Source organism: Planotetraspora phitsanulokensis (assembly GCF_016863295.1).
Lineage (GTDB): Bacteria > Actinomycetota > Actinomycetes > Streptosporangiales > Streptosporangiaceae > Planotetraspora > Planotetraspora phitsanulokensis.
The window spans coordinates 57,672-114,446 of sequence record NZ_BOOP01000025.1 but is presented as its reverse complement, the minus strand read 5'-3'; the positions used below and the strand labels follow the sequence as shown (position 1 = coordinate 114,446).

Annotated in this window: 51 protein-coding genes and 1 tRNA gene (2 of these 52 running past the window's edge); 21 read left to right on the top strand and 31 right to left on the bottom strand. The window is 69.4% G+C overall.

Annotation, left to right across the window (positions count from 1 at the left end; translation table 11 throughout):
* Positions 1-8 carry the 5' portion of a GNAT family N-acetyltransferase gene (locus tag Pph01_RS26730; protein WP_204075924.1) on the bottom strand. It extends 496 nt beyond the left edge of the window, so only the first 8 of its 504 coding nucleotides appear in the window; it begins with the start codon at positions 6-8; its stop codon lies beyond the left edge, outside the window.
* 21 nt (positions 9-29) lie between these two features.
* Entirely contained in the window at positions 30-1,622 is a 1,593-nt protein-coding gene (locus tag Pph01_RS26725; RefSeq protein WP_204075923.1) for an NsdA family TPR-like regulatory protein, read from the bottom strand.
* 340 nt (positions 1,623-1,962) lie between these two features.
* On the opposite strand from Pph01_RS26725, the gene Pph01_RS26720 reads away from it, so the two are divergent.
* The 4 genes from Pph01_RS26720 (at position 1,963) to Pph01_RS26705 (ending at position 5,741) form a co-directional block, all read left to right on the top strand.
* Positions 1,963-2,223, top strand: coding sequence for a hypothetical protein (locus Pph01_RS26720; protein ID WP_204075922.1), 261 nt, complete (start codon positions 1,963-1,965; stop codon positions 2,221-2,223).
* Positions 2,224-2,793: 570 nt separating this feature from the next.
* A complete protein-coding gene (locus Pph01_RS26715) occupies positions 2,794-3,738 on the top strand; it encodes a mechanosensitive ion channel family protein (protein WP_204075921.1) in 945 nt (314 codons plus the stop codon).
* Between the two features lie 35 nt (positions 3,739-3,773).
* Positions 3,774-4,157: a globin gene (locus tag Pph01_RS26710; protein ID WP_204075920.1), complete on the top strand. Its 384-nt coding sequence runs from the start codon at positions 3,774-3,776 to the stop codon at positions 4,155-4,157.
* Between the two features lie 30 nt (positions 4,158-4,187).
* Positions 4,188-5,741 (top strand): glycoside hydrolase family 13 protein, encoded by a 1,554-nt coding sequence (locus Pph01_RS26705; protein ID WP_204075919.1) that lies wholly within the window; start codon positions 4,188-4,190, stop codon positions 5,739-5,741.
* Between the two features lie 165 nt (positions 5,742-5,906).
* Here the strand turns inward: Pph01_RS26705 and ettA are convergent, their stop codons facing one another.
* The 3 genes from ettA to Pph01_RS26690 all read right to left on the bottom strand — a co-directional run bounded on the left by ettA (position 5,907) and on the right by Pph01_RS26690 (position 9,931).
* Positions 5,907-7,571: an energy-dependent translational throttle protein EttA gene (gene ettA, locus Pph01_RS26700; protein WP_204075918.1), complete on the bottom strand. Its 1,665-nt coding sequence runs from the start codon at positions 7,569-7,571 to the stop codon at positions 5,907-5,909.
* A gap of 10 nt (positions 7,572-7,581) precedes the next feature.
* Positions 7,582-8,883, bottom strand: a complete 1,302-nt coding sequence (locus Pph01_RS26695) for a GGDEF domain-containing protein (protein ID WP_204075917.1) — start codon at positions 8,881-8,883, stop codon at positions 7,582-7,584.
* A gap of 355 nt (positions 8,884-9,238) precedes the next feature.
* Positions 9,239-9,931 carry a single-stranded DNA-binding protein gene (locus Pph01_RS26690; protein ID WP_204075916.1) on the bottom strand — a complete coding sequence of 231 codons (693 nt, stop codon included), beginning with the start codon at positions 9,929-9,931 and terminating at the stop codon, positions 9,239-9,241.
* A 201-nt stretch (positions 9,932-10,132) separates the two neighbouring features.
* Here Pph01_RS26690 and Pph01_RS26685 point away from each other — a divergent pair, with 201 nt between their 5' ends.
* Complete coding sequence (locus Pph01_RS26685) at positions 10,133-10,714, top strand: RNA polymerase sigma factor (protein ID WP_204075915.1); 582 nt, start codon at positions 10,133-10,135, stop codon at positions 10,712-10,714.
* A 1-nt stretch (position 10,715) separates the two neighbouring features.
* A complete protein-coding gene (locus Pph01_RS26680) occupies positions 10,716-11,795 on the top strand; it encodes an LCP family protein (protein ID WP_204075914.1) in 1,080 nt (359 codons plus the stop codon).
* A gap of 198 nt (positions 11,796-11,993) precedes the next feature.
* Here the strand turns inward: Pph01_RS26680 and Pph01_RS26675 are convergent, their stop codons facing one another.
* From Pph01_RS26675 to Pph01_RS26650, 6 genes are all read right to left on the bottom strand, one after another.
* Positions 11,994-13,625, bottom strand: coding sequence for a P-loop NTPase family protein (locus tag Pph01_RS26675; protein WP_204075913.1), 1,632 nt, complete (start codon positions 13,623-13,625; stop codon positions 11,994-11,996).
* A gap of 37 nt (positions 13,626-13,662) precedes the next feature.
* On the bottom strand, positions 13,663-15,921 hold the full coding sequence (locus Pph01_RS26670) for an AAA family ATPase (RefSeq protein ID WP_239117035.1): 2,259 nt from the start codon (positions 15,919-15,921) through the stop codon (positions 13,663-13,665).
* Entirely contained in the window at positions 15,918-17,150 is a 1,233-nt protein-coding gene (cobA, locus tag Pph01_RS26665; protein WP_204075912.1) for a uroporphyrinogen-III C-methyltransferase, read from the bottom strand. The genes Pph01_RS26670 and cobA overlap by 4 nt, the downstream gene beginning before the upstream one ends.
* A gap of 125 nt (positions 17,151-17,275) precedes the next feature.
* Entirely contained in the window at positions 17,276-18,361 is a 1,086-nt protein-coding gene (gene cobT, locus Pph01_RS26660; RefSeq protein ID WP_204075911.1) for a nicotinate-nucleotide--dimethylbenzimidazole phosphoribosyltransferase, read from the bottom strand.
* A gap of 10 nt (positions 18,362-18,371) precedes the next feature.
* On the bottom strand, positions 18,372-19,364 hold the full coding sequence (locus Pph01_RS26655) for a sirohydrochlorin chelatase (protein WP_204075910.1): 993 nt from the start codon (positions 19,362-19,364) through the stop codon (positions 18,372-18,374).
* Positions 19,365-19,489: 125 nt separating this feature from the next.
* Positions 19,490-20,566, bottom strand: coding sequence for a GNAT family N-acetyltransferase (locus Pph01_RS26650; protein ID WP_204075909.1), 1,077 nt, complete (start codon positions 20,564-20,566; stop codon positions 19,490-19,492).
* 143 nt (positions 20,567-20,709) lie between these two features.
* Between Pph01_RS26650 and Pph01_RS26645 the strand changes: the two genes are divergently transcribed.
* On the top strand, positions 20,710-21,009 hold the full coding sequence (locus tag Pph01_RS26645; RefSeq protein ID WP_204075908.1) for a DUF2795 domain-containing protein: 300 nt from the start codon (positions 20,710-20,712) through the stop codon (positions 21,007-21,009).
* A 4-nt stretch (positions 21,010-21,013) separates the two neighbouring features.
* Here Pph01_RS26645 and Pph01_RS26640 read toward each other — a convergent pair whose 3' ends face one another.
* From Pph01_RS26640 to Pph01_RS26630, 3 genes are read right to left on the bottom strand one after another with little or no spacing between them, the layout of a single operon-like run.
* A complete protein-coding gene (locus Pph01_RS26640) occupies positions 21,014-21,634 on the bottom strand; it encodes a LutC/YkgG family protein (protein ID WP_204075907.1) in 621 nt (206 codons plus the stop codon).
* A complete protein-coding gene (locus tag Pph01_RS26635) occupies positions 21,631-23,073 on the bottom strand; it encodes a lactate utilization protein B (protein WP_373315686.1) in 1,443 nt (480 codons plus the stop codon). Before Pph01_RS26635 ends, Pph01_RS26640 begins: the two co-directional genes overlap by 4 nt.
* Positions 23,070-23,822: a (Fe-S)-binding protein gene (locus Pph01_RS26630; RefSeq protein WP_204075906.1), complete on the bottom strand. Its 753-nt coding sequence runs from the start codon at positions 23,820-23,822 to the stop codon at positions 23,070-23,072. Before Pph01_RS26630 ends, Pph01_RS26635 begins: the two co-directional genes overlap by 4 nt.
* 89 nt (positions 23,823-23,911) lie before the next feature.
* Here Pph01_RS26630 and Pph01_RS26625 point away from each other — a divergent pair, with 89 nt between their 5' ends.
* Genes Pph01_RS26625 through Pph01_RS26615 form a run of 3 tightly spaced genes read left to right on the top strand, consistent with a single transcriptional unit; the run spans position 23,912 to position 26,161 of the window.
* Positions 23,912-24,625, top strand: a complete 714-nt coding sequence (locus tag Pph01_RS26625) for a FadR/GntR family transcriptional regulator (RefSeq protein WP_204075905.1) — start codon at positions 23,912-23,914, stop codon at positions 24,623-24,625.
* A gap of 20 nt (positions 24,626-24,645) precedes the next feature.
* Positions 24,646-25,659, top strand: a complete 1,014-nt coding sequence (locus tag Pph01_RS26620) for an LLM class F420-dependent oxidoreductase (protein ID WP_204075904.1) — start codon at positions 24,646-24,648, stop codon at positions 25,657-25,659.
* 46 nt (positions 25,660-25,705) lie between these two features.
* Positions 25,706-26,161 (top strand): DUF5990 family protein, encoded by a 456-nt coding sequence (locus tag Pph01_RS26615; protein ID WP_204075903.1) that lies wholly within the window; start codon positions 25,706-25,708, stop codon positions 26,159-26,161.
* Between the two features lie 24 nt (positions 26,162-26,185).
* On the opposite strand, the gene Pph01_RS26610 is transcribed toward Pph01_RS26615, so the two are convergent.
* The 4 genes from Pph01_RS26610 to Pph01_RS26595 form a co-directional block, all read right to left on the bottom strand.
* Complete coding sequence (locus tag Pph01_RS26610; RefSeq protein ID WP_204075902.1) at positions 26,186-28,327, bottom strand: acyltransferase family protein; 2,142 nt, start codon at positions 28,325-28,327, stop codon at positions 26,186-26,188.
* A gap of 1,112 nt (positions 28,328-29,439) precedes the next feature.
* Positions 29,440-32,937, bottom strand: a complete 3,498-nt coding sequence (locus Pph01_RS26605; RefSeq protein ID WP_204075901.1) for a DNA polymerase III subunit alpha — start codon at positions 32,935-32,937, stop codon at positions 29,440-29,442.
* 38 nt (positions 32,938-32,975) lie between these two features.
* Entirely contained in the window at positions 32,976-33,242 is a 267-nt protein-coding gene (locus tag Pph01_RS26600; RefSeq protein WP_204075900.1) for a DUF6504 family protein, read from the bottom strand.
* 135 nt (positions 33,243-33,377) lie between these two features.
* Complete coding sequence (locus Pph01_RS26595) at positions 33,378-34,115, bottom strand: GntR family transcriptional regulator (protein WP_204075899.1); 738 nt, start codon at positions 34,113-34,115, stop codon at positions 33,378-33,380.
* A 114-nt stretch (positions 34,116-34,229) separates the two neighbouring features.
* Between Pph01_RS26595 and Pph01_RS26590 the strand changes: the two genes are divergently transcribed.
* The 6 genes from Pph01_RS26590 (at position 34,230) to Pph01_RS26565 (ending at position 39,930) form a co-directional block, all read left to right on the top strand.
* Positions 34,230-35,378, top strand: a complete 1,149-nt coding sequence (locus Pph01_RS26590; protein ID WP_239117034.1) for an ABC transporter substrate-binding protein — start codon at positions 34,230-34,232, stop codon at positions 35,376-35,378.
* Positions 35,378-36,250, top strand: a complete 873-nt coding sequence (locus Pph01_RS26585) for an ABC transporter permease (RefSeq protein ID WP_204075898.1) — start codon at positions 35,378-35,380, stop codon at positions 36,248-36,250. The genes Pph01_RS26590 and Pph01_RS26585 overlap by 1 nt, the downstream gene beginning before the upstream one ends.
* On the top strand, positions 36,238-37,128 hold the full coding sequence (locus tag Pph01_RS26580; RefSeq protein ID WP_239117033.1) for an ABC transporter permease: 891 nt from the start codon (positions 36,238-36,240) through the stop codon (positions 37,126-37,128). The genes Pph01_RS26585 and Pph01_RS26580 overlap by 13 nt, the downstream gene beginning before the upstream one ends.
* Positions 37,125-38,213: an ABC transporter ATP-binding protein gene (locus tag Pph01_RS26575; protein ID WP_204075897.1), complete on the top strand. Its 1,089-nt coding sequence runs from the start codon at positions 37,125-37,127 to the stop codon at positions 38,211-38,213. Before Pph01_RS26580 ends, Pph01_RS26575 begins: the two co-directional genes overlap by 4 nt.
* The gene (locus Pph01_RS26570; RefSeq protein ID WP_204075896.1) at positions 38,203-38,880 is read left to right on the top strand and encodes an HAD family hydrolase; all 678 of its coding nucleotides are present in this window, start codon (positions 38,203-38,205) and stop codon (positions 38,878-38,880) included. The genes Pph01_RS26575 and Pph01_RS26570 overlap by 11 nt, the downstream gene beginning before the upstream one ends.
* Before the next feature lie 90 nt (positions 38,881-38,970).
* Positions 38,971-39,930 carry a quinone oxidoreductase family protein gene (locus tag Pph01_RS26565; protein ID WP_204075895.1) on the top strand — a complete coding sequence of 320 codons (960 nt, stop codon included), beginning with the start codon at positions 38,971-38,973 and terminating at the stop codon, positions 39,928-39,930.
* 158 nt (positions 39,931-40,088) lie between these two features.
* Here Pph01_RS26565 and Pph01_RS26560 read toward each other — a convergent pair whose 3' ends face one another.
* From Pph01_RS26560 to Pph01_RS26535, 6 genes are all read right to left on the bottom strand, one after another.
* Positions 40,089-40,850, bottom strand: a complete 762-nt coding sequence (locus tag Pph01_RS26560; RefSeq protein ID WP_204075894.1) for an SHOCT domain-containing protein — start codon at positions 40,848-40,850, stop codon at positions 40,089-40,091.
* A gap of 67 nt (positions 40,851-40,917) precedes the next feature.
* Positions 40,918-41,970, bottom strand: coding sequence for a PucR family transcriptional regulator (locus Pph01_RS26555; RefSeq protein ID WP_239117032.1), 1,053 nt, complete (start codon positions 41,968-41,970; stop codon positions 40,918-40,920).
* Positions 41,970-42,770 (bottom strand): ABC transporter permease subunit, encoded by an 801-nt coding sequence (locus tag Pph01_RS26550; RefSeq protein WP_204075893.1) that lies wholly within the window; start codon positions 42,768-42,770, stop codon positions 41,970-41,972. The genes Pph01_RS26555 and Pph01_RS26550 overlap by 1 nt, the downstream gene beginning before the upstream one ends.
* The gene (locus tag Pph01_RS26545; protein WP_204075892.1) at positions 42,751-43,656 is read right to left on the bottom strand and encodes an ABC transporter ATP-binding protein; all 906 of its coding nucleotides are present in this window, start codon (positions 43,654-43,656) and stop codon (positions 42,751-42,753) included. Before Pph01_RS26545 ends, Pph01_RS26550 begins: the two co-directional genes overlap by 20 nt.
* A gap of 109 nt (positions 43,657-43,765) precedes the next feature.
* Positions 43,766-44,737: a cobalamin biosynthesis protein gene (locus tag Pph01_RS26540; RefSeq protein WP_204075891.1), complete on the bottom strand. Its 972-nt coding sequence runs from the start codon at positions 44,735-44,737 to the stop codon at positions 43,766-43,768.
* A gap of 61 nt (positions 44,738-44,798) precedes the next feature.
* Positions 44,799-45,620, bottom strand: a complete 822-nt coding sequence (locus Pph01_RS26535; RefSeq protein ID WP_204075890.1) for a phosphotransferase — start codon at positions 45,618-45,620, stop codon at positions 44,799-44,801.
* A 137-nt stretch (positions 45,621-45,757) separates the two neighbouring features.
* On the opposite strand from Pph01_RS26535, the gene Pph01_RS26530 reads away from it, so the two are divergent.
* From Pph01_RS26530 to Pph01_RS26510, 5 genes are all read left to right on the top strand, one after another.
* Complete coding sequence (locus Pph01_RS26530) at positions 45,758-46,729, top strand: Gfo/Idh/MocA family protein (protein ID WP_204075889.1); 972 nt, start codon at positions 45,758-45,760, stop codon at positions 46,727-46,729.
* Between the two features lie 59 nt (positions 46,730-46,788).
* Positions 46,789-46,862 (top strand) — tRNA-Arg (locus Pph01_RS26525).
* 241 nt (positions 46,863-47,103) lie between these two features.
* Positions 47,104-48,504, top strand: a complete 1,401-nt coding sequence (locus Pph01_RS26520; RefSeq protein WP_204075888.1) for a 3'-5' exonuclease — start codon at positions 47,104-47,106, stop codon at positions 48,502-48,504.
* Positions 48,501-49,166, top strand: coding sequence for a DarT ssDNA thymidine ADP-ribosyltransferase family protein (locus tag Pph01_RS26515; RefSeq protein ID WP_204075887.1), 666 nt, complete (start codon positions 48,501-48,503; stop codon positions 49,164-49,166). Before Pph01_RS26520 ends, Pph01_RS26515 begins: the two co-directional genes overlap by 4 nt.
* Positions 49,100-50,884 carry an ADP-ribosylglycohydrolase family protein gene (locus tag Pph01_RS26510; RefSeq protein WP_505866657.1) on the top strand — a complete coding sequence of 595 codons (1,785 nt, stop codon included), beginning with the start codon at positions 49,100-49,102 and terminating at the stop codon, positions 50,882-50,884. Before Pph01_RS26515 ends, Pph01_RS26510 begins: the two co-directional genes overlap by 67 nt.
* Positions 50,885-50,891: 7 nt before the next feature.
* Here Pph01_RS26510 and Pph01_RS26505 read toward each other — a convergent pair whose 3' ends face one another.
* The 7 genes from Pph01_RS26505 to Pph01_RS26475 form a co-directional block, all read right to left on the bottom strand.
* Positions 50,892-52,301 (bottom strand): tyrosine-type recombinase/integrase, encoded by a 1,410-nt coding sequence (locus tag Pph01_RS26505; RefSeq protein WP_204075885.1) that lies wholly within the window; start codon positions 52,299-52,301, stop codon positions 50,892-50,894.
* On the bottom strand, positions 52,301-52,495 hold the full coding sequence (locus Pph01_RS26500) for a helix-turn-helix transcriptional regulator (RefSeq protein ID WP_204075884.1): 195 nt from the start codon (positions 52,493-52,495) through the stop codon (positions 52,301-52,303). The genes Pph01_RS26505 and Pph01_RS26500 overlap by 1 nt, the downstream gene beginning before the upstream one ends.
* 168 nt (positions 52,496-52,663) lie before the next feature.
* Positions 52,664-53,842 carry a DUF3631 domain-containing protein gene (locus tag Pph01_RS26495; protein ID WP_204075883.1) on the bottom strand — a complete coding sequence of 393 codons (1,179 nt, stop codon included), beginning with the start codon at positions 53,840-53,842 and terminating at the stop codon, positions 52,664-52,666.
* 32 nt (positions 53,843-53,874) lie between these two features.
* Positions 53,875-54,771, bottom strand: a complete 897-nt coding sequence (locus Pph01_RS26490; protein WP_204075882.1) for a bifunctional DNA primase/polymerase — start codon at positions 54,769-54,771, stop codon at positions 53,875-53,877.
* On the bottom strand, positions 54,768-55,775 hold the full coding sequence (locus Pph01_RS26485) for a DNA cytosine methyltransferase (RefSeq protein ID WP_204075881.1): 1,008 nt from the start codon (positions 55,773-55,775) through the stop codon (positions 54,768-54,770). Before Pph01_RS26485 ends, Pph01_RS26490 begins: the two co-directional genes overlap by 4 nt.
* Positions 55,772-56,023 carry a hypothetical protein gene (locus tag Pph01_RS26480; protein ID WP_204075880.1) on the bottom strand — a complete coding sequence of 84 codons (252 nt, stop codon included), beginning with the start codon at positions 56,021-56,023 and terminating at the stop codon, positions 55,772-55,774. The genes Pph01_RS26485 and Pph01_RS26480 overlap by 4 nt, the downstream gene beginning before the upstream one ends.
* A 140-nt stretch (positions 56,024-56,163) precedes the next feature.
* A protein-coding gene (locus Pph01_RS26475; RefSeq protein ID WP_204075879.1) for a cell division protein FtsK crosses the window boundary here: on the bottom strand, positions 56,164-56,775 show its 3' end. It continues 1,656 nt past the right edge of the window; the window shows 612 of its 2,268 coding nt (coding positions 1,657-2,268); its start codon lies beyond the right edge, outside the window — the gene reads right to left on this strand; the stop codon is at positions 56,164-56,166.

Genomic DNA, 56,775 nt, shown 5'->3' with positions numbered 1-56,775 from the left:
GCCACCATGTCGCGCCCTTCACACTTCCGTCACAGGGTTGTTTCCAAGCCGGATGCCGACGAGCTGGGCTCTGTGGGAATGAGACGGTCACGGAAGGCCTGCAGTTGCGGCAGGTCGCCGTGCTTCGCCTGGATGGCCTTGATCAGATCGGCTGCCGGCCGCATGGCGAGCCGGGGGAAGTCGTCGGACTCGAACGCGTCGACGGCCGCGGTGGCCATGATCAGCGCCTCGTCGACGTCGCCCTCGATGAAGCGGCACATCGCGCGGTCGAACCGGATGAGCGTCTGGTCGAGCAGGTCCTCGCCGGAGTACTTGCCGAGCGCCTGCTCCAAGACCACGTCGGCCTCCAGCGTCTGGCCCAGCTTCACCAGGACGTCGCCCTGGTAGAAGTAGAGCTGGCGCTCGGTGTACCCGAAGGCCGCGTCCTCCTGGTCGTCCGTGCTCATCTGGGCGAAGGCCTGACGGGCCCGGTGCAGCGCCCGCTTCGCCTGCTCGACCACGTCCTGCCGTGTCCCGTTGGCGCCGGCCAGCATCGCCAGGGCCCTGGCCTCGACGACGGGCGCCATGGTCCTGGCCGCACAGGGCGTGTGCCCGGCCATGTCGCGGCTCTTCTTGGCCAGCGACAGCGCCTCGCGTGGATCGCCGTAGTAGAGCGGCACCAGCGCCTCACGCGCGGTGACCCAGGCCCGCAGCGCGCGGTCGCCGGTCTCGTCGGCCGCGGTGCGCCCGGTGCGGAAGAACGATCGTGCCAGGCGATGGTCGCCGAGGTCGATCATGATCATCCCGCACAGTCCGGAGAGCTGGGCGGCCATCCGGCACAGACGCTCCTGCACGTCGACGGGCTGGCGGCGTTCCATGGCCTTGCGGACCGTGGAGAACTCCAGCAGGACGTCGCAGAGCAGCCGCAGAGGCGGGGTGTTCATATATTGGCGGCCGAAGCCGGTGGTCGATTGCTCCCACTGGTCGAGCATCGCCGGGGAGACGGTCGCCGACACCATGGTGTCGTCCATCTTCCGCCGCACGTTCTCGACCGCGCCGAGCAACTGGCTGTCCATGCCGACGCCGGCAGTGACACCAGCACCGCCGGCGAGAAGCTTCAACAGCGTCCTGCGTAGCACGTTCTCGTCCTCCTCGCCCCCGTCGGTGGGAGGAAAGCCGCCGTCCTCGCGGACCAGTAGCTGACGCAGCCCGGGGGTAATGTCGGGTCGTTCTTCTTTCGGCTCCGCACCACCGGGAGCGCCGGGCGCCAGGTGGGGATGACCGCAGATGCAGGGACCCTCGAATCCCAGAGCGGCCGGCTCGACCCGGTAGACCGAACACAGGTAGTGAAGATACTCGGGACCAGGCCTCTTCATGCCCGACTCGTACGCGGACAGAAGAGTCTCACCGATGCCGGGGGCGGGTTTCCCGTCCCTCTCGAACAGGGCTCGCACCTGTTCGATCACATCGGCGAGGGCGATGCCGTTCGAGAGACGATGCGACTTGATCTTCGTGGTGCCGAACTGCGGTCCGCACACCTCATGGATCTCGTCGGCGATCATGGCCAGGATGCGCCCGGCCGCGAGGCCGCGAGCCCGCACCTGACGGGCGATCTCCGTCTCCCTGTGCTGCCTGCCGGACATTCCGGCCCCTCTCTCGTGACCGGCCGCGCTCGCCGCTCACGTGTCCCGACCGGTCCTCATCTACTAACGGAGTGTGACACGAACGTCGCGCTCCGCCTACCTAATAATGATGGCCCAAGCGTTATCCGGCAAAGACCCAGGACTGAACGTGCTGACTAAGGATCGTCCTCCGGTAGGGGGTTTCTTTCAACCCACTTGGGGTTTCCTCCACCACAGGGCCCTCTTGCACTCGTTGACCCATTCAGTTCGGTGAGTCATGGTGGGCGCACCAGGCCGAAGATGCAGGATTGCAAACCGTGCAATTCGGGTCGAAGCCGAAATTGACGGAGGAGGACGCGAGGTGGGCGAGGACGATGTGCGGCGGCTGGAGCGACTGGTCGGCGAGCTCGATGCCCGAGGGCTGAGCGCGCGTGTCGTGCGCGCACCGTCGGGGCGCGCCTACGTGCGTGTCATCAATCCGAACGCGACGAGCCTCACCGAGAACGTGGTCTGCCAGGCCGCCGACTACTGGTGGTCCTGGGGAGAGCGGATGCATCGGGCCGACGATCCTGCGGGAGCGGCCACCAAGGTCGCCCGTGTGCTCGCCGCGGTGAGCGAGTAGGAGAGGCGGTGGGCCGGATGACGCTCAGCCACGCCGGCCCACCGCCCCCACCGCGGCTCCGCGGAGCCGGTGGGGTGCCCGGTGCGGAGCGTTCCACCGGAACGTTGTGGCACCCCGCCGGTTCCGCGTCAACCACTCAGACTCATGTACGGCACCTGCCGCCCCGGCCCGAAGGGCGGCGCCCATGACCGGCCGTACACACCAGACTGCCGTCCGGCACGGCCGACGAGGCCGGACTGGAGGGCTATCGGGGGGATCCCCCCCTCGGAGAACGGCCAGGGACATGCTTCCGGGTGCGTGTCCCAGCCCTGCCGCACGTCACTGGAGCGTTCCCGGTCCGCCCTCCGCGGCCCCGGATCGATGGGCGCTTCCGTCTTCCCCGGCGATGTGACGGTGGCCGGTTCGGTCGGCAGCATGGGTTAGGTTTTCCCTGCCTGCTGCTGTCGCCGAACCGATCCGAGGGGGATCCACCTATTGTTCCCGCTGTCGACCGTGTCGCCCCCGTTGCCGCTCGCGACAACGCCCCCGGGGTCGCCTGGTCCGTTCGACTTCACCACGACTGCTCAGAACATGGCGAAGGCCTGCGAGAGCGGTGACGGCGTCCTCTGCTCGATCCTCAACGCGGTGGTCCCGGACAAGGGCTTTCCGCCGTGGGTGCCCCTCGTGGCCGGGGTCACGGATGTCATCCTCGCCCTAGGGCTGATCCTGGTCATCGCGCTCATCGTGCGGAGCGTGGCGCACCGACTGATCACCAGGGTCACGCTCCACGCGAGCGAGGGCGTGCTCCCCGAGCGACTGCGCGGCAAGAACCTTCTCGGCGCCGACACCACCTCGGCGATCCTCACCGAGCGGCGCAGGCAGCGCGCCGAGACCATGGGGTCGGTGCTGCGGAGTCTCGCCTCGGTCATCATCCTCGGCACCGCCACCCTGATGATCATGGCCAGGCTCGGGGTCGAACTGGCCCCCCTCCTGACCAGCGTCGGAATCATCGGCGTGGCCGTCGGCTTCGGCGCGCAGGAGCTGGTCAAGGACTTCATCGCCGGCATGTTCATGCTGCTCGAAGACCAGTACGGCGTGGGCGACGTGATCGACACCGGGGTGGCGACGGGCACCGTCGAGGCGGTCACGTTGCGCATCACCCGCATCCGCGACGCCGACGGCACGGTGTGGTACGTACGCAACGGCACGATCACGCGCGTTGGCAACGAGTCCCAGGGCTGGTCCCGGGCACTCGTCGACGTCCCCGTCCCCTACGACGCCGACGTCTCGGCGATCCGCGAGCTGCTCAGGGACCTCGCCGCCGAGATGTACGCCGACCCCGAATACCGGGAGGTCGCCATCGTCGAGGAGCCTCAGGTGTTCGGGCTGGAGCAGATCTCCGACACCGCGGTCATCTTCCGCGTCAGTGTCAAGACGGTTCCGTCCAGCCGGCTGGCGGTCGCCCGCGAGCTGCGCCTGCGGATCAAGAACGCGTTCGACCGGCAGGGCCTGGCGTTCGCCAGCCCCACCGTGTGAACCGACCTGGCCTCCGCCTGACCTAGGCTTGAACGGTGACAAGCGAGCAGACCGCCTCCTTCTTCGAGGCCGTCGGTGGCGAGGAGACCTTCCGGCGACTGGTCCACCGGTTCTACGAAGGCGTGGTCGAAGATCCTCTGCTGCGCCCCCTCTACCCCGAGGACGACCTCGACGGAGCAGAGGAGCGCCTGCGCATGTTCCTCATCCAGTACTGGGGCGGCCCGAACGACTACAGCCAGCAGCGTGGCCACCCCCGGCTGCGCATGCGGCACGCCCCGTTCGTGATCGGGGAGCCCGAGCGGGACGCGTGGCTCAAGCACATGGGCGACGCCGTACAGTCGCTGGACCTGCCTCCGGAGCAGGAGAAGCAGCTGTGGGACTACCTCGTCTACGCCGCCCACAGCATGATCAACGCATAAGTCGGGGAGACGGCGGGCAGCGATTCAGCCATGGAAGATTCCCCCTGGTGGCGTGACGCCGTCGTCTACGAGATCTATGTCCGCAGTTTCGCCGACGCCTCCGGTGACGGCGTCGGCGATCTCGCCGGGGTCCGGAGCCGCCTGCCGTACCTCGCGGCTCTGGGCGTCGACGCGATCTGGCTGACGCCCTTCTACCCCTCTCCCATGGCCGACGGCGGCTACGACGTCGCCGACTACCGCGACGTCGACCCGCTCTTCGGGTCCCTCGCCGACTTCGACGACCTCGTGGCGGACGCCCACGCCCACGGTCTGAGGCTGATGGTGGACATCGTCCCCAACCACAGCTCCTCCACGCACCCGTGGTTCCAGAAGGCCTTGGCGGCTCCCAAAGGCTCCGAGGAACGCGACCGCTACATGTTCCGCGACGGGCCGTCCTCGACCGGCGACGGCGCCCGCCAGGAGCCCAACAACTGGCTCTCGGTGTTCGGCGGGCCCGCCTGGACGCAGGTGCCCGACGGGCAGTGGTACCTCCACCTGTTCGCGCCGCAGCAGCCCGACTTCAACTGGCGCAATCCCGAAGTCCGCGAGGAGTTCCTCGACGTCCTGCGTTTCTGGCTGGATCGCGGAATCGACGGATTCCGGATCGACGTGGCGATGGGCCTCATCAAGGCCCCCGGTCTGCCCGACACCGACCCCGGTTTCGGCGCCACGTCCCCGATCTGGAGCCGGCCCGAGGTCCACGACATCTACCGCGACTGGCGGCGGGTGCTCGACTCCTATCCCGGCGTGCGGGCGGCCGTCGGCGAGGTCTGGACCGACTCGGCCGAGGACCTCGCCCTCTACGTGCGGCCCGACGAACTCCACCAGAGCTTCAACTTCGCCTGGCTGGAGGCGCCGTGGTCCGCGACGGCGTTCCGCGAGGTCATCGACGCGACCCTGCGCGCCGTCCCCGCGCCCACCTGGGTGTTGTCCAACCACGACGTCGTCCGGCACACCACCCGCTACGGCGAGGGGGCTCCCGACCCGTCCATCGGTCTCGCGCGGGGCTACGCCGCTCTGCTGGCGATGCTCGCCCTCCCCGGGTCGGCATATCTCTACCAGGGGGAGGAATTGGGCTTACCTGAGGTGAAGAACCTTCCTCCCGAAGCTCGCCAGGACCCCATCTTCATCCGATCCAAGGGCGAAGTCCTCGGCCGGGACGGCTGCCGCGTGCCCCTCCCCTGGTCCGGTACGGCCCCGCCATTCGGATTCGGGACGGGGGGATCCTGGCTCCCGCAGCCGGCGGACTGGGCCGAGCTCACCGCCGAACGGCAGGCCGCCGACCCGTCCTCCACACTGGCGTTCTACCGGAGAGCCCTGGCCGCCCGCCGTGCCCTCCGGGGCGCCCTGCCGGACACGATGAGCTGGCTGGAGGCACCGAGCGACGCCCTGTTCCTCGCACGCGGCCGGCTCGTCTGCGCGATCAACTGCGGGACCGAGCCGGTACGGCTCCCGCCGCACGAGCGGGTCCTGATCTCCAGCGGCGCACTGGACGGGCCGGATCTCCCGCCGGACACGGCGGCCTGGCTCTACACCGCCGGATGAACCACTGAACGTTGAGGTCGCGGCTCGAGGCTGACGCCGCTCGGCGGTGACGGCGGCTACAAGGGGCTTCGACGGCCGCGAAAGGCCGGAAACGGTTACGGCCGGGACGATGGACGTCCCGGCCGTGAACCCACGTGCGGCGCGCTTCCCTAAGTCGCGTCTGACCTAGTCGCGGGTCAGCTTGCGGTAGGTGACGCGGTGCGGCCGCGCGGCGTCGACGCCCAGCCGCTCGACCTTGTTCTTCTCGTAATCGGCGAAGTTCCCCTCGAACCAGAACCAGTTCGAGCCCTCTTCCCACGCCAGGATGTGGGTGGCGATGCGGTCGAGGAACCACCGGTCGTGCGAGGTGATCACCGCGCAGCCCGGGAAGTCGAGCAGCGCGTTCTCCAGGCTGGAGAGCGTCTCGGTGTCGAGGTCGTTGGTGGGCTCGTCGAGCAGCAGGACGTTGCCGCCCTGCTTGAGCGTCAGCGCGAGGCTGAGCCGGTTGCGCTCGCCTCCGGACAGGACACCCGACGGCTTCTGCTGGTCGGGTCCCTTGAACCCGAACGCGGCGACGTACGCCCGCGACGGCATTTCGACGTTGCCGACCTTGATGTGGTCGAGCCCGTCGGAGACGACCTCCCAGACGTTCTTCTTCGGGTCCATGCCCTCGCGGCTCTGGTCCGCGTAGGAGATCTTCACGGTCTCACCCACCGTGATGGCTCCGGCGTCCGGCGTCTCCGCCCCGATGATCATGCGGAACAGCGTGGTCTTACCGACGCCGTTGGGTCCGATGACGCCGACGATGCCGTTGCGGGGCAGGTCGAAGGAGAGCTCGTCCATGAGCACCCGGTCGTCGAAGCCCTTGGTGAGCTTCTCGGCCCGGATGACCGTCGTGCCCAGACGGGGGCCCGGCGGGATCTGGATCTCTTCGAAGTCGAGCTTGCGGTACTTGTCCGCCTCGGCCGCCATCTCCTCGTAGCGCTGGAGACGGGCACGGCTCTTGGTCTGGCGGGCCCGGGCGTTGGAGCGGACCCACTCCAGCTCCTCTTCCAGGCGCTTCTTCCGCTTGGCGTCCTTCTGGCCTTCGATCTTCAGACGGGCGGCCTTGGCCTCGAGGTAGGTCGAGTAGTTGCCCTCGTAGGGGTAGCACCGGCCGCGGTCGAGCTCAAGGATCCAGTTCGCGACGTTGTCCAGGAAGTACCGGTCGTGGGTGACGGCCAGGACCGTCCCGGGGTACTTCTCCAGGTGCTGCTCCAGCCACTGGACGCTCTCGGCGTCGAGGTGGTTGGTGGGCTCGTCGAGCAGCAGCAGGTCGGGCTGCTCCAGCAGCAGCTTGCACAGGGCCACCCGGCGGCGCTCGCCACCGGAGAGCTGGGTCACGTCGGCGTCGGGCGGCGGGCAGCGCAGCGCGTCCATCGCCTGCTCGAGCTGGCTCTCCAGGTCCCACGCGTTCCGGTGGTCCAGCGCGTCCTGCAGCTTGCCCATCTCGTCGAGGAGCTCGTCGCTGTAGTCGGTGGCCATCTGCTCGGCGATCTCGTTGAACCTGTCGAGCATCGCCTTGGTCTCGGCGACGCCTTCCTCGACATTGCCCAGGACCGTCTTCGCGTCGTTGAGCGGGGGCTCCTGCTGCAACATGCCCACCGTGAAACCGGGCATCAGCTTGGCGTCGCCGTTGGAGGGCTGCTCCAGGCCCGCCATCATCTTCAGGAGCGTGGACTTGCCCGTGCCGTTCGGGCCCAGAACGCCGATCTTGGCTCCCGGCAGGAACGACAGCGTGACGTCGTCAAGAACCACCTTGTCGCCGTGCGCCTTGCGCACGCGCTGCAACGTGTAGATGTACTCCGGCATGCCCCTAAGACTAGGGGATCGCGCCGGTGGTGCCGTCCGCTCTGCGCTGACGCGGGGGCGCCGGGGTCGCCGGAAGGCAGATCCGGTCGCGTCCCAGGGCCTTGGCCCGGTAGAGCGCCAGGTCGGCGGCCGCGAGCAGCTCGATCAGATCCTCGCCGTGGGTGTTCATGATGGCGACGCCGGCGGAGACGGTGACCGACACCATGACATGGTCGGCGGCCACGGCCATCCGGCCCACCCGGGTCCGGAGACGCTCGGCGATCCTGCGGGCCTCGGTGAGGTCGGCACGTGGGAGCAGGACCACGAATTCCTCGCCGCCGAACCTGCCGACGACGTCGTACTCACGCAACTGGCTCCGCAGGGTTGCGGCGACCTCGATCAGCACCTGGTCGCCGACCAGATGCCCGTGCGTGTCGTTCACCCGCTTGAAGTGGTCGATGTCGATGATGATCAGGGCGAGCGTCTCACCGGTCCGCTGCGCCCGGACGATCTCCGTGTCCGCCTCCAGCTGCCAGGCCGCCGCGTTGAGCAGCCCGGTCTTCGGGTCCGTACGGGCGGCCGCCTGGAGCTGGGCGTGCAACAGGCTGCGCTGGAGGAGCACGACGGGCGGGAGCACCAGGAGCAACAGCCACAGGTTGAGCCCGCACACGACGGCGACCAGCACCCCGAGGCACAGCTCCACCGCGTCGAGCAGGAGCCGCTCCCGATCCCACAGGACCGCGCTCCAGCGGCCCTTGGGATCGGCGGTGTGCGCGGCGACCGCGATCAGGGCCGTGTTGAGGACGGTGAACAGGATCGCGCAGGCGACGGCGACCGCGATCGGGCCGGCGCCGCCGCTGCTCAGCAGCACCGGATCGCCGATCCAGCCGTGGAAGGCCGCCGACGCCGCGCACGCGGAGAGGCCGATCGCCGCCGCACTGAACACCCGCCGGTACAGGACCGTCGCCCGCACGCGGGTCTGCAGCAGGAACTGCAGGGGAATCGGGGCGAGCAGGGCGTAGAGCGGGGGCAGCAGGAGCGCCGCCGGTAGCCACCAGGCCGACAGCAGGTCACGGGAGACGCCGGCCGGCATGCCCAGCCGCCGCGTCGCCTCGATGCAGACCACGCCGCAGAACGTCAGCGCCGCGAACGTCAGGAGATCATGGACGTGCAGGTCGGTCCGCGCCGCGATGACGCAAATGGCGACCAGGTCGAGGGCGATGATCCCGCAGAGATAGATCTTGAGCGGGCGCGGCAGGGCGAGCAGGGGCCACCGGCCCCGCGAGAGGATCGCTTCTCGCGGCTTGGCCGAGGTATGACTGGGCCCCGTCATCCCGCCCCCCCAACGCAACCAAAACGGCGTCTCACGATGTGTAACACAATAGTTGCGGAGTGTGCGGCGCGCGACGGGAACCGCTACCTTGGCACGGTGGCTATCTGCATCTGATGGCCTAGGGGTGGGTCTGCGGCGATTTGCCTGGAGACCTATCTGGTGGAAATCCGTTCCATTCGGAGCGGGCTGTTGGGAAAGGAGCAGCCATGGTGCGGGGTGTTACCTGGACCTGAGTTGGTGCTCTTGCAGCGACACGGAAAGTCGCCATCGGCCGATCCCCGGAAGCTCCCCAGCGGTGGGCACCGGCCGCGCACGGCCGATGCCCCTCCACAGTGTCGGATGACCGAACCCCCGGCTACGCCGCTCGGGTGCCCGTGAGCCAGGAATCAGCTGCCCCGTCGTCCCCCTCCTCCTCATGGTTCTCCTCGACCTCGCCGATCTCAGAGCGCTCGGAACCGTCCCCTCCTCCTTCGACTCCGGCCCCTCCGCCCTCCAACGCCCTCAGCCCCTCCGAGAGACCGCTTCCCCGCGTCCCTGACACGCTCTCCCCCAGTGCGGTCACTCCGGCCGCCGCAGGCGCGGCCACCGCCGCAGGCGCGCCCACGGCTGCTCCGGGCGCGCTGAGCTCCCACTCCCTGGTGGCGTCCTCCATGCCCTGCCGGTCGTCGCCGGCGACGCCGGCATAGGCCCGGGCCGGCTTCTCGAACGTGGCGATGCCCCATTTCAGGTCGTGACCGACGGAGACGGCCTCGATCTCGGCCCAGAACCGGTTTTCCCCGTCCCGCTCGAACTGCTTGATCCGCAGTCTGCCGTACACGACGACCGGCTGGCCCTTGGCGATCGACTGGTGGACGTTGTCGGCCAGGCCCCGGTAGCAGCGAACCGTGTAATAGGTGGTGTCCCTGGTCTGCCAGGTGTTGGTCTGCTGGTCGAGGACCCGCCTGTTGACGGCCATCCGCATCGAGGTGACGCGGGTGCCGTCCTTGAACTGGTACTGCCGTGGGTCGTCGGTGACGTTCCCGCTCAGCGTGACGTAGATGTCGCTCATGACGCGCCTTCCAGGGTCCGGGCACTCGCCGGACTCCGATGACACAGTGGCCCGCCGGTCGTGATCTCCACGTTTCCGAACGTCGTTCTGGGGATTTCGGGCACGCTGTGGACGGCCGTGAACCCGAACGGACAGGAGTGGCAAGACATCGTTGTCCCCCATAGCCCACGAAAGGCCGCGTTTCATGCAACGGTGCCAGCGATGACTGCTCAAACCGCAGCCGTACCACGGGACTCCGACCTGATCGCCGACTCACGGACGGAGCCCGAGGCCTTCGCGGTCCTGTTCGACCGCTATTCCGGCATGCTCTATCGCTACGTGTCCCGGCGCGTGGGTCCGGAGATCGCCGAGGACCTCGTCGGAGAGACGTTCCTCGTGGCCTTCGCCGGCAGGTCGGGTTACGACCTGTCGTACGCCGACGCCCGCCCGTGGTTGTTCGGCATCGTCACCAACCTCATCTCCCGGCATCGCCGGACGGAGGCCGCGCACTACCGGGCCCTGCAGCGCAGCCCGATCGAGGACGTCGCCCAGAGCGATGACGACCGGGTGGCCGCCGGGGTGACCGCACGGGCGGCACGCCCGCTGCTCGCCCGAGCCCTCGCCGGTCTCGCCGCCAGGGATCGCAACGTCCTGTTACTGGTCGCCTGGAGCGACCTGTCGTACGAGGAGGTCGCCCAGGCGCTGGGCGTGCCGATCGGCACCGTGCGGTCCCGGCTCAACCGGGCCAGACGAAAAGTCCGCTCGGTGCTCGGTGACAGCAACCCGATGCGCGAGGAGAACTGACATGGACGATCTGAAGATGCTCCGTGACCTCGGGCGCTCCCTGGAGCACGAACCCCCGCCGTCGCTCGTACGCCAGCGGCAGCGACTGCTGGAAGGCGCTCGGCCACGGCGCCGCGTCCCCCGTCTGATGCGCGGCTGGGGGTTGATCGGGCTCGCCGCCGTGGTCACGGCCGCCGCGATCGTCGTGCCGACGATGATCGTCCACCCGCGCTCGGAGAAGGCGCCCGTGACCGATCCCGCCGCCCGGCCGGTCGCGTCAGAGGAGCTCAACCTGCTGGTCCTGGGTGTGGACAGGCGCATACCTGTGTCAGTCGTGGGAGGCCCCGACAAACTAGGAGCCAGAAGCGACACGATGATGCTCGTGCACATGCCCGCCGACCGGAAGAAGATCACGGTCGTCTCCGTTCCGCGGGACACCATGGTCCAGATCCCAGCCTGCAAGGATGCCCATGGAACGGGCATCCCGACCCATCTCGGCCTGGTGAACTCGGCGTTCACCGAGGGCGGCGCCTCCTGCGCGGAGAAGACCGTCGAGTCCATGACAGGCGTCCGGATCGATCATGTGCTGGAGGTCCAGTTCGCCGGGTTGAAGAACATCGTGAACGCCCTGGGCGGAGTCGAGATCACGCTGCCGAAGGCTGTGAAGGACAAGGACGCAGGTCTGGACATGCCCGCCGGCAGGCATCTCGTGAAGGGCGATGAGGCGCTGGCCTACGTGCGAGCCCGGCACAACCTGGGCGACGGGTCAGACCTGAGCCGGATCGAGAGGCAGCAGCAGTTCCTGGGCTCGATGTTCAAGAAGGCCAAGTCGGAGCTGACCGATCCGGCCCGCATGTACGCCTTCCTGCGTGAGTCCAGCAAGGCGATCAAGACGACCCCAGCGCTCGGCGTGCGGGAGATAGCCGGCATCGCCCAGAGCCTGGCCGGGGTCGAGGCACGGGACTTCGATTTCGTCACTGTTCCGTGGCGTCCGTTTCAGCCCGATCCCAACCGGATCGAGTTGAAGCAACCGGCCGCCGACAAGCTCTTCACCAGCCTGGGCGGCACCCCTCCGAAGAGGACCGGCAAGAAGGCCCGGTGAACGAGGCCGGATCTCCCATCCGCCTCGCACCGTCGTACGGCTGACCCACGCGGCCGTACGACGGTGCCGGCCGTACGACGAGCACCGGTACGACGCGCACCGAGCGGAGGGCCCGCATTCCGACAGGGGCGGATGCGGGCCTTCCGCCATGTGATCGAACGGGTCCCTGCATGATCACGGCCGAAGGGGTGGGGCGGGTCAGCGTTTGGCTTGGGTGATCGCCGCGAAGTACTCGTTGTAGCGCTGCAGCTCACGCTCGACCGGTTGGATGACCGTCTCCTGCGCGACCGTCGTGACCCGGCGGCGCATGTCGCGCTCGAGGCGATCACGCTCGTTGCTCGCGCCCAGGATCACGAAGTTCCGGCTCGCCACGGCGGAGAGGATGCCCAGGCCGAGGACGCTGACCAGCATCAGCCCCACCCAGGGCAGGGCACCGACGTCACCCAGGACGCCGATGGGCGGCCTGCCGGTCTTGAACACGCCGTACGCCAGGATCGAGCCGATCCACGCGAGCCCCGCCACGAAGAGGACGACCAGGAGGTACTGCCAGATCTTCAGCAGCCACCACCAGCCGGGCACCCGGTCGAGTGGCGGCGCCACCTCGGACAGCTCGCCGGACAGCGCCTTGGGCAGCTGGACCGACCGCCCGCGTGCCGCCTGACGGACCCCGTTCTGCCACACCTCCGGCATCCCGGCCGTGAGGCCGTCCGCCAGGGCCTGGACGGCGTTGTCCACCTCGGCCGGCTGGGCGCTGACCGCGCTGCCCACGAGGCTGCGGATGTCGTCCTTCACGGCTCCGAGCTTGAGGCTGCTCAGCGGGTCGCGCCGGAACTTCGCGGCCCACCGCGCGTACGGCCAGCCGACCCAGTCGACCGAGCGCACCCCGTAGACGTTCTCCATGGCCTCGCCGAGGGCCGAGACGCCGACGGCGTCGCACAGGGCGTCGGTCAGACCGGCCTTGCGGGCGCCGTCCACCGTGGGGTCGACGTGCAGCAGGTCGGGCACGTTCTTCGCCAGGCGCGCCATGAGCCGGTCGAGGTCGGCCTCCAGCCGCTGGTAGGCCGCCCGACGGGTGGACACCGATCCGGCGAGCACGGCCTTGAGCCCGTCGATGCCCTTGCCCGTCAGCGCGGACGTGGCGACGACCTGGGGGTCGGTCACCCCTTCCCGCCTGAGCAGGTCCTCCAGATCGGCGACGCACTCGGCCTGTTCCTCGTGGCTCAACCGGTCGGACTGGTTGAGCACGAAGACCGTCACGGCGTCGTTCCCGGCGAGGTCGGTCACATAGCGCCGGTGCACGGACGCGTCGGCGTACTTCTGCGGGTCGAGCACCCACACGACGAGGTCGGCGACCTGGATCAGCCGGTTGGCCTCCGGGTCGGTGAGCGCCCGGATGGAGTCGTGGTCGGGCAGGTCGAGCAGGATGAGCCCGTGAAGCTGGCTCTCGCCCTTGTCGAGCGCGCTCGCCCGGGCGAACCGGTGCCGCCACTGGATCTGCAGCCAGTCGAGCAGGGGCCCGGCGCCCTCCAGGCCCCACACGCAGGCGTGGGTGCGGGCGGTGGTCGGCCTGCGCACCCCGATGGGCGACAGCTCCAGCCCGGAGATCGAGTTGAACAGGGACGACTTGCCGCTGCCCGTTCCCCCGGCGAGAGCCACCACGGTGTGGTCGGGAGAGAGCTTGAGGCGGTCGCCCGCCCGCAGGAGCAGTTGGGCGGCCTCGGTGATGAGCGCGGGATCGATCCTGCCCTGGCCGAGTTCGACGATCTTGGAGAGTGCGGCGAGCCGAGTGCCCAGTCCGTGCCGCGTCTCGGCGGTGCTGACAGTGCTCATCGATCTCCCACCGTGGTGCCGGGAAGCGTCGCCGGAGTCATCGTGCGACCTCGAGGTTGTACGTGGCCTGGTAGAGCCGGGTGGCGGCGGCCTCGTCCGGAATCCCCGCGCTGTCGAGCTCGTCGACGTAGCGCAGGGTCTCCTCGTCGAAGAGCAGGCCGATCCGCGCGCGCAGGTCGCTTCGCGCCTTGGCGCTGATGTTGCGCAGGGACTCCGCGCCGAGCAGCCCGCGCAGCAGCCGCTGCGGCAGGGCGCTGTTGCCGGCGCCCACCGAGACGTCGGTGGTGCCGTAACCGAGCAGTCCGACGGTGAAGATCAGGGACAGGGACTCGACGTCGAAGGAGACCAGCCTCGCCACGGACCGCTTGGTGACGCCCTCGGTCCTGATCAGCTCGGTCACGTGGTCCTGCCACGCAGTGATGGTCCGCACGGTCCGCCGTGCGACCTCTTCGGAGGGACGGCCGAGCCCGGGGGTGGCGGCGAGCCGGTCCCCGGCTCCGGCGCGCTGACGCCACCGGACGACGACCTCCTCCGCCGCCCGCTGGACCGCCGAGGTGATCACCGACTCCAGGCCTGTGCGCAGGGCGGACTTCAGTGCCCGGAGCCGCTCGGGACCCTTGTGCTGTGCCTTACCGCCACGCCGCAGCTGGAGGGTGCGCATGAGATCGCCGGAGCCCGCGAAGTCCTGCCAGCGGGCGAGCACCTCGCCCCTGAGCAGCGAACCGTTCCGGCTCGCCTCGTCGATCTCCGCGAGGGCGGCCATGTAGGCCGAGTCGACGTCGGAGCGCAGGTCGGCGCGCAGCGCCACCTGCGTCTCCAGATGCCTGGCCAGGGCGGGCAGCCGGGTTCTGAAGCTGTCGAACACGCCGTTCAGCGTCGCCTGCACGGCCTGGGCGCGGAGCTCGTCGTCGACGGACATCTCCGACAGCCACAGCCGGAGGTCGGTGACCTCCTCGTCGGCCAGCCTGCCCTCGCGGACGGCCGTCTCGTTGATGACGAAACGCTCCACGTCGGCCAGGCCGTACTCGTCGAGCATGCGGCCGAAGTGCTTGACGATGACGTCGCGGGAGCGCATGGGTACCCGGGACAAGACGATGACCAGGCGCGCCCCGCGTTCTTTCGCGCGGCGCAGGAGCCCCCACGACGGCGCGTCCGCGTACCGGGCGGCGGTGGTGACGAACACCCACAGGTCCGCCGCGTCCAGCATGCGGTGGGCGATGTCCTGGTGCTCCTCGACGACGGAGTCGATGTCCGGTGTGTCGAGCAGCGCCACGCCCTGGGGCAGCCGCGGTGTCGCGACGAGCATGACGGAGTCCGGCCCAGTGTCGGCATCCACCTTGTCGACCCTGGTCAGTCCACCGAGCAGGTCGCCCTTGGCGAACCACTCGTAGTCGTCGGGGTGGCAGGCGAGCACCGGGGTGCCGGTGGTCGGGCGGCGCACGCCCGTCGCCGTCACGTTCTGCGCGGCCAGCGTGTTGACCAGGGTGGACTTGCCCGCTCCGGTGGAGCCGGCCACGACGATCAGTGCGGGGGCCGTGCTCATGTGCACGCGTGGGATGACGTAGTCGTCGATCTGGGCCAGGACGGCGTCCTGGGTCTTGCGCGCCTCCTCGGCTCCGGGCACGTCGAGGCCGAAGTGCAGACCCTTGACGGCCACGCGGAGCTGGGCGAGCGCGGCGGTCAGCGCCGCCGACACCGGTTCCGGCAACGGCATCTCGCGTACGGGCGGGGCGATCGGGGACGACGTCGGGGCAGGAGGACCGGCGTCGGCCGACTCCTGTCCGGGCTCCTCCCGCGAGTCCCCGGAAGCCTCGGCGGGCTCGGCGGGCTCGGCGGGCTCGGCGGGAGGATCCGTGCCTCCGGGCGCCTCGGCCGTGGCGTCGGGCGCGTCCGACGGAGTCTCGCCCTCGTCAGGAGAGCCTGCGCCCGCACCGGCATCCGGGCCCAAAACGGCGTCAGGGTCCGAGACGGCTTCGGGGTCCGGGGCGGAGACAGGGGCGGCGTCGTCACCCTCCTCGGCGCCGGGGGTCACGTCCGGATCTTCCGCCGCACTGGACTCGGCGCCCGGCTTCTCAGAGCCGGACTCACCGGATTCGCCGGCGTCCGGCGTGGAGCCCTCGGGCTCCGCCCGCCCTGGCCCGGCGTCGTCCGCGTCGGGATCCTCGTCACGGATCGAGCGGAACGTGAGGGACTGCTCCCCCGGCGTCTCGGGCCGGCCCTCGATGACCGGCCCCTCGGTCTCGCCGGGCTGCTCGGCCGCCTCGGGGTCGGGCGTGTTCTTGGCAGCCGATTTCACGGGACCCGCTCCGCTCGCACCATCTCGATCTCCTGGCCGACTCTGACGACCTCGCCGACGATCACGATCGCAGGCGGACGTATCCCCGCTGCGGTCACTCGTTCCGCCACCGTGGAGAGCGTGGCGGAGACAGCTCGCTGGGTGGGAAGAGTACCGTCCTGTACCACCATTACGGGAGTTTCCGGCGAACGTCCGTCTCGAATCAGGGTCCGGGTGAGTTCCCCGATTCGCTCGACTCCCATCAGCAACACCAGAGTCCCCTGCGATCTCGCCATTCCGGGCCAGTCGACGGTGGATCGGGGATCGTCGGGGGCCACGTGCACCGAGATCACGTGGAACTCCTGGCTGACCCCTCGGTGCGTGACGGGGACGCCGGCGGAGGCGGGGACGGCGACGGCGCTCGTGATGCCCGGGACCACGGTCACCGGGATGCCGGCCCTGGCGCACGCGATCATCTCCTCGCCGCCGCGGCCGAAGACGAAGGAGTCGCCGCCCTTCAGCCGGACCACGAACTTGCCCTTGCGGGCGTGCTCGATGAGCAGCTCGTTGATCTTCTCTTGGGCGAGTGCACGGCCATAAGGGATCTTCGCGGCGTCGATGATCTCGACGTCGGCCGGCAGTTCGTCGAGCAGGGCCCGCGGCGCGAGGCGGTCGGCGACGACGACGTCGGCCTGCGCCAGCAGCTGGCGGCCCCTGACCGTGATCAGCCCCGGATCCCCGGGGCCGCCGCCGACGAGCGCGACGCCGACGGGCTTGGTGCGGTGGCGGCGAGCGTCGACGGTGCCGTCCCGCAGGGCGCCGACGACGGCGTCGCGGATACCCGCAGCCCGCCGCGGGTCCCCGCCGGCGGTGATGGCCACGCTCACCTCGTCGACCCGGCCGCTGGCCGGGGTCCAGGCGGCGGAGGCGTCCTTGTCGTCGGCCCGCACGCACCAGATGCGCTTGGCGTCGGCCTCGGCCGCGATCGCGGTGTTGACCTCGCGATGGTCGGTGCAGGCGTGCACCAGCCAGGCGCCGTCGCAGTCGCCGACCTGGTACGGCCTTCGCTCCCACGTCACGCGGCCGTCGGCGATGAGGTCGTCGAGCGCCGGCGTGACGCTCGGCGAGACCAGGGTGACCGACGCTCCGGCGTCGAGCAACGTGGGAACGCGCCGCTGGGCGACGTGTCCGCCGCCGACGACGAGTACCCGCCGCCCGTCGAGGCGGAGGCCGAGCAGGTAGGGCGCCATGACCCCAGTCTCCCTAATGCGTCAAGCGTGGTCTGTTAAGAGGCAAACCTACCCGTTGACCTGTGACGGCACTCACCAGATGAGACTTATCGGCAGTCCAGCGGGTCTTGGGTCGATTCCGGGAGTCAACGCTCCTTGTCCGCCACCCCGGCGGAGTCGAACGTCGCAACGTCGTGCATGACCCGCACCGCGGCGCTGACCAGCGGATGCGCGAGCAGCCCGCCCGTGCCCTCCCCGAGGCGGAGCTCGAGGTCGACCAGGGGCCGGAGCCCGAGGTGGGCGAGCGCGACCGCGTGGCCCGGCTCGGCCGAGCGGTGCCCGGCGACGCAGTAGCCCGCCGCGTCGGGGGCGAGCGCCGCCGCGACGAGGGCGGCCGCTCCCGCGATCACGCCATCGAGGATGACGGGCACCCGGGCCGCCGCCCCGCCGAGGATGAACCCGGCGATTGCCGCGTGCTCGAACCCGCCGACGGCCGCCAGCGCATCGAGTACGGAGTCCTGCCCCTGGGGAACGGCTCCCGCCTCCCCGTAGCCGTTGACCGCGAGCGCGCGGCGGACCACGTCGATCTTGTGCTGGTACATGGCGTCGTCGACGCCGGTGCCGCGTCCGGTGGCCGACGCCGGGTCCCGGCCGGTGAACAGGCTGATCAGCGCCGCCGAGGCGGTGGTGTTGGCGATCCCCATGTCGCCGCTGATCAGGCAGCGGTTGCCTGCCGCGACGAGGTCCCCGGCGGTCCTGATGCCGGCGGAGAGGGCTTCGAGTGCCTGCTCGCGCGTCATCGCGGGCCCCTCGGACAGGTCCGCCGTGCCGTACGCGACCTTGCGGGACACGACGCCGGGCACCGGGGTCAGATCCGTGGCCACCCCGACGTCGACCACCGTCACCGAGGCGCCGACCTGCGCGGCGAACGCGTTGGCGACGGCGCCCCCGGCGGCGAAGTTGGCCACCATCTGGGCGGTGACCTCCTGCGGCCAGGGGCTGACGCCCTGGGCGTGGACACCGTGGTCGGCGGCGAAGATCGCCAGCGCGACGGGCGAGGGCATCGGCGGAGGGCAGGCCGCGGCGACTCCGGCCAGCCGTACCGCGACGTCTTCGAGGACGCCGAGGGAGCCCCGCGGCTTCGTGAGACGGTCCTGACGAGTCCGTGCCTCGGCCATCGCGACCGGGTCCACCGGCCAGATGGCCGCGACGGTCGCGTCGAGCAGGGTCATGCTCACTCCTTCAGACGGCGCTGGGGATCCCCGTCCCGGCATCGAGCCCAGGCTCGATCTCCGCGTCGAACTCCGCCTCGAGCTCGGCGTCGATGCCGGGCTCGCGCTCGGCGCCGGCTTCGGCGTCGGGGGACACGACAAGCTCGGCGCGCGCGGGCGATTCGATCGTGAGCATGTCATGGTAGCGCCGCGCCGCGTACCAATCATCCGCGCCGGCGAGGGCCTCCTCGTAACGGTCGATGACGACGTCCGCGAGACCTTCGCAGTCGCCGATGACCTCGGCGCAGCGGATGTCGAGACCCTCGTGGTTGGCGCCGTAGGCCAGGGCCTGCGCCCAGATGCGCTCGAGCACCGCCCCGGCGAACAGGATGTACGGCAGGACGATCACCCGCTTGGCGCCGAGCCTGCGGCAGCGCTCCAGACCGCCGGGAACCCCGGGGCGGGTGTGCGAGACGTAGGCCGTCTCGACCGTGAGCAGGTCGGGCGCGTGCGTCTCCCAGAAGAGCCGGGAGACCCGGTGGACCTCGGCGTTCACTTCGGGGTCGGCGGATCCGTGGCCGACGAGCACCACGGCCGTCTCCGCGGGCGCGATGAACTCCGCCGGCTCGTCGGTCACCAGCCGGGGCATCTCCGCGCGGGCGTCCGCGAGCCGCTCCGCGAGGATGTCGAGCACGCGGGGGTCCGCGCCGAGCGGCCGGCCGAGGTCGTACTCGAACGTCGGGTGCCGCTCCTGCTCGAGCGCCAGCGTGCCGGGGATGTCGCCGAGGGCGTACCGGTCGCCGGTGAGGCTCAGCGGCACCGCGATCACGTGGTGGTGCCCGCGTGCCACGAGGGAGGCGACGGAGTCGCTCAGCGGAGGACGGGCGTTGGTGATGAAGCCGCCGGTCACCTCCGCGGGCAGTGCGTCGAGGCGACAGCGGAGACGGTGTACGAATCTGCCGAACTCGGCTACGCCGGTCTCATCGTGGGTACCGTGACCGATGAGCAGCAGCGGCGGTTTCATGTACTGATCTCCCATGCCTTGACCTGCGGAGACGTGATCCGGCTCGTGAGGATAACCCTCCGGGCCCAATCATGGGCGCCTCTTGACCGATAGGCCCAGGTGGCGAGGAAATTTTTTACCTTTTCTCACTTAATTTCCCCTTTAAGCACGCTGAACAGTACGGCGTCGGCCCGTCCACCAGGCATGGGAAGCGCCTGGCGAAGGATGCCCTCCTCGATGAAGCCGGCGCGCCTGGCGACCGCCTGGCTGGCGTGGTTGCCGGTCGCGACCAGCAGGTGGACGCGGTGGAAGCCCGCGTCGAGCAGGTGCTCGGTGACGGTTCTGGTCGCCTCGGCCGCGTATCCCTGCCGCCTCGCCCAGGGCGAGATCCAGTAGCCGACCTCGGCGTCGCCCCGCTCGTGATCCTCGCGCTGGACGCCGATGGCGCCCGCGAGGCGCCCGCCCTCCCGCGGCTCGATGGCGAAGTTGCCGCCGACGGCCGTGCCTCCGGCGTGCGCGACGCGGGTGCACCAGTCGAGCGCGCGCTCGAGGGTGAACCCCTCGGCCCACGGCATCCAGCGGCCGATCTCGGCGTCGTCCCGCACCGCGGACAGCAGGTCGAAGGCGTCGCGTTTGACGAACGGCCGCAGGATCAGCCGCTCGCTCTCCAACCGGCGCTCCACGTGGCTGTCGCCACGGAGCATGCCGAAGACCACCAGGTCGTGCGGCCCGTCGTCCTCGAACCCCGCACCGCGCAGCAGCCCCTCACGGGTGAAGCCCGCCTTCTCCGCGACCCGGATGGACGCCACGTTGTCGGCGTTGGCCCGCAACTCGATCCTGCGCAGGGCGCCCGCCCGGAGCAGGCGGCCGGTGAGGCCCTTGACCGCCTCGGTGGCGTAGCCGCGGCCCCGGTGCGCCGGATGCACGCCGTACCCCACCTCCGACGTGGCGGCGCCCCACTGCGTCTTGAACAGGCTGATCGCGCCGACGACGGCCCCGGAGGCCTCCATGGCGAGGTGGATCCCCTGCCCGGAGCGCCACAGCTCGTGGACGCCCTGCGACAGCCACTGCGGTATCCCGGCCGGATGCCCGGGGGCGCCCGGCGGCAGCGCGGTGGAGTGCGCCCCCTCGTTGATGACCGTCCGCACCATGACGGAGTCCTGGGGTCCGAACGGCCGGAGCACCAGCCGCTCGGTGTTGATCGTCAGCTGCTCGTCGAACACAGCGCCACTCCAGGGAGATGCCGATTTCCCGTCTGCTTCCTCGCCCACCTGGGCCTTCGCACATTCCGGATGGGCCGGCGCCGATGTTTGGGGCGGCCGGGCCGGGTACGAGGCACCTCATGACCCTATTCGGAGGTGAGGTCATGAGTATCCAACGTGGCGGCGCCGAGCATTCCCCCCGTCTCGACGACCACCGGGAGCACGGGCCCGACGGCGGCATCGGCATCACGCCCGCCGACGTGGAGCGCCGCGGCAACCTGGCGAAATGGCTCAGCGACGCCCGTTACCCCGCGGACGCGCACGACCTCCTCACCCACGCCCGCGCCAAGAACGCCCCCGACGCCGTGCTGCGGGCCGTACGCGACCTGCCCGACCTCAGGTACCAGAACGTCGGCCAGGTCGCCGAAGCCCTCGGACTGGGGGTGGAACGCCACCACCAGTGAGGTCTCAGGCGGAGGTCACGACGACCACCTCGAGCGTCCGGGGCCCGTGGACGCCCTCGACCCGGTTGAGTTCGATGTCGCTGGTCGCGGAGGGGCCGCTGATCCAGGTCAGGGGACGTGCCGGGTCGAGCCGGTCGACGGCGTCGGGGACGTTCGCCACGATCTGGTCCCGCCGCACGACGCACAGGTGGTAGTCCGGCAGGAGCGTGAGCGCCCGCCGTCCCTGACCCGCCCCGGCGTCCAGCACGATCGTCCCGGTCTCGGCGACGGCGACGGCGCACGTCGTCAGGATCCCGTCGACCGTGTCGAGGTCGGAGGCGCTCAGCCGCGGCTCGTCGCCGATCCGCTCGAACCCCCCGGACGGCAGCCAGGGCTCGGGGAACCCCTCCGGCACGACGAGCCGCCGGGCGCCGCGCTCGGCCAGCGACGCGGCGACGAGCGCCGCCACACCCGCCTCCTCGACCACGTGGACGGCGGCCTTGTAGTGGCGCACGCGCTCGGCCAGCAGGTCGACCAGGCCCTCGGAGGCGGGAGCCGGACCCCGGTAAGCCCGGGGGATCTGGACCTCGGGGACGCCCTCGACCGCCGCGCGGACACGGGCGAGGATCACGTCGCGAGCGCTCATCGTGAGCCTCCGTCCGTACGGTTCCACCAGTCGCGGAACGACTCCCTGGGAATGGCGGGCAGGTCGCGGGTGTCCGTCCATCCGCCGAGCGGGCCCGGCAGCCGCTTCGGTACGAGGCGGCGCATCCGGCCGCCCATCCTCTGTGCGCGGGCCAGCCGTCCCGGCCGTTCGAAGACCCAGCCGGCGGCGGCCATGCCCGCGCGCTCGGCCACCGGGTGGCGGCTCCGGCCGCGCAGCTCGACCAGGACCGACGGGATGTCGATGGCGACCGGGCACACCTCGTAGCACGCGCCGCAGAGCGAGCTGGCGTACGGCAGCGACCGGTCGAGCTCGGACCCCATCCCGCGCAGCTGCGGGGTGAGGATCGCCCCGATCGGGCCCGGATAGACCGATCCGTACGCGTGGCCGCCGGAGCGTTCGTAGACGGGGCAGACGTTGAGGCAGGCCGAGCACCGGATGCAGCGCAGCGCCTGGCGGCCGAGGTCGTCGGCGAGCACGCCGGTGCGACCGTTGTCGAGCAGGACGAGGTGGAACTCCTGGCCCTCGGTCGCGCCGGTCCACATGGAGGTGTACGGGTTCATCCGCTCGCCGGTCGAGCTCCTGGGCAGCAACTGGAGGAACACCTCGAGGTCGCGCCAGGTCGGCACCAGCTTCTCGATCCCGACCACGCTGATCAGCGTCTCCGGGAGGGTAAGGCACATCCGGCCGTTGCCCTCGGACTCCAGGACGACCAGCGTCCCGGTCTCGGCGACCATGAAGTTGGCCCCGGAGATGGCGACCTTGGTGGACAGGAAGCGTTCCCGCAGATGGAGGCGGGCCGCCTCGGCGAGGGCCGCGGGATCGTCGGTGAGCCGCTCCGGCGCCGGGCGGCCCCACTCGGACATGTGCCGGACGAAGATGTCGCGGATCTCCGACCGGTTCCTGTGGATAGCGGGGACCAGGATGTGGGACGGCCAGTCGTCCCCGAGCTGGACGATCAGCTCGGCCAGGTCCGTCTCGTACGCGGTGATGCCCTCCGCGTGGAGGGCCTCGTTGAGCCCGATCTCCTGGGTGGCCATCGACTTGACCTTGACCACCTGCGTCTCGCCGGTGGCCTTGACGAGGTCGGTGACGATCCGGTTGGCCTCGGCGGCGTCGCGGGCCCAGTGCACGTGGCCGCCGGCCTTCGTGACGGCCTCCTCCAGTCGCACGAGGTAGGTGTCCAGGTTGCGGAGCGTGTGGTCCTTGATCGCCTTGCCGGCCTGGCGCAGGTCGGGCCAGTCGGGCAGCTCCCCCACGACGCTCGCCCGCCTGCCGCGGATCGTCCCGGTCGCCTTGCGCAGGTTGAACCTGAGCTGGGAGTTCCGTACGGCTTTCGCGGCGTTCTCGGGGAAGGTCTCCTTGCCGGTGTAGCCCATCATCGAGACGGTTCCCGGCATGCCGAGGAAGGTGCGGCTCATCGCGAGTCCTCCCGTTCGCGGGTGTTCCCCGGTTCCGTTGACGCCAGGATCTCGGCAAGGTGCATGACCCGCACGCCCGCCTTCTGACGGGTGAGTGTGCCGCCGATGTGCATCAGGCAGGAGTTGTCGGCCGCGCAGAGCACCTCGGCGCCCGTGTCCAGCACGTTGCGGACCTTGTCGCTGCACATGGCCGCCGATATATCCGGATTTTTCACGGCAAAGGTGCCGCCGAAACCGCAACACTCCTCGGCGCCCGGCAGCGGGACGAGCTCGAGCCCCTTGACCTGCTCGAGCAGCCTCCTCGGCCGGTCGCCCAGGTGGAGGCCCCTGAGCGAGTGGCAGGTCGGATGGTAGGTGACCCGATGGGGGAAGTAGGCGCCGACGTCGGTGACGCCGAGCACGTCGACCAGGAACTCCGACAGGTCGTACACCCGCGGGACGGTCCCGGCCACCGCCTCCGCGAACGCGCCGTCGTCCGCCAGCCTGGGGTACTGCTCCCGCACCATCGCGCCGCACGACCCCGAGGGGACGACCACGGCGTCGTAGTCGCGGAAGACGTCCACGAACCGGCGTGCCAGCCGTACGCCCTCGTCGCGGTAGCCGGTGTTGAGGTGCATCTGCCCGCAGCAGGTCTGCGCCTCCGGGAAGTCGACGTCGACGCCGAGCCTCCGGAGCAGGGTCACGACCGCCTTCCCGGTGTCCGGGAACAGCGTGTCGTTGACACAGGTGATGAACAGGGCGACCCGCACATGCCCTCCCGCGTGTATGGTCAGACCAAATATGGTCAGACCATACATGCATCATCCCGCACGCACCACGCGACACCGGAGGAGGCCCCGTGACCGAGCTCGGCGGGCAAGCGCGTAACCCGGCCCGCGTGCGCGCCTTCGAGGGAGTCCTCGCGCGGATCGAGGAGCGGATCGCGGCCGACGGCCTCACCGTGGGCGACCGGCTGCCCGGTGAACGCCAACTCGCCGAGCAACTCCAGGTGAGCCGGTCGTCGGTCCGCGAGGCCCTGCGCGTGCTCGAGAGCCTGGGCGTGGTGTCGTCGCAGGTGGGACGGGGCCCGGACGCGGGAGCCGTCCTGACCTCGCGGCCCGGCAGCGCGCTCACCGGCCTGCTGCGCCTGCACCTCGGGCTGGCCACGTTGTCGCTGCGCGAGGTTGTCGACACGCGGCTGATGATCGAACAGTGGTCCGCCGGGCACGCGGCCCGCTCCGGGGCGGGACTGGAGACCATGGCGCGGGCCATCGCGGCCATGGACGCGGCGCGGAGCCCGGAGGAGTTCGTCGAGCACGACGTCGCCTTCCACGCCGCCATCGCCGAGGCCTCCGGCAACCGGCTCACCTCGGCGATCATGCAGGCGCTGCGCGGGGCCGTCCAGCGCTTCGCCATCGACGCCGTCGTACGGCTGGGCGACACGGGGGGCCTGCAGGCCGACCATCGCCGTATCCACGATGCGATCAGGGACGGCGACGCCGCGACGGCGGTGGAGGCGATAGCCGTACATCTGGAGCGCGCATATCCGTCGACCGCTGGCCCAGCGAGCTAGAACGTGTTCTACTTAAGGGCGTGGCTGACGATCTCAGACTGGGACTGAACCTCGGATACTGGCAGCGGAACGCCGACGACGCGACCGAGCTGGTCCAGACGGCCGAACGGCTCGGTTACGAGTCGGTGTGGACCGCCGAGGCCTACGGGAGCGACGCCTTCACGCCCCTCGCCTGGTACGGCGCGCGCACCAGCAGGATCAAGCTCGGGACGAGCGTCGCCCAGTTGTCCGCGCGGCCTCCCGTCACCACCGCGATGACCGCGATGACGCTCGACCACCTCACCGGCGGGCGCCTGCTCCTCGGCGTGGGCGCGTCGGGACCCCAGGTGGTCGAGGGCTGGTACGGCCAGCCGTTCTCCCGGCCACTCGCGAGGACCCGTGAGTACGTCGAGATCATGCGCAAGGTCTGGCGCCGGGAGGAGCCCGTCACCGGCCCGGGGCCGCACTACCCCCTGCCGCTCCCCGGCGGCCTGGGCAAGCCGCTCAAGCTGATCACCCATCCCCTCCGCGACGACATCCCCCTCTACCTCGGCGCTGAGGGCCCGAAGAACGTCGCGCTCGCCGCCGAGGTCGGCCAGGGCTGGCTCCCGCTGTTCGTCTTCCCCGAGAAGATCGAGGCCATGTACGGCGAGGCGCTCGCCGGCGCGGCTCCCGGCTTCGACGTCGCGGCCATGGTGAACGTCATCGTGACCGACGACGTCCGCGCCGCCATCGACGGGGTGAAGATGATGCTCACCCTGTACATCGGCGGCATGGGCGCCAAGACGCGCAACTTCCATGCCGACATCGTGGGCCGGATGGGGTACGCCGAGGCCGCGGAGCGGATCCAGGCGCTCTATCTGGAGGGACGCAGGGACGAGGCGTTCGCCGCCATCCCGGACGAACTCGCCGACGGCATCTCGCTGGTCGGCCCCATCGGCCGCATCCGCGAACGGCTCGAACTGTGGCGCAAGAGCCCGGTGACGAACCTGCTGGTCATGGGCCCGCGCGACGAGGCCACGCTGAAGGACATCCGGGACCTCGTCCTGGGGTGAGGGACATCGGGCGGCGCGCGGCCCGGTCGCAGGCGATGATGGCGGAGTGCGGATCCACATCGAGGCGACGAACCTGCCCGGCCGTTCGTGCCCTCCCAACGCAGGCTTCCCCGGCTACGACGGCATCCACGTCGGCGTCCAGAGGCGGGACCGCCGTGACGAGTTGCTCGGCCTCCATCCCGGCGACGCGTCCTCGGCCGCGTGGACGCTGGAGTGCACGGCCGTCGCCACGCCAGGCGGCGCGGACATCAGGGGACCCCACATCCAGGGCCGTCCAGGCGGGCGGTTCATCTACCTGGCCTGGGGCTCGGTCGACGACACGGGCGCCTTCACGATGTTCCGCCGGGCGAAGCTCATGCTCGACGCCGTCGACCCCGCCACCGTCGAGGCCGCGGTCCGCGGGGGACGGCTCGTCGCGCGTCTCGGGCTCACCGACGGCAGAGGGGAGCCGCTGCGCGCCGCCGTGCGGCCGCCCCTCATCGAATGGTCGGCGGGCGCCTGAGGCGTTCAGCGGCTCGCCGAGCCGTCAGCTCGTGCCCGGCTGATACGCGGTCGGCAGCTTCGCCTTGGTCAGGGCCGTCGCGAGCCGCGGGGTGAGCGACTCGACGTACGTCGCCGTGATGTGCGAGCCCTGGCGGTAGACGAGCACGTTGCCGATAACGGGGGCGCACCGCTCGGCGGGGCAGATGGCGTCGGACAGGTCGACGAACGCCACGCGCGGCCGGCCCTTGGCCGCCAGGCGCTGCGTGGGCGCCGCGCTCGCGGCGGACCGCTTGCGGTCGAACGCGCAGGCCGACAACTTCTCGGGGTTCTTCGCGACGCACTCGTAGACGTTCAGGCCGGGAGGCGCGTTGTCGGCCACCACCACGACCCTCGTCCGCAGCGACGTCAGCTCGGACCAGGCGCCGCGCAGGCCCTCGACCATGGCCGCCTGGGTCGGCCCGCCGCCCTCGTCCAGCGCCTTGCCCTCTCCCTGCGAGGTGATCACGAAGTCCGGCGGGTCCGACGTCAGCCGCCGGCGCACCTCGTCGGTCCATTCCCGGCACGACTGGTACGGCGTGCCGTCGTACTGGGTCGTCGCCAGGGAGTAGCCGCACGCGGACTTGAAGTACGTGATCATGTTCCAGCCGTTCTGGTCGGCGAGCGACTGCAGGGCCGGCATCCACTGGGCCATCTTGGAGTCGCCGACCACCGCCACGGTGGTCGGCCCACTCTTGTCGCCGTATTGGCAGGTGACCACCTCGGACTTGGTCGTGACCTGCTGGCATCCGTTGGCGTACGCGTCCGGGACGTCCTCCGTCGCCTCGGTGGGCGTCGGCGTCATCCAGTCGACGCGGTCCACCACGGCTCCGGCCGGGCTGTCGCGCGGCTTGTCGCCGAGTGCCGCGGCGCCCTGGGCGACCGCGCCCGCGGGCATCTGGGTGGTGGTGACGCCCAGCAGCAGGACCAGACCCGCGGCCACGCCCAGGAGGGTGAAGTTGGCGCCCATGCTGAGGGCGAGCCGCGACGAGCGTGAGATGGCCGCGGAATGCCGGAGGGGATTCTCCACGAGTCGGGCGGTCAGCCAGGCCGGGACGACCGATGCGGCCGCGACGATCAGGCCCTTCGCCGTCGACAGCTCGCCCAGGTACGCGGTCGCCGCCACGAGCAGCGGCCAGTGCCACAGGTAGAGCGAGTACGACAGGCCGCCGATCCAGCGGAACGGCCGCAGGGCGAGAAGCGACGACGGCCCTCCCCTGGTCACCGAGAACCCGGCCGCGATGACCGCCGCCGCGCCGAGCGTCGGCAACGCGGCCGCGTAGCCGGGCCACGCCGTCTCGCCGGTGATGAGCAGCCCGGCCGCGGCGATCGCGGCCAGGCCGGCCCAGCCGAGTCCGATCGCCGGGCCGCGCGGCAGCCGGGTGAACGCGCCCGCGGCGAGCGCCACCGCGGCGCCGATCCCCAGCTCCCACATGCGGGTGGTCGTCTCGAAGAACGCGCGGGCCGGGATGTTCGCCGTCTCGCTCAGCGACCAGGCGAACGACGGGATGACCACCAGGGCCAGGCCCACCCAGAGCGTCGGCCTGGTCCGCCCCCGGAGCATCCGGGCCACCACGATGGCGGCGAGTATCAGCAGCGGCCACACCAGGTAGAACTGCTCCTCCACCGCCAGCGACCAGAAGTGCTGCACCGGAGAGGGCTGGGAGTCCTCTGCCAGGTAGTCCACCGACCGGTCGGCGAACCGCCAGTTCACGACGTAGAGGGCCGCGCCGGCGATGTCGCCGCCGATCTCGCTCCATCGCGTCGCCGGGATGAACAGGCGCGTCAGCACCGCGCTGACCAGCAGGACGATTCCCGCGGCCGGCAGCAGCCGCTTGGCCCGCCGGGCGTAGAACCGGACGAGCGAGATCGTCCCGGTCCTGCCCATCTCCGACAGGAGCTGCGTGGTGATGAGGAAGCCCGAGATGACGAAGAAGACGTCGACGCCGACGAATCCGCCGGGGAGGAAGGGTAGTCCCGCGTGGTACAGCAGCACCAGCCCGACGGCGACCGCGCGGAGCCCTTCGATGTCGCCGCGGAACCGGCTCGAGGACCCCCGCCCCTCCGCGCTGGAGGACTCCTCCTGCTCGGCGGACGTGGCGGGCGCCGGGGACTCCTCCAGGATCAGACGCCCTTCTTGAGCGGCCACCGGGTGCCCGTCCGTTTCGTCGGCGCGACTCGGCGAGGTATCCCGGCTGCTCAGTGCGATCACCTGTCTACAGGGGCTTGTCGGTACGTTGCCCAGTCGGCCCGTTTGATGGATACGTCCGCTCTTATGGCTAGGCGGCAGCATAGTGGCCACTTCGGGCGATACGTGGAGAGATCGTGTCATGGTCGCCGCGGGCGTGAGCCGACGGAGACGGAGCGCCGGCCGGTGAGCGTCCCCGCCTGCACCGGGCCGGGCAACTTCACCTGATTAAGAGGATCACTGACGGGATAGGACTGAGACAAGTTCCGCGCACGCCGGGGGGAGAATCACATGCGGTCGACCTCGTCACCCGTGAGCCGTGCGGCCGCCGGCGTGTACGCCTGGCTCACGCTCCAGGTCGTCGCGATGGCCGCGCTGGTGGTCTTCGAAGAGGCCCGCGGGCACCGGCTGGCCCAGCAGATCGCCGCGTTCGGCGGCAACCCCGAGGCACCCGGAGCCCGTGAGGTGGCGGGCGCCGTGACGGTGTTCGCGATCCTGATGATGGCGCTGACCATCGCGACCCTCGCGGCGGGAGCGGCCTACCTGACCTGGCTGCGGCGCGCCCTGCCCGGAACCTCCAGGCTGAGACTCCTCGCGTCCTGGCTCGTGCCCGGGGTCAACCTGGTGGCGCCGCTCGTCCTGGTCGACCGCGCCTGGCGCGACGCCGGCGCGACCGGAGCCTCCCGCAACGGAGTCACCTGGACCGAAGCCGGCGGGCGGTCCGTGCCCGTCGAGGAGGGCCGTGGACGCTGGCTGCTCCTGGGCGTCTGCTGGTGGGCGAGCCTGCTGGTGGCGCTGTTCCTGGTGTTCGTACGGCCGGGGCACGCCGGGCTGACCGGCGCGGGGCTGCCGCAACTGGGCGCCACGATCATCGCCGCCGTCCTGTGCGCCGCGACCGTCCGGGAGATCACCCTCCTCGGGGAGACCCGGCATGCGCCGAGGGCGTTCGAGCACCGGGAGTTCCCGGAGCTCCGGGAACGGCGGCTCCAGGCCCGGCAGCCGTCGCATCACTCGAGCTACGTCCTCTCATCGGGCTCCGGCTCGGTCGCCGCGGAGCCCACCGGCCGGGACCGTCACCGCCCGGGCGGCGGCCCGGAGCTGCCCGAGCTGGCATGCCAGAGCCGCCGCTGGGGCTCCGCCGGATGGCCGCGGATCCGGCCTTCCCGCACCCCCGGAGTCGGCCCGATATCGGAGTAGGGCGACTGCCGGAAGCCGTTGCCGTACTCGATGGGCCGCCCGCCCACACCCGTGCCGGAGGCGGGCTGCTCGTTCAGCACCGCGCGGACGGCCCCGATGCCCTCGGCCCGCCACAGCCGGTCGAGGTCGAGCAGGTTCCAGCAGCGGACGGCCCGCAGCGATACGGCCCTCCCGCCGGTGCGCCTGACCACCCCCCGGGCCAGCAGGAGCCATGACCCGAACACCGTGGCCGCGGTGTGCGCCTGCACCGACTCGAAGAACGTCAGGTCGACCGGGCCGGTCGAGTCGTCGAGCGTCGCGAAGATCACCCGCTGACCCGAGCGCACGGCCGGGGTCTGGGTGGCCACCTTCACCCCCGCGACCAGGACCTCCGCACCGTTGCGCTGCTTCAGCAGGTCCTTCGACCTGGTCACGCCGATGGCGTCGAGGAGCTCGTCGTGGAAGGCGATCACGTGACGGCTGACGTCCATGCCGAGGATCGCCAGCTCCGCCTCGACCGCCTCCACCTCGGTCATCTCCGGCAGCTCCCCCGGTATGACCTGCTCGGTGAACCCCATCGGAAGCTGCACGGCCGCTCCGGACGCGGCCACGCCCGTCGAGGACGCCCGGTCCAGGGCGCCCACCTGGGCGACCAGGTCGCGCCGAGTCAGCTCTCCCGGCCGCCACCGGGGCTCGCCCGGCCGCAGGCCGTACAGCGCGTCGAAGCCGCCGACCTCGACGATCCGCTCGGCCGTCGGGCGTGAGGGGCGGGCCCGCTCCCAGAAGTCGGCCATCGAGGTGTACGGCCGGCCCGCGACCATCCGGTCGACCTCCGCGTCGCTCGCCCCCTTGACCGCCGAGAACGGCACACGCAGGCCGTACCCGCGCCCGATCTCCCCGATCCCGGGCCCGCCCGGGCCGCCGGGCGCGACGGGACCCGTCCGTTCCACGAGCCATTCCCTGCCGGAGCGGTTGACGTCCAGCGGAAGGACGTCGACCCCGCACTGGCGGGCCTCGTCGAGGATCACGCGGTTGGGGTACATGCCGGGCTCGTGGGTGAGCACGCCGGCGAAGAAGGCGGCCGCGTGGTGCCGTTTGAGCCAGGCCGACTGGTAGGTGGGCAGCGCGAACGCCGCCGCGTGCGCCTTGCAGAACCCGAAGCCGCCGAACGCGTCGAGCACCTTCCACGCCTTATCGACCGCGGCGTCGTCGAAGCCGTTCTCCCTGGCGAGCGGCACGAACCACGACCGGACGATCTCCCGGCCCGCCGGGGTCCCGAGGGTGCGGCGCATCTTCTCCGCGAACGACAGGCCCTTCCCCGTCATCACATCGATGATCTTCAGGACCTGCTCGTGGAAGACGACCACCCCGTTGGTCTCCCGGAGCGCGTCCTTGAGCCTGTCGTGCGGATAGAACGGCTCGCGGTAGCCGTGCCTGGCCTCCAGGTAGGGGGTGACCATGTCGGAGTTGACCGGTCCCGGCCGGAACAGCGAGATGTCCACGATCAGGTCGTGCATGGTCCGGGGCTCGAGCTTGGCCACCAACTCCCGCTGGCCCGGCGACTCGATCTGGAAGCAGCCGAGCGTGCGGCCGGTGCGGATCATGTCGTAGGTGGGCCGGTCGTCATGGGGGACGGCGTCCAGCTCGACCTTCTCGCCGTCCACCCGCTCGATCTCCTTGAGCGAGTAGGCCATCGCCGACTGCATGCGCACCCCGAGCACGTCGAGCTTGAGCAGGCCGGCCTCCTCGACGTCGTCCTTGTCGAACTGCGACATCGGGAAGCCGAGCAGGCTGCGCTCCACCGGCGTCCGGTCGCGGAGGGCGGAGTTGCCGATCAGCACCCCGCACGGGTGGAGCGCGATGTGCCGGGGCAGCCCGTCGAGCCGCTCCGCCAGCCGGAACATGTTCTGCAGCCCCCTGTCGTTCAGCCCGCTGTCACGCAGCTCGGGCAGGTCGGACAGGGCGGCGCTGATCTGCTTGGCTCTGACGTGCGGAAACGCCTTGGCGATGACGTCGATCTCGTGCGGCGGCAGGCCCATCGCCGCTCCCACGTCGCGGAGGGCGCTGCGGGCCCGGTAGGTCTCCATCATCGAGACGCAGGCCACGCGCGCCTCGCCGTACCTGTCGAGGATGGCCCGGTAGCAGTCGAGGCGGCGGGCGGACTCCACGTCGACGTCGATGTCGGGCAGGCCGCGGCGCCCCTCGGAGAGGAAGCGCTCCATCAGCAGGCCGTGCTCGAGGGGGTTCACCTCGCCGATGCCGATGAGGTGGTTGACCAGGCTGCCCGCGCCGGAGCCCCGGATCGCACAACGGATGCCCATCGAGCGGATCATGTCCGTGATACCGGCGACTGCGATGAAATATCCGGACAGGCGTTTCTTCTCGATGATGTCCAGCTCGGCGGCGAGCCGCTCCCTCGCGTCGCGCGAGCGGGCCATGCCGCGGTCGATCAGCCCGTCCTCACACCGGTGCCGCAGCAGCGGAACCGGGTCCTCGCCGATCTCCGGCAGGTGCAGCCGGGGATCGTCCTCGTCCAGGAGCGGCACGATCTCGACGGGGTCCAGCCGGCACTGCTCCGCGACGCGGCGCGTCCGCGCCAGCAGTCGCCCGGCGCGGTCGGCGTCTCCCCCGCAGATCTTGAAGGCGACGCGGGCCATCTCCTGACCGTCCTTCAGGTAGGCGTGCGCGGTGGGGTTCTCGACGTGCCGCGTGTGCAGGGGCACGAGCTTGCGCGCCGCGTCGAGCACGTTGCCGACCTGGTGGCCGGCGGCATCGAGATAGCGCACCGCGTTGGTGAGCACGGCGGGCACGCCCATCGAGCCGGCCAGTGCGAGCATGCGGGTGGCGATGTTCGCCTCGTGGTAGCCGAAGAGGTCGGACAGCTCGACGACCAGCTCGGGCACCACGGAACGCCAGGCGGCCAGCAGAGTCCTGGCCTGCTCGTCCCGCCGCTCCGCCACCGCGCGGCCGACGCCGGACCGCGGGCCGAGCAGCACCACCAGCCGGGGGTCGCCGTCGGGGCCGGTCGCGTGCTCGGCCACCATCCCCGGCGTCACGTACGGCTCGCCGCGCTCCCCCGCGTGATGGGCCGCGGTGACCAGGCGGCACAGGGCGGCCCAGCCGCCGGACCGGGCGAGCACGACGATCCGCGCCGGCTCGTCCCCCGGCCGCGCCGGCCGCGTCTCGGTCGCGAGGTCGACGCCGACGATCGGATCGACCCCGACGGCGTGGCACGCCTGGATGTGCTTGACCGCGCCGTAGAGACCGTCGCGGTCGGTCAGCGCGAGCGCGTCCATGCCGTGCTCGGCCGCCCTCCGGGCGAGGGCGTCGGGGAACGCCGTGCCGTACCGGAGCGAGTAGGCCGAGGCCACGTGCAGATGAGTGAAGGAGGTCATCGGAGCCCTCCTGCTCGGAAATCCCCGGACCGTTCCCATCAGTCCCAGGCCCTCAAGAGAAGCCAGCCGCCGCTCGCGGTGTCGAAGCGCAGCTCGTAGGTGCCGACGTCCCTGCCCGCGGCGGCCTCGAGCCGCCAGAACCGGCGCTCCCCGGGGTCGGCGTCGTGGGTCTTCCACCATTCACGGGCGACCACCCAGTGGTCCTGCACCTGCCGTACGGCGTAGAGCCGGTCCCGCCAGACGAACTGAGCAGGCTGACCGTCCCGGACCCACACCTCGATCGGATCACCGTAGAGTCTGCTCAAGACGCCTTCTCCCTGTGGCTTCACTGCCACCCGGGGGAAGACGGGCGGATCAATCGGGCAGAAATGCCCGCTACTTCGAACATACGTTCCCAGGAGATCGAACGCAAGTCGCCACAGCGGCGGCGCGTGCCCGGGTCAGTCGCCGGCCCTGCGGACCAGGGAGTTCGCCGTCGTGGAGTTCCGGATGCTGAAGGTGACGCTGCCCGCGCGATAACGGTCGTCCGAGCACTCGACCGGGCGCCCCTCCTGGCTCGTGGTCGTGCGCCGCTGGCGCAGCAGGGGACTGCCGCGGCGGACGCCGAGCAGCCGCGCGTCCTCGGCTCCCGCGGCGACGGCGTCGATCAGGTGCTCGCCGTAGGCGAAGACGAGGCCGACCGTCTCGTAGAGCTCCTGGGTGACGGACTCGCAGGCCGGGTCGAGCTTCTCGACGGCCGGGGCGATCCAGCTCGCGTAGACGGTCCGCTCCACCAGGACGGGCTCGCCGTCGAGGCGGCGGAGACGGAGCACGGCGAGGACCTCCTCACCCGGGGTGATCGCGAGCCGGACCGCCTCCGACGAGGTCGACGGACGGCGGCGGGAGTCGAGCACGAGACCTCCGGCCCGGTGGCCGACCGAGCGCGCCCACTGGGCGAAACTGTGCAACTCGGCGAAGCTCTGGCTGCGCTCACTTCCGAGCACGATCCGCCGCGCGCCCTGCCGGGTGCCGACGAGTCCTTCCGACACCAGGACCGCGACGGCCTGGCGGACCGTTCCCCGTGCCGCGTTGAAACGGGAGGCCAGCTCGGCCTCCGTGGGTAGCTGGGCGCCGATTTGGTAGTCGCCCCGGACGATCGCGTCCCGCAGTTCACCCGCGATGTGTTCATAACGCGCCATCGTCCCGGTCCCTCTCCGTTCATATCTGTGACATAAAAGTCCGACTTACTAGGTCTCGCTTGTTTGTACAAGTTGCTCTAGGTTCGATCCACATATCTCAGTGGGAGGCACCCGTTGTCCACTCGTATCGCCGGCGTCATGGCCGCGCTAACCGTAGCCACCCTGACAGCCGCCGCATGCGGCTCCGCGCCGAAGTCGGACACGACGACCGCTGCCGGTGGCACGAACGCCGCCGCGGCGACCTCCGCCGCGGACTTCGGCGGCATGGACAAGCTCGTCGAGGCCGCTAAGAAGGAAGGCCAGCTCAACGTCATCACGCTCCCGCCGGACTGGGCGAACTACGGCGAGATCATCCAGGCGTTCTCGACCAAGTACGGTATCAAGGTCAACAGCGACAACCCCGACGGCTCCAGCCAGGACGAGATCAACGCCGTCAAGACCCTCAAGGGCCAGGACCGCGCCCCCGACGTCCTCGACCTGGGTGCCGCGTTCGCCCTGAGCGGCGCCAAGGAAGGCCTGTTCGCGAACTACAAGGTCGCGAGCTGGGACAAGATCCCCGACGGCCAGAAGGACGCGAACGGCGCCTGGTTCTACGACTACGGCGGCTACGTCTCGATCGGCTGCGACGCGAAGAAGGTCACCAACTGCCCGGCGACCTTCGCCGACCTGCTGAAGCCCGAGTACAAGGGCAAGGTCGCCATGAACGGCGACCCGACCAAGTCCGGCTCGGCGTTCGCCGGCGTCTACGCCGCCGCGCTGGCCAACCAGGGCTCCTTCGACGACATCCAGCCCGGCCTCGACTTCTTCAAGAAGCTCAAGGAGTCCGGCAACTACAACCCCGTCGAGTCCACCCCGGCCACGGTCGAGAAGGGCGAGACCCCGATCAGCATCGACTGGGACTACCTCAACGCGAGCTACTCCAAGGAGTTCGCGGGCAAGGGCGTCGACTGGAAGATCGCCATCCCGACCGACGGCAAGTACGCCAGCTACTACTCCCAGGCGATCAACAAGACGGGTCCCCACCCGGCGGCCGCCCGCCTCTGGGAGGAGTTCCTCTACAGCGCCGAGGGCCAGAACCTCTGGCTGAAGGGCTACGCCCGCCCGGTGCTGCTGCCCGCGATGCAGGCCGACGGCAGCGCCGACGCCACCCTGGTGTCGCAGCTTCCCACGGTTGACGGCACCCCGACGTTCCCGACGCCGGAGCAGGTCGACAAGGCCAAGGCGACGCTGGCCAGCGGCTGGGGCGCGGCGGTCGCGGGCTGATGTCCGCACCCTCAGCGGTTCGTACGGCTTCCGCCTCCGGCGGTCGCCGTACGAAGTCCAAGAGCTGGCTGGCGACCGTTCCCCTGCTGGCCTTCGTCGCCCTGATCTTCGGCGTCCCCCTCGTGATCATTCTCGGTGGCACGTTCAAGCGGGACGGCGCGTTCAGCGCCGCGAACATCACCGAGTCTGTGCAGGGCGCCTACCTCACCGCCATGATCGGGAGCGTGAAGCTCTCCGCGCTCGTCGCGGTCGTGGGCGCGCTGCTGGGGACGTTCCTCGCGCAGGCGGTGGTCACCTCCCGGTTCCGCCTGCTGCGCGAGGCGGTGCTCACGGCCTCGGGCGTGCTGTCGAACTTCGGCGGCATTCCCCTGGCCTTCGCCTGGATCGCCACCCTCGGCAACTCCGGCGTGATCACCAAGGCCCTCGGCCTCGACTCCGCCGGGTGGAGCCTGTACAACTTCTGGGGCCTCGCCCTGGTCTACCTGTACTTCTCCATTCCGCTGATGGTCGTCGTGGTCGTGCCGGCGCTGGACGGCCTGCGCCAGCAGTGGCGTGAGGCGGCCCAGAACAACGGCGCGAACACCTGGCAGTACTGGCGGCACGTCGGAATCCCGGTGCTGACGCCGACCCTGCTGGGCGGGGTCGTCCTGCTGTTCGGCGGCGCCTTCGCGGCGTACGCGACGGCGGCGGCGATGGTCGGAGGAACCGTCCCCCTGGTCACCCTGCAGATCGCCAACGCGCTGTCGGGCAACGTCCTCATCGGCCACGAGAACGTCGCGCTCGCCCTCAGCCTCGACATGATCATCATCGCGGGCCTCGTCATGGCGGTCTACCTCCCGCTGCAGCGAAGGAGCGCCCGATGGCTGCGCTGACTCCCGAGGGCCCGATGGCTCAGCTGACTCCCCCGGCCGTGGCCGCCGGACCCGTGAGTGGGCCCGGCAGGCGGCGCCGGATCCGGGTATGGCGCGGCGCGATCCTGGCGATCGCCGCGGTCTACTTCCTGGTTCCGCTGATCGCCTCGTTCACGTTCACGGTCAAGGCGCCCGAGCAGGACTTCTCCCTGGACGCCTACGGCCAGATCTTCACCACCGAGGGCTTCGGCCAGTCCCTACTGCTGTCGATCGGTCTCGGTGTCGCCACCATCGCGGTGGTCCTGCTCCTGACCCTGCCCGCCATGCTGGCCGTACGGCTCAGGGTGCCGAAGATGAAGCCGATCATGGAGATCGTGTGCACGCTCCCCCTGGTCGTGCCCCCGATCACCTTCGTCGCCGGCATCAACACGGTGCTGCAGTTCGGGCCTGACTACCTGGCGAGCACGCCGTTCTACCAGACGATCTTCGCGATCCAGGACGAGAACTTCCCCGTGGTGCTGGTGCTGGCCTACGTCATCCTGGCGCTGCCGTTCGTCTACCGGTCTCTGGACGCGGGCCTGGGCGCGATCGACGTGCGCACGCTCGTGGAGGCGGCCAGGAACCTCGGCGCGTCGTGGCCGCACCTGATCTTCAGGGTGATCGTGCCGAACCTGAGGTCGTCCCTGGCCAGTGCGTCGTTCCTCACGCTGGCGCTCGTGCTCGGAGAGTTCACGATCGCGAGTCTGCTGCACTTCCAGACCTTCCCCGTCTGGATCTACACGATCTCCGGCTCGCAGGCGCAGGTCTCTGTGGCCGTCTCGGTGTTCAGCCTCCTGATCACCTGGCTGCTGCTGCTCGTCCTGTCGTCGGCCGGCGCTAGGCAAAGGAGTGGCTCATGAACGGGGCCAAGGTCGAGCTGCGCGGGCTTCGTCGGAACTTCTCCGGCACCGCCGCGCTGGACGGGCTGGACCTCACCATCGAGTCGGGCGAGCTGATCGCCCTGCTCGGGCCGTCGGGGTGCGGCAAGACCACCGCCCTGCGGTGCGTCGCGGGCTTCGAGCAGCCGGATGAGGGCACCGTGCTGGTCGACGGCAAGGACATCACCCGGGTGCCCGCGAACAAGCGGGACGCGGGCATGGTGTTCCAGTCCTACAGCCTGTTCCCCAACCTGAACATCAGGGACAACGTGGCCTTCGGCCTCCGGGTCCGCAAGGTGCCCGCCGCCAAGCGGCACGCCCGCGCTCAGGAGCTGCTGGAGCTGATCGGCCTGCCGCACATCGGCGGGCGGTTCCCGCACCAGCTGTCGGGTGGGCAGCAGCAGCGTGTCGCGCTCGCCCGCGCGCTCGCTCTGGAGCCCCGCGTGCTGCTGCTCGACGAGCCGCTGTCCGCGCTCGACGCCAAGGTCCGGGTCTCGCTCCGTGAGGAGATCCGGCGGCTTCAGCTCTCGCTCGGCATCACGACGATCTTCGTGACGCACGACCAGGAGGAGGCCCTGTCGATGGCCGACCGGGTCGCCGTGCTGCGCGCTGGCCGCCTGGAGCAGGTCGCCGACCCGGCCACGCTGTACGACCGGCCCGCGACGCCGTTCGTGGCGGAGTTCGTCGGCACGATGAACCGCGTCCCCGGCCGGATCGACGGAAACCAGGTGGCGGTGCTCGGGCAGACGCTGCCCGTGGACGGCGACCTTCCCGGAACGCCGGACGTGGACGTGCTGATCCGGCCGGAGGCCGTGCGCCTCACGCCGGACGCGGAGGCGGAGGGCATGGTCCTGGTCTCCTCGTTCCGCGGGTCGACGGCGCAGCTGCGCGTGCAGCTCGGCGACATCGAGGTGCTCGCCGACGTGCCCGGCCACGACAGCGTGCGGCTCGCGCCCGGCACTCGCGTGCGGATCGAGCTCGTGGAACGTCCCGTACTGGTATCGGCGTCCTCGGGCGCCACGGCGGCTTCGGCGAAGACTCCGGTCCCGGAGCACGATGTCGTCTGAGCCACCGAAGTCGTCCAGGCAGTTGGGTGCCGTCCTGTTCGACATGGACGGCACCGTCGTGGACACCGAGGGACTGTGGTGGGCGGCCTGCTTCGAGGTCGCCCTCCACCTCGGGTCCGCCCTGGCGGCTTCGGATCAGCACATCCTGCTCGGCCTGTCGATCGAGGACGCCGCGGAGCACCTCATCCGGATGGCCGACGGCGCACCGACGCGGCGGGAGGTGGAGACCATGATCACCAAGGCCTTCACCGTCCGGGTCGAGGCCGGCGTGACCACACTGCCGGGAGCGCTCCCGTTGCTCGACGCACTGGATGCGGCGGGGATTCCGGCGGCCCTGGTCAGCGCGTCGCCCCGGCGGATCGTCGACATCGTGCTGGAGACGATCGGCGCGCACCGGTTCCAGCTGTCGATCGCGGCCGAGGAGAGCGCCAGGAACAAGCCGGCGCCCGACCCCTACCTGACCGCCGTGAGGAAGCTCGGGGTCGATCCGGAGGACTGCGTGGCGATCGAGGACAGCCCCACGGGGGTCGCCTCCGCCCGCGCCGCCGGCTGCGCGGTCATCCTGGCGGGCGGCGCGGACGCCGTACCCGCGGGGGTGGCCAGGGTGTCCACGTTGGAGAGCGTGGACCTGCCGCTGTTGCGGCTGCTCGTGTCGCGCCGCGACTGACGGATCCCGGGGGCGGGAACACGGGAACAATCGGTGACATGACACCGGTTGGGCATGATCATAGGTGAAGCCTGAAGACAGGAGTCGCACATGCGTGCCGTCGTCGTTCCCTCCCACGGCGATTCGTCGGCCCTGCGAGTGACCGAGGTCCCCGATCCGGTGCCCGGGCCCGGAGAGGTCCTCGTCGACGTGGCCGCGAGCGGGGTCAACTTCATCGACGTCTACCACCGCGAGGGCCGCTATCCCCTGCCGCCCCCGCGCGTGGTCGGCTCCGAGGGCGCGGGCACGGTGTCGGCCGTCGGCGAGGGCGTGACCGACATCGTGGTCGGCGACCGGGTGGGATGGGTCAACATCCTCGGCTCCTACGCCGAGAAGGCCGTGATCCCGGCGGCGAGGGCGATCGTGCTGCCCGAGGGGCTGTCGCCCGAGGTGGCGGCGGCCGTGCTCCTCCAAGGGCTCACCGCCCACTACCTCACGCACTCGACGCATGAGATCCAGCCGGGCGACGACGTCCTCGTCCACGCGGCGGCGGGCGGGATGGGCCTGCTGCTGACGCAGGTGGCCAAGCTGCGCGGCGCCCGGGTCGTCGGCACCGTCTCCACCGCGGAGAAGGAGAAGCTCGCGCGGGAGGCCGGCGCCGACGAGGTGTTCGGCTACGACGGCTTCGCCGAGCGCGTCAAGGCGCTCACCGGCTCAGGCGTCCACGTCGTCTACGACGGCGTCGGCGCCGCCACCTTCGAGGGCTCGCTCGCGTCGCTGCGGCCGCGCGGCCTGCTCGCCCTGTACGGCGCGGCCAGCGGGCCCGTCCCGCCGTTCGACCTCCAGCGGCTGAACCAGGCGGGCGGGCTGTTCGTCACCCGGCCCTCCCTGGGCTGGTACACCTCGACCCGCGAGGAGTTGCTCTCCCGGGCCGACGAGTTGCTGGGCTGGGTCGCGTCGGGCGCGCTCAAGGTCCACATCTTCCAGCGGTACGCGCTGGAGGACGCCCGGCGGGCCCATGACGACCTGGAGGCCCGCCGTACGACCGGCAAGGTGCTGCTGATCCCCTAGTCGGCGCCCGCCCGGCCGAATCTCCTCGGCCGTCTCCTGAGGACGGCGGCGTCACGTCGCAGCGTGGAAGATCAGCACGCCCAGATAGACGCCGCCGGCGATCGCGACCACATGAAGGACGATCGACAGCACGCGGACCGCGGTGGGGCTCATGGGCGTCATCCGTTCAGTAGGCGCTGCTTGGCGGCGGAGTACTCGGCGTCGTCGAGCCGCCCTTCCTGATGCAGGGCGGCCAGCCGTTCGAGCTCGTCGACGAGGCCCGGTCGCGGGCCTGAGCTCTGGCCTGAGCTCTGGCCTGAGCTCTGGCCTGAGCTCTGGCCTGAGCTCTGGCCTGAGCGGGGACCGGGCTCGGCGGGGACCGGGGCGGACGGCCCGCGACCGCGGCGGTCCCGATCACCTGGGAGCTCCACGGTGGTGGTCCAGCGCACCTCACCGGGCCGCGTGACGAACCCCTGCCGCGCGGGCTCCGGTGGGGCGACGCCCCAGAAGACCCGCCGTGCCGCGTCACGGTTCGCCAGGAACAGCAGCGGGATGCCGCCCATGAGGATGAACAGCACGGCGCAGACCATGAAGCCCCAGTCGACGCCGTCGGGGTCGAGGCCCGCGTCCAGGAAGGCCCAGCCGAGACTCATGAACAACGCGGGCCATGCCAGCACGACCAGCTTCGGGCCCACGGGCAGGAGGCTGGCGGCGTAGAGGCCGGTCGCGACCAGCCCGCCGAGAACCGAGACGGGCACGATCCAGGCGATGCCCTCCGGGCAGGGCGTCTCGACGACGTACGGCCCGCCCACCCCGCAGCTGCCGCCGAGGGTCATCACCGCGCTGGCGCCGAGGTAGAGCAGGGTGAGCGCGCAGCTCAGCGCGCCGAGCCCGACGAACAGCCCGATGGACCGCCGTACGAGCCGAAGGGGGGTGATCATGGCTCGAATATAGATCGGAAACGGCCTGCCGCCAGGGGTTGCGAGCACATCGGTACGCGGCGACGGTCTACGGCAACGGCTGCTCCGGCCACTCCAGGAGGCGGGCTCCGAGCACCGCCGTCTCCAGCGTGAACCGCTGGGTGGGGTCGGTCGGCGAGAATCCGGTCAGCCTGCGGATCCGCTCCAGGCGGTAGGTGATGGTCCGCGTGCTGATGCCCAGCCTGCGGGCCGCCGCGGTGTGGTTCCCCTGGGACGCGAAGACCGCCTCCAGGGTCTCCAGCAGGGCCTCGGGCCCGCCGCGGGCCTGGGTGAGGGGTGCGAGCACGGTGTCGACGAGGTCGACGATCGCGGTCCTGTCACGGAGCAGGACGGGGAACACGAGCAGGTCCGCCGCCTTCAGCACCTGCGGGCGGAGGCCGAGCCGCTCGCCGAGCTCGATGGCGCCGGCGGCCTCCTGGTAGGAGGTGACGATCCCGCCGGGACCCGAGTGCGGCCTGCCGACACCCGCCCGCCAGGTCGTCAGCGCCGCCCGGACATGATGGACGAATTCGCCTCCCGCCGCGCCGAGCGAGCCCGGGGAGACGCACACGAGCAGGCCGTCCCGCACGGCCACCAGGATGTTGTGCGACCCGAACCTGGCGATCAGGGCCTGCTCGATCCTCCGGATCAGCGGGTCCCCTCCCGTCAGGGGCCTGTCGGCCTTGACGACGGTCGCCATGTAGGCCTCGGCGAGGCGCAGCCCGAAGTGCTCGGCCCGCCGGGCGTCGGCCCGGCCCTGGAGCAGATCGGCGACGAACTCGCGGCGGCCGTCCTCCTCCTTCCTGATGGCCGTGAGCTGAGCCTCCTCATAACCCTCGGCGAAGGCCGCCATGCTCCGCCGTACGGCGGAGAACGCTCCCCCTTCCGTGAGCTCGGCGGCGTGCAGGCAGGCGTCGGCGAGCGCGCGCAGGGGGATGCCGCGCTCGGCCGCGAGCGCTCCGCAGGCCCGCAGGTCGTCCACTTCGGCCCGGCCGGGTAACCGGCCCGTCGCGACCGTGGCGGCGAGCACCGAAAGGTACCCGCCGAGAAGGTCGGCGGGCACCCCGGTCGCCTCGCTCACCCGAGCGAGAACGTCGTCCATCAGACCCCTACGTCACGCCGCTCGAAGGCCAGCACGGCCGTCATCGCCAGCACGGCGGTCGCCCCCAGGATCACGAGGTAGTCCCCCACCGGCCAGCCCTGGAAGACCGGCCGGCCGTCCAGGTAGTAGTGGAACGGCGAGACCCAGCGCAGCCACGAGATCGCGTCGACGCTCTTGCCGAGCGTCTCGATCACGTAGCCCGCGACGGCGTAGCCGCCGCCCACCGCGAGCGCGAAGGCCCTCTTGCCCGTCGCGGCGCCGAGCGTCAGCGCCAGCGTGCCGAAGAAGAAGGCGATCAGGAACAGCCCGGCGTGCGCGGCGACGATGTTGCCCGCCGGCACCTTGAGGTCGCCCACCGCCGCCAGCGCCAGAACCAGGATCAGCGTCACCAGCGCGACGGCCAGCAGGCTGAGCGCGAAGGCCGCCCAGCGATCCAGAACGAGGCGCCTGCGGTCGATCGGCAGCGTCATCGTGAGCTCCAGCGTCCCCTGCTCCTCGGGGACGGCGATCGCCCGGGTCCCGAGGGTCATCGCACACATGATCAGGAGCAGCGGAACGAGGAGCTGATAGACGACCGTCTGGAGGTAGCCGCTGCCCGACGCGATGTCGGCGAGCCCGCCCATGAGGTCCTTCAGCGGGCCGGGGTACTTCGACAGGGCGGCCTGCTGGTAGAACTCCGGATTGCTCCGGATGCTCGGATAGATCGACAGGTAGAGCGACAGGAAGGCGGAGATGCCGATCAGCCACCCGATGACGCTGCGGCGGTATTCACCGAGGGTCTTACGCACCAGCGTGGGCACGGGGGGCCTCCTCGCTGTAGTAGGTGAGGAAGATCTCTTCGAGGTCGGGCTCCGAGCTGACCATGTGGACCACGGTGAACTTCGCCGCGGCCTTGATGAGGGCGTCGGGCCGGCCGTCGATCGTGCAGCGGAGGCTCGCGCCCTCCACCGTGACGTCGCGCACTCCGAGCAGGTCCTCGAACGCCTCCTTGGGCACGGGCGCGTCGAAGTGGAACTCGACGTGCCGCACGGCCCGCTCCCGCAGGGCCGCGACGTCCTCGACCGCCACCAGGCGGCCGGCTCTGACGATGCCGACGCGGTCGGCGACGTTCTCGACCTCGGCCAGCACGTGGGACGACATCAGCACGGTGCGGCCGGCCGTACGGACCTCACGGACCATGGCCAGGAACTCATGCTGGACCAACGGGTCGAGGCCGCTCGTCGGCTCGTCGAGGATGAGCAGCTCCGGCTCGTGCATGAACGCCTGGATGAGGCCGACCTTCTGCCTGTTGCCCTTGGAGAGCTGGCCCATCCTGATCGACAGGTCGGCGTCCAGCCGCTCGGCGAGCTCGTCGATCCGCCCCCGGCTCACCCCGCCCCGGACGTCGGCCATGAAGGTCAGGAAGTCATGGGCCCGCTCCCGCCCTTCGAGCGCCAGCTCGCCGGGCGGGTATCCGATCCGCCCGCGCACCGCGGTGTCACGGGTGTCGGCCCCGAACACGGTCGCCCGGCCGGAGGTCGGCCGGATCACGTCGAGGAGCAACCGGATCGTCGTCGTCTTCCCGGCGCCGTTGGGCCCGAGATATCCGAAGACCTCACCGGGCTGGATCTGGAGGGTGAGGTCCTCCAGACCCTTGCGTCTGCCGTAGAACTTGGTCAGCCCTTCGGTCTCCACCACTGCTGTCATGCTCGACATGTTCCTGCGGCGACCCGCCCTGCGGTATGCCGGAGACAGGACATCTTCCGCCCCCGTTCCCTTCCCACATCCGGCAACCCTCGGTTCCCCTGGGCCGTGATCATGCACGGCGGCGCGTACGGCAAAGCAGCCTCGCACCCACCGCCAAGGCCACCGCCGAGAGCGACACCGCCCGGGCCAGCCGTACGGACCTGCGGACGTCCGCGACCGCGGGGCGAGGGCCGTCGCCCAGCTCGGGGCGGTGCTCCACGCGTCCGCCGTAGTTGTTGGCGCCGCCGAGCCGTACGCCGAGAGCCCCGGCGAAGGCGGCCTCGCACCGCCCGGCGTTGGGGCTGGGGTGGCGGTGGCCGTCGCGCCGCAGCACGGCGAGCGCGCGACGCGGGGACCCGCCGACGACCGGAGCGAGGGCTGTCGTGAGCAGGCCGGTCAGCCGCGCGGGCACGAAGTTGGCGACGTCGTCCAGCCGCGCGGAGGCCCAGCCGAACCGGTTGTAGCGCGGCGACCGGTGGCCGACCATGGCGTCCAGCGTGTTGATCGCGCGATAGGCGACCAGGCCGGGCACGCCCGCGACCGCTCCCCACACGAGCGGCGCCACGACGGCGTCGGAGGTGTTCTCGGCGATCGACTCGACGGTCGCCCTGGCCAGCTCCTCGGCGTCGAGACCCGCGGGGTCGCGGCCGCACAGGTGCGGCAGCCGCTCACGGGCGGCGCGGAGATCGCCCGACTCAAGGGAGCCGGCCATGTGCGCACCCTCTGCGGCGAGAGTCGTCCCTCCGAGGACGGCCCAGGTCGCCGCGGCCGTGACGGCCGTACGCGCGAGCGGATGCGAACGGGTCAGCCGGTCGGCGAGCAGCCCGAGGCCTCCGGCGGAGCCGACGCAGAGCACGGTGAACGCGGTTCCGGCAAGCCGCGAGTCTCGATATATGCGCTTTTCCAGGGCAGAGACACGGCTGCCGAACACCGCCACAGGGTGTCCTCGCCGCGGATCCCCCACGACCGCGTCGACCGCCGCGCCCAGAAGGATCCCCGCCGTCGTGCCGCTTCCCCTGATCACCTGGGCATTCTGGCGCATTCCCGGCCGTGTACGGCATGCGGGGAGGGGCTCGTACATGATCACGGCCCCGGGTGGGCGGTCAGATGAGGTGCTCGTGGAGGGCGTCCTCGTTGGCGTCGAGCCAGCGGGCGGCCCTTCTGATCCGCTGGCCGGCGCCCTCTTCCCACATGCGTGCCCAGCCCCCGCCACGCGTCTCGGCCATCTCGCGCATCGCCAGGTAGGACCGGCCGAACCGCGCTCTCGCCGTCTCCACCAGCCGCAGCCGGTCGCGCCGGGCCAGGCCGTACGCGTCGCAGAACAGCCGCAACCGAGCGCCGGCGTCGAGCTCGCGCTGGGCCGGATCGCGGTCGACCGGGTCGGCGAGCGGCGCCCAGTGCCGCAACGTCGTGACCACGTCGAACAGCCGGGTCGTCGGCCGCGCCATGTCGAAGTCGATCAGCGCGTACGGCACGAGCCGCGCCGGCCCACCGAGTGAGGGCTCCTCGCGGAAGACGACGTTCGCGGGGGTGACGTCGCAGTGCCCGACGAGTTCGGGATCGTCATCGAGAGCGGAGCCGTCCTCCCAGACCGCCCCAGCAGGAGGTTCGAAGGACGCCGCGGCATCGTGGAACCGCCGCAGAAGATCGGCGAGCGCGACGAGAGTGGCGTCGCTCACCGTGTAACCGGGCAGGGGTCGCGCGGGGACCTCACCCGGCACGTAGGAGAGGATCTCGGTCTGTCCTTCGACGCCGATCACCCGGGGCGCCCCGGAGAACCCGGCCGATTCGAGGTGCCGGAGCAGCGCGTGGACCGAGGGCGAGCAGGCTCTCATCGGGCGCTGAACACTGGCGCCCACCCGCAGGACTCCTCCGGTGACGTCACCGCCGAGGAGGACCGCCGAGGGAGCCGAACGCACGACCATGGCGATTCACCCTAGCGGTGGCGATCTGGCCTCGCACGCATTTCGGTCACACCTTTTCGGCATGATCTGATGACCCAAGTCGGAAATGTCGATCAGCGGTCATAAGCCGGTAGCAATCCACACTTAAGATGATCCGCGTGCGAATCGGAACGCTCGGTGCCGCTCGGATCACTCCATCCGCCCTGATCAAGCCGGCGAGGCTCGTGCCGGGTGTCGAGGTCGCGGCGGTGGCCGCCAGAGACCGGGTGCGTGCGGGCGCGTTCGCCGCCAAACACGGCATCCCCGTCATCCACGAGTCCTACGAGGCGCTGATCGCCGATCCCACGATCGACGCGGTGTACAACCCGTTGCCCAACGCCCTGCACGCCGAATGGACCCTCCGGGCGCTTGAGGCCGGCAAGCACGTGTTGTGCGAGAAGCCGCTCGCGTCCAACGAGTCAGAGGCCAGGTCGGTGGCCGAGGCAACCGACAAGTCCGGACTTGTCGTGATGGAGGCCTTCCACTACCGGTATCACCCGCTGGCTGATCGGATGGTGTCGATCGTCGGGGAACTGGGCGAGATCCGGCAGATCGAGACGTGGATGTGCTTCCCGCTCCCCCGTTTCTCGGACATCCGATACTCGCTGCCGCTGGCCGGCGGGGCGCTCATGGACGCCGGCTGCTACGCCGTCCACCTGGCCCGTCTTCTCGGCGGAGGGGAGCCGAAGGTGCTGGCGGCCCGGGCCCTGCTCCGCTCGCCCGGGGTGGACCGGGCGATGTCGGCCTCACTCGAGTTCCCCTCGGGGGCCGCCGGCCGGATCAACACGTCGTTGTGGTCGTCGCAGCTGCTGAGGATCGCGGCCAGGGTCACGGGCTCGCGCGGCCAGATGCGGGTGTTCAACTTCATCGCGCCCCAGGCGCTCCACCGGTTGTCGTACACCGTGGACGGGGTCACCACGCGCGTGAAAGTGCCCGGCGAGGCGACGTACACCTACCAGCTCCGGGCGTTCCTGTCGGCCGTGCAGACCGGGGAGGGCAACCTCACGCCGCCGTCCGACTCGATCGCCAACATGGCCGTCATCGACGAGATCTACCGGAAGGCCGGCCTGACCCCGCGAGGCACGCTCTGAGGCCCCGGCCGAATACCAGTTGTCGGAGCACTCGTGGGATCATGCAGAATTAGGCACGGGCGCCCTTAGCTCAGCCGGATAGAGCACCGGACTTCTAATCCGACGGTCGCAGGTTCGAATCCTGCAGGGCGCGCTACCTCTCAACCGCGGAAACCCCCGCTGGCCTGCAGAGATGCAGTCGTGCGGGGGTTCCTTGTGTCCGGCTGTCCACGGCTGACGATCATCGTTTGCGGCCGTTCCTGCCCAATGCGTGCCCAACGGTCGACCTTGTCCCGCGAACCTCCCCTGGGATGCGGAGATAGACCTGAAACCTTCCGTACACGGGCGTATCGTCTTACGCCAGCAGAGCACTCACCCCCCACCCCGGAGGCACCATGCGTATCCTCCCGCCTGTCCAGCCCACAGCCGAGCAGCTAAAGATCCTCGCGGACAACAAGGCGGGTTTCACGCTTATCAAAGGAGCCGCAGGAAGCGGGAAGACGACGACAGCGCTACTCCGTCTGCGGCAGCTCTGCGAATCATGGCTCGCTCGACGGGAACGACTGGACCTCACGGCGCCTGTTCGTGTTCTCGTGTTGACGTACAACCGTACGCTTGAGGGATACATTACGGAGCTAGCGCGCCAGCAGATAGCCGGCCGTACTGGCTTGCAGCTAGAGGTAATGACCCTCAGCAAGTGGGCCATCGGCCTCATGGGCGGGACGGACGTACTTGATCGTAAGGATTCCGAAAAGCTGCTGCGGCCCTATCTTCGTAACGTCCGAGGCGATGAGAACTTTCTACTCGAAGAGATTGATTATCTCTTGGGCCGGTTCGAGCCGAATGACCTTGGCTCATATCTGACCGCTAGGCGAGATGGCCGAGGTATTACGCCTCGAATCGAGACGCCAACGAAGCGACAGCTACTTGACGAAGTAATAGCGCCATACACGCAAGACAAGCTCCGACTCGATGTCTTGGATTGGAATGATGTGGCAGTCGCCGCAAAAATGATCCAAGACGTCCCTCCATGGGATGTCGTCATCCTTGACGAGGCCCAAGACTTCTCAGCAAATCAAGTTCGCGCCGTTCTCGCACATCTATCTGATCCATTTTCGGTCACATTCGTCATGGATGCCGTTCAGCGAATTTATCCTAGATACTTCGCCTGGAAAGAAGTCGGCATTACTCGCTTTGAAAACATCTACACACTTAAGCGTAATTATCGGAACACTAAGCAGATTGCCGCGTTCGCTCGCCCTCTAGTCGAAGGGTTGCCGGCCGAGAACGACGGAGCCATTCCCGACTTCGACGCCTGCACGAAAGACGGCCCGCTTCCGCTCGTCGTATCCGGCAAATACAGTGATCAAATCGACTACATACTCAATAGACTTCTAGGTACCGTTGACTTCGGAAATGAGTCTGTGGCGTTCCTACAGACCCGCGGATACGGGTGGTTCGATGCCCTGCGCGCTCGACTTCGCTCCGGCGGACTTCCGTTTGCCGAGTTGACACGCGCCAGTCGTTGGCCGACCGGGGCAGAATCTATCGCGCTATGCACCATGCATTCGGCGAAAGGACTCGAATTCGACCACGTGGTGATGCCCGGACTCAATGCAGAAGTAACTCCACATGGAAATGACGAAGGAGATGTTCAACTCGATAACCTGCGGCGCCTGATCGCTATGGGAGTTGGCCGTGCTCGAAAATCAGTCATCATTGGTTATAAGCCGAGCGATCCATCAAGGGTTCTGGGCCTACTTAAGCCCGAGACATATGAGTTGGTGACACTATGACCGATCATGCTCACCCGCTAGATCTCTCGATCAGTGAATATGTTAGTGGACGCCAAATACAGGAAATCCTGCATTTCACCACAAATAAGGGACTTCTGGGCATATTCGCTACCGGTGCCGTGCTCTCACGAGACCGGCTTGCCAAGGAAGACTATATAGAGCACATCTATACGCCAAACTGTTCGGACCGACTGAAGGATGCTGCGTGGACCGACTACGTTAATCTTTCGATCAGCCGAGTCAACGGACGGATGCTGGGTGTCTCAAAGACCTGGCACGCGACGGAGGATGTCTGGTGGGCGATACTCTCATTCGATGCCTCACTTCTGGTCCATCCTGGAGTCCACTTTACGACCACGAATAATACATATTCAGCTTGCGTTCAGCGCGGCATAGGAGTCAATTCATTGGCGGCCCTGTTCGCAGACTCAGTTGAATGGGGCCGGTACGGCAGTCGATTCCATCGGAACAGCCGGATGCCTGCATCTTGGACAACGGATCCCCAGGCGGAGGTCCTGTATCCTCAACAAGTCCCAATCGGAACTCTCCGCGCCATTTATGTGCGCGAAGAAGAGCATATAGACACGATCCGCGGATGGTTTCCGCTCTTTCCGAAGATCTCCCCCGTGCCGGTCGAGTACAAGCCGGAGGTATTCCAATGACCCCCGCCACGTACGAATCGACGAGGGTTCGTCGTACGGTCAACTCCATGCTGTGGGCCGCATGGGCTGACGCTTTGGGATTTATAACCGAGCTCACTGACGACGTCGGGCTCCGACGCCGTTTGTCGGGAAAGCCTTTGGTTGAACCAGTCGAGTGGAAGCGTCGAGTCGGCGGGAGATTTGGCGTCGAGGTTGCCTTGCCGGCTGGATGCTATAGCGATGACACACAGTTGCGGCTTGCCACCTCGCGTTCCATTCAAAACCGGGGTTTCGACATCGAGGCATTTACACAGGTCGAAATGACCGTGTGGCCTTCGTATGCCTTGGGGGGCGGTCGTGCTTCCAAAGCGGCGGCGGTTAACTTGGCCCGTCCAGGTGTCCCATGGTTTGGAAATTTCTACGACGGATGGGAAAATTCCGGTGGCAACGGCGTTGCCATGCGGATCCAGCCTCATATTTGGGCTGCGCCACAGCCTGCAATATTGGGACCACACATCCTTGATGTCCTAATAAATGCCATAGCGACGCATGGGCACCCTCGGGCCTTGGTTGGTGCAGTCCTGCATGCCGTCGCACTAGGTGTGACCCTGCACGAAGGCCACGTGCCCGGACCCGAACGATGGCCAGAGTTGCTCCACATGTGTGAGCAGTCTGTCAAACTCGTGGACGATCATTCGCAACTCTCAACGGTGTGGCGTCCTCAATGGGAGAGAACTGTCGGCTCTTCCTTTTCCGAGGCATGGCATCAAACTATCCGCGAATGCCGTGTAGTACTGCCGGAACTCAGCCACGCAGTAGTTCAACTGAAGTCGAAGATTGATTTGCCACTGAAAGACCAAGCACAGCTATACGACACGATTACGGAGATCCTGAAACTTCGTGATCCATCACACCGTGGAAGTGGCATAACCACCGTGCTGGCTGCCATGGCAATCGCGGCCGCATTTCCCGATCCCGCCCGTGCTGCCCTCCTTTCCGCAAACGCTCTAGGTACGGACACAGATACCATCGCGACAATGGCAGGCGCTCTGATTGGGGCCACGGATGCCGTTGAAGCACCAGACCCTGAACATGTACTCGACAGCTCGTATCTAATCGCTGAAGCGAGAAAACTAGCGGAAATAGCGAGCGGAAAGACGACTAAGACGTTTAGCTATCCGGATCTGCTGCACTGGTCCCCTCCACGGACTCAACTAGATGCAGTAGGCACGGTAGAAGGCCGTCCGGCGCTGGCCGGACTTAGCTGGCTGGAACCACTTGAGGGCACCGACTCTCCGGAAAAGAAAGATGCAGTCTGGTCATGGGTGCACAGCGATTTTGGTGCATCATTCCTTGCCAAACATCGCCCGAGGCTGCGTGAACTGCCCACGGGAAATAGGCCAGTGCGGCGCGTTCGAAACCTCTCTGAGGCGCAATCCGAAATCGAACAACTGCCCCTAGCCTCAAGTGAAGAAACTCGCCCCACTGAAGTGAGTCGTTCCCCTAACCTAAAGCGCTCCACTATCGCCGCAGGGCGCGCCGATATTCGCGATGATAAGTTGCCCAGTGAATCAGTGGACGTTGACCAAATGCTGAAGTGGGTTGCGCATGAGAACTTCTCTGATAGAGCTGTAGGCTACGCCGTTAAACGTATAGCCGCGCTAGGAACGGTGGAACAGCTCACCGCTTTCACCAGCACGCTGCGCTATGCGCTGCGAAGCAGAAGGCACCGATCCTAAGGACGCGTCATTCACGGAGAGCCTCGGATATCCGACGTTTGGCAACCGCGTCTTGCCCGACAATGCATCGGGCATAGATGCGTAGCAAAACCTCTACGCTATGTCCTGCCCATTCGGCTACCTGGGTGGCGGGAACTCCGGCGTTGAGCCAGGTGGAGACGCAGGCGTGCCGAAGGTCGTAAACGCGCTTGGCGAGCGGCGACCGAGCCTCCATCGCGCTGAGGGCGTTTTCGCGGGCTTTACTCCATACCCGCCGGTAGGTAATGCCCGGCACTGCTCCCCCATGCACGCCGGTGAATAGTAGCCCACCGTGCCCGTCGCCGAACTCGGCCAGATGGACGCGGAGAATCTTGGTGAGTGCCGGCGGGCACGGGACGGTGCGGGCGTGGCCGTTCGCGCGGTGCTTAAGTGACCGTTCCTCTCGGGGGTTGCCGTCATCTGTCCACTCACGGCCGGCGAACGGTGCGGCGCTGGCGAAATGGAGTTCTCCCCAGTCGTCGGCAGGCTCTTCCGTCTGCTCTGTTTTGGGGTTCCAGATGAGATCGGGGAGGGTGACGTTGTCCTCGCGGAGGTTGACGACTTCCTCGGGGCGCAATGCCGCGTAATACATGGTGGCGAAGAAGGCGACCAGGCGTTTTCCGCTGGGTTTCTGGGCTTCGACGGCGGCTAGTAGGCGGCGAGCCTGGGCATGGTTGACCACGCTTCGCCGGTCCACCTCGTGGGTGACCTGGGGTGCCTTCCACTTGAGTGACTTGATCGGATTCGTGGTCAGGAGCTCCAGCTCAACGGCGTAGTCGAGAGCGTTTTGCAGGATGGTTTTGTTTCGGCGGATCGTGCTGGTGGCTGCCTGCTTTCCGTCCAGTCGTGTGCTGGCGGTGTCGAGCATGGCGCGGACGGTCGCGGCCTCGGCAAGAGCGGACACGGGTGCGGTGTTGTCGGCGAGCCAGACGAGCGCGTCGGCGATATCTCCAACGGCGTGGTCGCGTTGTTTGGTATTGAAGGCCCATCGGCGCATGGCCGTGCGGAGGGTCAGGTCATCTGGTTTCCGCTTGTCGCTGGTGAGCAGGGCGGGGGTAGTTGCGGTGAGAGCGCGGGCGATGTCTTGTCGGTACTTAGCTGAGGCGACTTTCCATTTGAAGTCGGCGAACCGGCATGCGAATTCGTACCAGCTCATCTCTTGAGCGGCCCTCCCCCACTTGATGGGCTCGCCGGTGACCAGGCTGAATGCCTCGCCGTCCCTCGCGGCGGTGACGAGGTTGCTTCGATAGGTGTCTGCCTGGGCGCGCTTCTGGAAGCTCTTCTTCCATGGCTTGCCGGCTGTCGTCCACCGCACTCGGTATGAGGTGATCTTCCCTGCTGTGTTTTTGCGGATCTCGGTCTTGTAGATCCGCACGTCGTAGGTGGTGGTGTTGCCCATTAGGCGGCGTCCTCTCGGTCGTCGAGCCAGCGGTCAAGTTCGGTACGGCGGACCCGGAGGCTGCCGTTGGGCAGGGTGATGCACTTAGGTGCACGGCGCTTGGCGCGCCATTCGTAGAAGGTCGATCGGGAGATGCCGAGTTCGTCGCAGACCTGGGGGACGGTGAGGGGCTTGCTCGCGGCGGCGGTGGCCATGCGTGCGTGTCCTTCCGGGTGGTGTTCAGCTGTGGGGACGGCCCTTAAGCCGGGCGCAAACGGGTCTCTTAAAGGGCGCATGTGCGGTTGTGAGGGGGGTAGCCGTACCAGCCGTCCCAGGGTCGTTTCCGCAGGTCATCCCCGGGACGGCTTTTTAGGTGGGACGGCTTAAGCCGTCCCAGGAATCGGAGCCGTCCCGCTCTGACCTGCGTTGACGATGCTGGGACGGCCGGGACGGCTACCCCTCCCGAACGGGAGGACTTCGGCCTCAGGAAGGGGTTCGAGAGCGGGGCAGTAGCGCGCCCAGGCGTCGGCGAAATCGACGCGCTGGTAGCCCTTGGCCTGGCTGCCATCGGGAAAGCGGATGTTGCCCGATCGGATCTCGTATTCGCGCAGGATGACGCCGAGCCTCATCGCGGTGAGCCCGTTGGGTCCGTAGTCCGCCCACGGGGCCTCGGGGTCGGCTTTGAGCCGTTCGAGCAGGGTGGCGGTGGGCAAGGCAGTGTCGGTGCCGAACGCGGTGCGGCAGTCGGCCAGCAGCCGGACACGGTTGGAGGGCTGGCCGTTGTCGTCGGCTTCGGCGGTCAATGCGAGTACGGCGGCGCGGGCGCGGTCCGGCCAGTGGTGGCCAGCGTGGTCGGCGACGGCCACGAGGGCTTCCCAGGTGTCGGCGGCGCGGTCTTCGACGGGCATGGGTGGTTCGGATCTCTCCAGGGTGTCGAGGTCAGCGCGCAGCCACGCGGATAGCTCTTGCGCGAGTTGGCGGAGGGCGGGCCGGTCGCGGCGGTGACGGTAGGGGGCGACGGTTTCGCCGGGTCCGCGGCGGCGCATGCGGATGACGACGGCGCGGTCTTCGATGGTGTCGGGCATGGCTCCGATACCGGCGAGTGAGGCCATGGCGAAGGTGGGGATGGATTCGACGCGGTTGCTGTTGGCGTCGTAGCGCTTGGCCGGCCGGTTGCGCTGATGCCCGGCGTTGAGCAGCCCGCGAAGGTCTTCGTTGCCGTCGGCTTTGGGGCCGAAGATCGTGTCTGCCTCGTCGACGAGCAGCGTGGGCGGGTCGTCGGTGATGGACCGGTAAACGGCGGCCGGTGAGGAGTTGACGGTGATGAACGGGTTGTGGCAGGTGGCTTCCACGATGTCGAGCAGCCGGGACTTGCCGCAGCGCTTTTCGGGGGCGCGGATGACCAGGCGCGGGGCGTGCGCCCAGGCGGGTTGGGCGTGGCTGGCTGCGATCCACAGGGCCACGGCGTCGGCGGCCTCGGGGGTCGGCAGGATCACGTAGCGGGTGAGCGCGGCCAGCAGGTTGTTCAGCAGGTCCGCGCCGCGGTTGGCGGGTGGGTTCATGGATGGGTCTCCCGGGTGTGTGGGCGAGGTGGTCATGCGGCCACGCTTCGGGGGCGTTTGGCTCCGGCTCGCAGCCCAGATGCGACGGTCAGGGCGGTTTCGCTCTCGGCCAGCCCGGCGGCCATCCCTGCCTGTTTCAGCAAGGCCGTGACCTCGTGGTCGGGGATCGCGTCTCCGGCGGCGAGTTGGCCCAGGGCCACGGCGGCGAGATAGAGCGTGTGGTTGCGCTGGCCGCGCGGGGCGGTGGCGACGCGTTCTAGCTCGGAGTCCAGCGCGGCGCGTAGGTAGGCGCCCTTACGCCCATCGGGCAGGGTGACCGTGACGGGGCGTTGCGGTGGCTGCGGTGGGGGCAAAAGGCGCTGAAACAGCCAGGGGGGCAGCGGGGCCGGGGTGGTGTTGTCGAGTACCTCGTAGGTGCCGGCGCCGTCGTCGAGGTCCACAACGCTGCCGGGGCCGACGACGTATCCGCCGTGGGCGCGGGTGTCGATCAGCCAGCCGAGTCCGTTGCCTTTGTCGCCGGAGGTGTTGCCGAGCGGTGGCCCGTCGGGCGGGGTGAAGTACAGGTGCAGGCCACCCCGGCGGGTGGTGACGATGAAGGTGTCGAATGGCAGGGGTTGCCCGGCTCGTTCGCAGAGGACGGCCAGCACGTCGGCGCCGTCGTTGACTCCCGGCAGGTCCCAGGGGGGCGGGGGGCGAAGCCCCTCCTTCTTGGGGGTGTCGAGGTCCACGACCACGAGGCGGGAGGGGCCGGTGGCGATGCCGATGTTGTACGGTGCCCCCGACCAAAACCGGGAGATGGTTGCGGGGTCGGTGGTGTGGTGTTCGGTCCACGCCCAGCCTTTGAGCGGGATCTTGCCGCCGGGGGTGAGGGGGAAGACGTGCCAGCCGCGGGCGGCGGCGGCCAGGGCGTAGCGGGTGAGATCGTTCATGACGCTCGTTCCTCCCAGTGGTGGGCGGGTGCGGGGATCAGGTGGGCGGGCAGCAGGTCGAGCAGGGCGGCGGTGGCCTGTTGCGGGACGACGCCGTTGCCGATCAGGTGGAGCTGTCCGGTGCGGGTGAGGCCGGGGACGTGGGTGACCCATCCGGTGGGGAGGCCCATGAGCCATTCGGAGAAGGGGGCGGCGAGTCGCCGGCCTCCGCCGGGGGCGGGTTCGGTGGGGTGGGGTGCGGGTCGGCCGGTGAGGTGTTCCCATCGGCGGATGGCGGGCTCGTAGCGTCCCCATCGGGTGCCGTGGTGTGCGGGGCGATGGGCTTGTCCGGTGCTGGGGGCAGCATCAGGACCACGAGGGTGCGGAGGTCCGGGCCGCCCTTCCCGCGTGTGCCGATCCCGTTGGTGTCGGAGGTGCGGGGGGTGGGAAGCAGCGCCTGGTGAAGGCCGTCCCTGCCGCCGGATTTCCAGTCCCGTGCTCTCGGGGTCGGCAGGCCAGGCGACGATGAAGATCCGGGCGCGTTGGTGGGGTGCGCCGACGTCGGAAGCTCGGACAACCCGCCAGCGTCCCACGTAGCCGAGCGTGGCCAGGCGGTGAACGACTCGGGCCATAGCGTGCCCGTCGTTGACAGACAGCAGCCGAGCGACGTTTTCGAGCACGAGCAGCCGGGGGTGTGGCTCCATTCGGCCAACGGCGTCGGCGATGTCATCGAAGAGCCACCTTTCGTCGTCCAGGCCGAGCCCGTGTCCGGCGGATGAGATCGGAGTGCAGGGGAATCCGGCGGCCAGCACGTCCGGGGCCGACACGGCGGTCCAGTCCACGGCGGTGAGGTCGCCCAGGTTCGGCGCGGCGGGGAACCGGTGGGCCAGGCAGGTTGCCGCGCGGGTGTCGTTGTCGGCCGTCCAGAGCAGGCGGGTGCCGAGCATGGCGGCTACGGCCAGGTCGAGCCCGCCGTAACCGGAGCACATGGAGCCCGCGGTGGACAGCCCGGCGGGGCCGGTCATCGGTTGCCGTCGCGGTAGAGGCGGCGGGCGTGGTTCCAGATGTGCCGGCCGATGCGCAGGCGTAGGCCGGTGCCGTTGCAGAGGCGGCAGTCGTGCCAGCCGCGGCCGATCCGGTTGGGCTTGCGGCGTTTGCCGTTGCACCACCAGCAGCGGGCGAACGGCTTGACATAGCAAGCCGTGATGTAACCGAGCGTGACGAGCGGGAGGGTGATAAGAAGAGCGCTAGCAAGAAGGACTCGGGGGTCCACAACAGCCTCCAGGGCCGGTTCAGGGGCGTGGCCAGGTAAGGGCGCTAGCGTCTAGCGTCCTGATCACGGGTTGTTTGGGGTGCTAGCGGGGCTGCTAGCGCTAGCAGGGTGGCCCGCTAGCGCTAGCAGCCCCCGGCGGGTCAGCCGGAGCGCCCTCGACGGTTACGCTCCGCAATCGCGGCGGTCAGGTCGTCGCGGCGGATACCGCGCCGGGTGACGGGCTTGCCGTCGATCCGCCGGCCGATGTCGCCGACCTTCACGCCGTGGGGCTTGAGCGCGGCGGTGAGCTGTTCGGACTTCCACCCGCCGTAGACCTCGGGCCGCATGCCGGCCAGGCGGGAGCACAGCAGCTCATTCCACGCGGCGTCGTCGGCGGCCGGCCACACCTGGGCAAGGTCGGCCAGCAGATCGAAGCTGGGGACGTCGGTCCGGGTCTGGGTGTCGGGTTCGGGCATGGTCCCGGCGTCCACCCGCAGGGCGATGGCGCGGGCTACCACCTGCTTGGCCGCGTTGGAGTCCACGAAGAACGAGCGGCGGGCGGCGGGCTTGCCGATCCCGGTGAGGATGCCCCACCCGGCGTCTACCTTCGGCTCGAACACGGTTGCCCGGTAGCCGTTCTTGTACATCGAGGTGCCCAGGATCATGTCGTTGGCGACCTGATCGGCCACGCTCATGCAGTACCGGGTGTTGACGTTGCGGGTGATGCCGGTCGGGAGTGAGTCCTTGTCGGGGATCTGGGTGCCGATCAGCAG

Coding starts and splice junctions, on each gene's coding strand:
- Pph01_RS26725 (WP_204075923.1), bottom strand. CDS start 1,622: ATGTCCGGCAGGCAGCACAGGGAGACGGAGATCGCCCGTCAGGTGCGG.
- Pph01_RS26715 (WP_204075921.1), top strand. CDS start 2,794: ATGGCGAAGGCCTGCGAGAGCGGTGACGGCGTCCTCTGCTCGATCCTC.
- Pph01_RS26705 (WP_204075919.1), top strand. CDS start 4,188: ATGGAAGATTCCCCCTGGTGGCGTGACGCCGTCGTCTACGAGATCTAT.
- ettA (WP_204075918.1), bottom strand. CDS start 7,571: ATGCCGGAGTACATCTACACGTTGCAGCGCGTGCGCAAGGCGCACGGC.
- Pph01_RS26695 (WP_204075917.1), bottom strand. CDS start 8,883: ATGACGGGGCCCAGTCATACCTCGGCCAAGCCGCGAGAAGCGATCCTC.
- Pph01_RS26690 (WP_204075916.1), bottom strand. CDS start 9,931: ATGAGCGACATCTACGTCACGCTGAGCGGGAACGTCACCGACGACCCA.
- Pph01_RS26685 (WP_204075915.1), top strand. CDS start 10,133: ATGACTGCTCAAACCGCAGCCGTACCACGGGACTCCGACCTGATCGCC.
- Pph01_RS26680 (WP_204075914.1), top strand. CDS start 10,716: ATGGACGATCTGAAGATGCTCCGTGACCTCGGGCGCTCCCTGGAGCAC.
- Pph01_RS26675 (WP_204075913.1), bottom strand. CDS start 13,625: ATGAGCACTGTCAGCACCGCCGAGACGCGGCACGGACTGGGCACTCGG.
- cobA (WP_204075912.1), bottom strand. CDS start 17,150: ATGGCGCCCTACCTGCTCGGCCTCCGCCTCGACGGGCGGCGGGTACTC.
- cobT (WP_204075911.1), bottom strand. CDS start 18,361: ATGACCCTGCTCGACGCGACCGTCGCGGCCATCTGGCCGGTGGACCCG.
- Pph01_RS26655 (WP_204075910.1), bottom strand. CDS start 19,364: ATGAAACCGCCGCTGCTGCTCATCGGTCACGGTACCCACGATGAGACC.
- Pph01_RS26645 (WP_204075908.1), top strand. CDS start 20,710: ATGAGTATCCAACGTGGCGGCGCCGAGCATTCCCCCCGTCTCGACGAC.
- Pph01_RS26640 (WP_204075907.1), bottom strand. CDS start 21,634: ATGAGCGCTCGCGACGTGATCCTCGCCCGTGTCCGCGCGGCGGTCGAG.
- Pph01_RS26635 (WP_373315686.1), bottom strand. CDS start 23,073: ATGAGCCGCACCTTCCTCGGCATGCCGGGAACCGTCTCGATGATGGGC.
- Pph01_RS26605 (WP_204075901.1), bottom strand. CDS start 32,937: ATGACCTCCTTCACTCATCTGCACGTGGCCTCGGCCTACTCGCTCCGG.
- Pph01_RS26595 (WP_204075899.1), bottom strand. CDS start 34,115: ATGGCGCGTTATGAACACATCGCGGGTGAACTGCGGGACGCGATCGTC.
- Pph01_RS26585 (WP_204075898.1), top strand. CDS start 35,378: ATGTCCGCACCCTCAGCGGTTCGTACGGCTTCCGCCTCCGGCGGTCGC.
- Pph01_RS26580 (WP_239117033.1), top strand. CDS start 36,238: ATGGCTGCGCTGACTCCCGAGGGCCCGATGGCTCAGCTGACTCCCCCG.
- Pph01_RS26575 (WP_204075897.1), top strand. CDS start 37,125: ATGAACGGGGCCAAGGTCGAGCTGCGCGGGCTTCGTCGGAACTTCTCC.
- Pph01_RS26570 (WP_204075896.1), top strand. CDS start 38,203: ATGTCGTCTGAGCCACCGAAGTCGTCCAGGCAGTTGGGTGCCGTCCTG.
- Pph01_RS26565 (WP_204075895.1), top strand. CDS start 38,971: ATGCGTGCCGTCGTCGTTCCCTCCCACGGCGATTCGTCGGCCCTGCGA.
- Pph01_RS26560 (WP_204075894.1), bottom strand. CDS start 40,850: ATGATCACCCCCCTTCGGCTCGTACGGCGGTCCATCGGGCTGTTCGTC.
- Pph01_RS26555 (WP_239117032.1), bottom strand. CDS start 41,970: ATGGACGACGTTCTCGCTCGGGTGAGCGAGGCGACCGGGGTGCCCGCC.
- Pph01_RS26545 (WP_204075892.1), bottom strand. CDS start 43,656: ATGACAGCAGTGGTGGAGACCGAAGGGCTGACCAAGTTCTACGGCAGA.
- Pph01_RS26540 (WP_204075891.1), bottom strand. CDS start 44,737: ATGCGCCAGAATGCCCAGGTGATCAGGGGAAGCGGCACGACGGCGGGG.
- Pph01_RS26535 (WP_204075890.1), bottom strand. CDS start 45,620: ATGGTCGTGCGTTCGGCTCCCTCGGCGGTCCTCCTCGGCGGTGACGTC.
- Pph01_RS26520 (WP_204075888.1), top strand. CDS start 47,104: ATGCGTATCCTCCCGCCTGTCCAGCCCACAGCCGAGCAGCTAAAGATC.
- Pph01_RS26515 (WP_204075887.1), top strand. CDS start 48,501: ATGACCGATCATGCTCACCCGCTAGATCTCTCGATCAGTGAATATGTT.
- Pph01_RS26510 (WP_505866657.1), top strand. CDS start 49,100: ATGGTTTCCGCTCTTTCCGAAGATCTCCCCCGTGCCGGTCGAGTACAA.
- Pph01_RS26505 (WP_204075885.1), bottom strand. CDS start 52,301: ATGGGCAACACCACCACCTACGACGTGCGGATCTACAAGACCGAGATC.
- Pph01_RS26500 (WP_204075884.1), bottom strand. CDS start 52,495: ATGGCCACCGCCGCCGCGAGCAAGCCCCTCACCGTCCCCCAGGTCTGC.
- Pph01_RS26495 (WP_204075883.1), bottom strand. CDS start 53,842: ATGAACCCACCCGCCAACCGCGGCGCGGACCTGCTGAACAACCTGCTG.
- Pph01_RS26490 (WP_204075882.1), bottom strand. CDS start 54,771: ATGAACGATCTCACCCGCTACGCCCTGGCCGCCGCCGCCCGCGGCTGG.
- Pph01_RS26485 (WP_204075881.1), bottom strand. CDS start 55,775: ATGACCGGCCCCGCCGGGCTGTCCACCGCGGGCTCCATGTGCTCCGGT.